Here is a 53,050-nt window from a genome sequence, read left to right as displayed (position 1 = left end):
CCCGACCGGACTGTGGCTGTCCGAGCTGACGCACGCCTGGCACGTCTTCGCCGAGCACGGCTTCGAGCAGACGATCGTCAGCCCGCAGGGTGGACGGTCGCCGCTGGAGCCGCGGTCTCTGAAGTTCCCCGCCTACGACAAGACCGCCAAGGCCTGGCACGGCGACCCGGACCGGATGGAGCTGCTGGAGCACACCGCCGGCCCGGACGAGATCGACGCCGCGGACTACGACGCGATCTACTTCACCGGCGGTCACGGGGTGATGTACGACTTCCCCGACAGCGAGGGCCTGCAGCGGATCACCCGACAGATCTGGGAGCAGGGCGGCGTCGTGGCCTCCGTCTGCCACGGCTACTGCGGCCTGCTCAACACGCTGCTCTCCGACGGCACCCTCCTCATCGCCGGACGGCAGGTCACCGGCTTCGCCTGGACCGAAGAGGTGGTCGCGCGCGTCGACAAGCTCGTGCCGTACAACGTCGAGGAGGAGGCGAGGAAGAGGGGCGCGCGCTACCAGAAGGCGACGCTGCCGTTCGCTCCGTACACCGTCGTCGACGGACGCCTCGTCACGGGCCAGAACCCCGGCTCCGCGAAGAAGACCGCCGAGAAGGTCGCCGAGCTGCTCTGAGGCTCAGCAGGAACCTCCTGCACCTCCCGGCTCATCCCCGCCCGGCCCCGGCCTCGGCGGGCACGGGCTCCTGCCCGAGCCGGCGGGCCAGCACGGAGCAGACCACGAGCTGGAGCTGGTGGAAGACGACCAGCGGCACGACGACGACGGCGAGCGTCGCGGCGGGCAGCAGCGCCGAGGCCATCGGCAGGCCCGTGGCCAGCGACTTCATCCCCCCGACGAGCAGCAGGGTGACCCGCTGGTCGCGCGGCAGCCCCAGCGCCCGGCCGCCCCACCACGTCAGGGCCAGCATGACGGCCAGCAGCACCCCGGCGGACCCGACGAGCACGAGCACGACCCCCACGCTCATGTCTGCCCAGATGCCCTCGGCGGTGGCGCCGCTGATCGCCGTGAACACGATGAGCAGGATCGTCCCGCGGTCCACCGCCGTGGTGACGGCCTTGTGCCGCCGCAGGAGCCCGCCCACCCAGGGCTGCAGGAGCTGGCCGAGCACCAGCGGCGCGAGGAGCTGCAGCAGCACGGTCTGCAGACCGTCCGCCCCGACGGCGCCGTCGCCGGCGACCGCTCCGCTCATCAGGCCGAGGACCAGCAGGGGAGTGGCGACCATGCCGACGACGTTCGACACGGTCGCCCCGCAGATCGCGCCGGCGACGTCGCCGCGTGCCACGGACGTGAACGCGACGGCGGAGTTCACCGTGGACGGCAGCAGCGAGACGCAGAGCAGCCCGACGGCGATCCCCTGCCCGACGACCGGGCCGACGGCCGCGGAGACGCCGAGCCCGACGAGCGGGAACACGACGAACGTCGCGACGAGCAGCGATCCCTGCAGGCGCCAGTCGGTCAGCGACCGCCAGATCTCCCGCGTCGGTAGCCGTGCCCCGTAGAGCAGGAACAGCAGGGCGATCGCGACGTCGGTGACGACGTCGAGCGCTTCCCGTGCGCCGTCGGGGACGGGTACCACGACGCCGACCAGGAGGGCGAGGACGATGGCGACGACGAACGGGTCGACCCACTGGCGTACCCCGCGCCGCAGCTTGGATCGTCGTGTCACAGGTGGTCCCTCTCGGTCGTCGCGTCGACCGTACGGTACGCGTCGACGCGCACGGGGCGTCTGGTCCGACGTCGACGGCCTGTCCGTGACGAGGACGAGGCGTTCGCCGCGACCTCTCAGCTCTCCGCCGAGGCCTGGTCGTACGCGTCCCGCGCGCGCTCGACCTCGTCGGCGTTCTCGGCGGCCCAGATGATCAAGGCGTCGACGGGCTCCCGGAGGGTCTTGCCCAGGGGTGAGATGCGGTACTCCACGGCCACCGGGCGGGTCGACAGCACGACCCGCGTGACGATGCCGTTGCGCTCAAGGCGCCGCAGCGTCGCGCTGAGCGACTTCTGCGTGACCCCGGGGATGGCCCGGCGGAGCCCGTTGAACCGCAGGGGCTGCTCGCACAGGAGCTCGAGGATCTCGAGGGACCACTTGTCCAGGACCTGGTCGAGCAGGTCGCGCCGGTGCTGGGCGATCGTCAGGTGGGGCGCGGGTGACGTGGTGTCGTTCATGAAACCTGGTCTCGTTGTAGTGACTTCCTGCTACTAGGTACCTTACAGAAACCAGACCACCGAGTACAGGAGGATCCCCATGACCGTCACCTATGTGTCGCCCGAGGGCATGACGCAGCCCGTTCCCTACCATCACGTCGCCGTCGCGACGGGCACCCGCCAGGTCCACGTGGCCGGTCAGGTCAGCCGTGACGCCGACGGGCAGGCGCTCTCCGCCGACCTCCGCGGCCAGACCGCGGACGCGCTGCGCAACGTCGCGATCGGGCTGGCCGGGGGCGGCGCGAGCTTCGCCGACGTCGTCCGCCTCACGTTCTACGTGACCGGATGGCGACCGGACCGCATCGAGGACTTCCTGGCCGGCGTCGGGGACGTCGCCGCCGAGCTCGGCCTGCCTCAGCCGCTGCCGCCGTCGTCGCTCATCGGGGTCGAGATCCTGTTCGAGCCCGACGTCCTCGTGGAGGTCGAGGCGATCGCGGTCACCGACTGAGAGCCGCCGCACGGTGCACGCACGAGTCCCGGCCGGATCGATGATCCGGCCGGGACTCGTCGTCTACCCCTGGGGGCGTCCGGTCAGGACCGGACGAACTCCAGCAGCGCCTCGTTGACCTCGGACGCGTGCGTCCACAGCAGCCCGTGGGGCGCGCCCTCGATCTCGACGTACTCCGCCTCGGGCAGGGCGTCGCGGAATCGGCGGCCGGTGGCGTCGATCGGCAGGATGTTGTCCTTCGTCCCGTGCAGGATGAGCGTCGGCTTGGCCGCGGCCCGGACGGCCTCGACGTCGGGCCGGAAGTCCTCGATCCAGGCGGGGACGACGCTGTAGGCCGCGACGGGCGCGGAACCGACGGCGGTGTTCCAGTTGGCCCGGACGACCTCCTCCGAGATCCGGCTGCCGAGGGTCTCGTCGAGGTTGTAGAAGTCCTGGTAGAACTGCGTGAACCAGGCGTAGCGGTCGGCGCGGGCCGTCGCGGCGATCCCGTCGAAGACCGACTGCGGCACACCCTCCGGGTTGTCGTCGCGCTGGACGAGGAACGGCTCCAGCGAGGCGAGGAACGCCAGCTTGGCGACGCGGTCGTGCCCGTGCTTCCTCACGTACCGGGCCAGCTCGCCCGTCCCCATCGAGAAGCCCACGAGGATGACGTCGCGCAGGTCGAGGGTCTCGAGCAGGGCGTCGAGGTCCCCGGCGAACGTGTCGTAGTCGTACCCGGCCCCGACCTTGCTCGACCGCCCGAACCCGCGGCGGTCGTAGGTGATGACGCGGTACCCGGCGTCCACGAGCTCACGGGCCTGCAGCTCCCAGCTGTTGCCGTCGAGCGGGTAGCCGTGGATGAGCACGACGGGCTGGCCGGCGCCGTGGTCCTCGTAGTAGATCTCGACGTCGGTGCTGTTCTCGTGGCTGACGGTGATGTAGCCCATGGTCGTGCTCCCTGTCGATCGGTGGAGAACGGTCGTTCTCGTTGGTGGCTGTAACCTGGAGAACGGCCGTTCTGTTCCCGGGGTGAGGTGATCTGCATGACACGACCCGACGACACGGCTGCCCGCGCCGGAATCGTCGCCGCCGCCGACCGGCTGTTCTACGTCCGTGGCATCCAGAACGTCGGCATGGACGCGGTCCGCGCCGAGGCGGGTTCGTCGCTCAAGCGGATCTACGGGCTGTTCCCGTCCAAGGAGGACCTCGTCGTCGCGGTGCTGGCGCACCGCACCGCGATCTGGTGGAGCGGTGTCGAGCGGGCCGCCGCCGGCGCGCGGACACCTCGGGAGCGGCTGCTGTCGATCTTCGACTTCCTCGACGGGTGGTTCCGCGAGGACGACTTCCGCGGCTGTGCGTTCATCAACTCCTTCGGCGAGCTCGGCGCGACGTCGCCCCGGGTCGTGGCCGCCGTGCGTGAGCAGAAGGAGTCGGTCCGGGCGTACGTCCGCGACCTGGTCCGCCGGGAAGGGCTCGCCGATGACGTCGCGCTGCAGGTCGACCTCCTCGTCGAGGGCGCGCAGACCACGGCGGCGATCACCCGGGACGGCGGCGTCGCGGCCCAGGCCCGCCGTGCCGCCGCAGTCCTGCTCGACGCGGCGGGCGTCGAGGCGGACGGGCCCGCCGAGCCGGGGCGCGGCGACCGCTGACCGACGGTGGGTGCGCGAGGGTCGTCGAGGCGGCGCCGGCGCGCCGCGGGGTCACGGACGGGCGGGCAGTCCCTCCGCGCGCGTCCTCAGGGCGTCGTTCATCTGCTCGAACCCGAGCCGGGTCGGGGCGAGGATCGACCGGAGCAGCGGGACCAGGACGCCGCTGAAGGTCTCGGTCTGGGTCAGCAGCGTGCCGCCGGACGGGAGCCCGTCCAGCTCGAAGCGGTGGTCACCGTCGAAGATGCCGGGGAGCCCGAGGCGGCCCCGCCAGTGGAGCGCCCGCCCCGGCTCGTGGTCGACGACCGTGGGTCGGAAGGTCATCGGGCGCCGGCCGGGGGGCTCGATCACCGCCTCGAGGCGGGACCCCACCTCGAGATTCCCGGACAACCGTGTGATGAACGGGTTCCAGTCCGGGTAGCGAGCGGTGTCGGTGAGCACGCTCCAGACGTCGGCCGGTGCACGGTCGATCCGGACGGCGTGACTGATGGTGGTGGACATGCGGTCTCCCTGGATGGACGGGGACGGACGGGTAAACTAACAGCGTTAGTCTCGAAACTGTTCCCAGGAGTCGGCGATGGCACGAGCATCGACAGCGCGACGGGCGGCGATCGTCCGGGCGGCACGCGAGCTGCTGGACGGCGGGGGTGTCGACGCCGTCACCATGCGGGCGGTCGCCGACCGTCTCGGCATCCGCGCACCGTCCTTGTACAACCATCTGCCGGACAAGCAGGCGTTGGAGAACGCGCTGGTCTCCGACGGCTTCGCCGAGCTGGCGGCCGCGCTGCGCCAGGCGCTGGAAGGCTCGACCGACGACGAGATCGGCGGCATCGGCGGGGCGTACCGCGCCTTCGCCCGTCGGTCCCCGCATCTCTACCGGCTGATGACCGAGCGGGAGCTGGATCGGGACGAACTCGTCCCCGGCGTCGAGGCGGCGGCAGCGCAGCCGCTGGTCGACGTTCTGCACGGTGACGAGGCCAGGGCTCGCGCCGTGTTCGCGTTCATGCACGGCATGGCGACGCTGGAGCTCAACCGCCGCTTCCCCGCGGAGGCCGACCTCGACGCCACCTGGGCGGTCGGCCTGCGCCACCTGGCCGCCGAGACCCCGCCCGGCGTCGCCTGACGACGCCCCGGACGGGCGCGGCACGCGGCCGTGCCCGTCGGGCGCGTGGTCAGGCGGCGGTCTCCCGGGTGAGGAGCCGGAGCCGGTCCGCGCCGACGTTCGCTCCGAAGGCGGGATGCCCCGGTTCCAGCCGCCGCCCGGTGGCCAGAGCACCGGTGACGACCGGGTCGAACCCGAGAGCGTCGACGACGGCGGCCGCGGCGGTGACGTCGTCGGCCTCGTCCCCCGCGACGGCGATCGCCTTGCGCTCGGGGTGACCGGCGGGCCGGGAGCCGTCCTCCAGGTCGTGGTAGCCCATGTGGTTGAACGCCTTGACGACGCGGGCGGCGGGCAGCGAGGCCTGGACGAGCTCGCTGGTGGAGGTGGCGGGCCGGGAGAGGTCCTCGCGGTGGCCGTCCGTCTCCCACCAGAAGTTCATGGCGTCGACGACGAGCTTGCCGGCCAGTGCGTCGGCGGGCAGCGCGCGGTGCTTGCCCAGCGGGAGGGCGAGGATCACGACGTCGGCCTTGGCCGCGGCCTCGGCCGTGGTGACGGGTTCGGCGCCGGGTGCGAGGACCTCGACGGTCAGGGCGATCTTCGCCGGATCCCCGGAGCCGGAGATCAGGACGCGGTAGCCAGCCCGGACCGCGAGGCGCGCGAGGACGGTGCCGACCTTGCCCGCGCCGATGATGCCGAGGGTCTGGTTGCTGGTGCTCATGCGATCTCCTGGGGCTGGTCGGCGAGCAGGTCACGGACCAGGGGGATGACCTTGGTCCCGTACAGCTCGACGTTGCGCAGGCGCGCGTCGGCGGGCTGCGCACCGGTGGTGTAGATGAGGTCGAACCGCCCCACGCCGAGGCTGGTCACGGCTGCGGCGACCCTGCGGGCGACGGTCTCGGGCGAGCCGACGTAGAGGGACCCGCCGCCGATCTCGGCGTCGAACTCGGACCGGCGCACGGGAGGCCAGCCCCGCGTGGCGCCGATGCGGTCGCGCTGCAGGCGGTAGTGGGGCCAGTAGATCTCCCGGGCCTCCTCGTCGGTGTCGGCGATGAAGCCGGGCGAGTGCATGCCGACCGGGTGGGCGGTGGTGCCGAACTGCGCGGCAGCGCGCCGGTACAGGTCGACGTACGGGCGGAAGCGTGCGGGGTCGCCGCCGATGATGGCGAGCATGAGGGGCAGGTCGTAGTGGGCCGCGCGGATCACGGACTGCGGGGACCCGCCGACGCCGACCCAGGTGCTCAGGTGGCCGGACTCGGTGGTGGGGAAGACCTCCGCGTCGGTGAGCGCGGCACGGGTGGTGCCGGACCAGGTGACGGGCTTCTCCTTGAGCAGCTCGGCGAAGAGCTGGATCTTCTCCTCGAACAGCAGGTCGTAGTCGGCCAGGTCGTAGCCGAACAGCGGGAAGGACTCGGTGAACGAGCCGCGGCCGAGGATGACCTCGGCCCGCCCGCGGGACAGGGCGTCGACCGTGGCGAAGCGCTGGAAGACCCGGACCGGGTCGTCGGAGGACAGCACGGTCACCCCGGAGGCGAGCCGGATGTTCTGCGTGACGCCGGCGAGCCCGGCCAGGACCGTGTCCGGGGAGGAGATCGCGTACTCGGGGCGGTGGTGCTCGCCCAGGGCGATGACGTCGACGCCGGTCTGGTCGGCCAGCACGGCCTCGTCGACGACCTGACGGATGGCCGCGGCGTGCGAGACCAGCTCGCCGTCGGTGCCCATCGGGCGGTCGCCGAACGAGTCGAGGCCGAACTCAACAGTGGTGCTCACGGTGTGACTCCCCAGGTGATCGAGGTGGAGGATGGCGGAAGTTGACACGTCAACACTTGACAGGTCAACACCTATTCCCGATGGTTGACATGTCCATCGAAGAGGGGAGGCCCGCCGTGGCAGAGACAGCTCGGCACGCTCCGACGGCGCAGCAGCTGGCGACCTGGCGCGCGTTCATCGAGACGACCGAGCTGCTGCGCTCGCGGTTGGGCGCCCGGCTCCAGTCCGAGTCGGGGATGTCCCTGCAGGACTACTCGGTCCTGCTCGCCCTGCGCGAGGCCCCCGCGCGCAACCTGCGCTCCTCCGAGCTGGCGGACGCCGTCGGCTGGGAACGCAGCCGGCTGTCGCACCACGTCGGACGCATGGAACGTCGCGGCCTGGTGGAACGCAAGGGCCCTGCGGACGGGGGCTGGGGGTCCTGCGTCCACCTGACCGATGCGGGCGCCGACGTCTTCCGCCGCGCCTCGGTCGGCCACCTGCAGGCCGTCTCCGAGCTGTTCATCGACGCCCTCTCACCGGCCCAGCTCGACGCGGCCGGTGAGATCGCCCAGGCGCTGTCCGCCCGGCTGGCCGACACCGGCGGTCCGCGACGGTGACCCCGTCCGGTGGGTCCGAGCGTGCTGGGGAGACGCGTCGGTCGCCTAGGTGGAAGTGTTTCGGCCGGTCGGGAGCTCGGCCGGAGGGTCGTCCGTCCCGTGCCGTGGCCCGGCGCCCGCCGGGCGGGTGACCACGTACGCCCCGGTGAGGCCGATGGCGACACCGAGCACCGAGAACGAGGCCACCGGACCCCACGAGACGCCCTCCCGGACGAGGTCCGGCAGCCCGAGCGTGCCGGAGACGATCCAGGGGAACGCGGCGACGCGGCCCCAGTCGGGCAGCGAGAGCATGACGGCACCGAGGAACAGCGACCCGAGGCCCCCGTACATCGCGAACTCCGGGTAGCCGTACCAGAACACGAACGTGCTCGCGGCGCCGACGGCGACCGCCGTGCCCGCCATCCAGCCCCGGAGGCGCACCATCACGGGGACCAGCAGGACCAGCCCGAACGTCGTGCCGAGGTAGGCGAGGATCAGTCCCCAGGAGCCGTCCGCCTGGTTCCAGGAGAGCCAGGCGTCGACGCCGATGCCCGCCGCGCCGATCAGCAGCAGCACACCCGTGGCCCGCACCAGCCAGCCCTTCGCCATGGCCGCCTCCTCGCCGCCGGTTCCACGATGCCACGGGCGGCACCGACACGCGCCGCACACCGATCGCTCCTAGGCTCGCGGGCAGGACCCGTGCAGCGTGGACAGGGAGCAGCGACATGACCGGTCAGACCCCCGCATGGCTGGCGGACGCCGTCATCTACGAGATCTACCCGCAGTCGTTCGCCGACTCGAACGGCGACGGGATCGGGGACCTGCCGGGCGTCATCGACCACCTCGACCACCTGGAGTGGCTCGGGGTGGACGTGATCTGGTTCAACCCGTGCTTCGCCTCCCCGTTCCGGGACGCCGGCTACGACGTCGAGGACTACCTGACGATCGCGCCGCGCTACGGCACGAACGAGGACATGGTCGAGCTCGTCGAGCAGGCCCGCCGGCGCGGCATCCGGGTGCTGCTCGACCTCGTCGCGGGACACACCTCGATCGACCACCCGTGGTTTGCCCGGTCCCTCGCCGACCCCTCCGACGACCGGTACATCTGGGCCGACCGCGACGGGCCGGGGCTCGTCCCGTCGCCCGGGCCGCGCGAGGGCTGGTACCTGAAGAACTTCTTCGACTCCCAGCCCGCGCTGAACTTCGGCTACGCCCGACCGCACCCCGACGAGCCGTGGCGGCAGGCGACCGACGCCCCGGGCCCCACGCGCAACCGCGAGGCCCTCAAGGAGATCATCGGGTTCTGGCTGGACCGCGGCGTGGCCGGCTTCCGTGTGGACCTGGCCTTCTCGCTCGTCAAGGACGACCCCGACCTGGAGGCGACCACCGCGTTGTGGCGCGAGATCGCCGGCTGGATGCGCGCGCGGTACCCGGACGCGGTGCTGCTGCCGGAGGCCGACGACGACAACACCGCCGACGCCGGGTTGCGGGGAGGCTTCGACGCGGACTTCGCCCTCGTCATCCAGCGCGAGCACAGCGCGCTGTTCAACAACGGCGCCACCGGCCACCTGACCTGGCAGGACCCGGCGGCGATGGAGCCGTGCTTCTTCGACCCCGACGTCGACGAGGCGGCGGGCACCCGCGCGCTGGAGACGTTCCTGCGGGAGTGGGACGAGCGGGAGCGCCGAGCCGGCGCGGACCGGCTCGTCGTCCTGCCGACGGCGGACCACGACTTCTCACGGCTCGCGGCCGGGCCGCGCACCGGTGACCAGCTGCGCCCTGCCTTCACGTTCCTGCTGACGTGGGGGTCGCTCCCGTCGATCTACTACGGCGACGAGATCGGGATGCGCAACCTGCCCGACGCGCCCGAGACGGAGGGAAGCCGCTGGAACCCGGGGTACGACCGTGCCGGGTGCCGGACCCCGATGCAGTGGGACGACGCCCTGCCGAACAGCGGTTTCTCTTCCGCGCCGGCCGAGCGGCTCTACCTCCCGCAGGACCCGGACCCGGCCCGCCCCACCGTGGCGGCCCAGCGTGCGGACCCGCGGTCGCTGCTGCACCACGTGCGCGACCTCGTGGACCTGCGTCGGCGCACCCCGGCGCTGCGCACCGGTGGGGCGCGCACCGTCCTGCACGTCGGGTACCCGTTCGTCTACCTGCGCGGCGACGAGCACCTCGTCGTCGTCAACCCGCGTCGCGAGGCGGCCCGGACCACGATCCCGGCGCTCGCGGGCACGACCGCCACGATGCTCCTCGGTGACGGCGTCCGGGTCGAGGACGGGGTCGTGGAGGTCGCCGGTGGTGGTCACGCGGTGCTCGCCGTGACCCGACCCTGACGCGCGACCGGCCGACCCGGAGGGCGACGAGCGCGGCGGGCGAGCCCGGGCGCCGGGTGATCTCGCGGCCGGTGGGCTGCGAGTCGACCGGGACGGGGAGAGCCTGAGGTGTCGGGGGATCGGGTTCGGGGATGCGGGGTCCGGGATGTCTGAGCAGCGCAGCGCGGCGCGAGGGGAGGCGCACGGCGCCCTCCGGCTGTGGACACCTGCCCCCGAGGGCGACCGGGTGCGGTTCGCACCGGACCCGGACGACCGGTACGCCGTCGTCGACGATCTCGAGGCCGCGCACGTCATCCTCGTGCTGGACCGGTGGCCCCAGGTCGACGGCGTGGGACACCTGGTCTTCACGGAGCACCCGCAGGTCCGCTCCTTCCGGGTGTCGACGTTCCAGCGGCATGTCGACGCCCGCCGTGCGCAGGCGGGGCAGCCGGCCCCCGACCGGGCGCTGCGCGTGGGCGACGTGTTCTGGGTCCGGGCCGGTGACGACCCGCGGTGGAACGACCCCCGGCGTTGGCAGCTCCTGGACGTGACCGCCTCGGCGCGGCGTGCCGCGCACGCGGCGCAGGTCGTCGCGGTCAACCCGGCGATGCGGCTGCGGGAGGCGGACGTGGCCCACGAGTCCTCGGGACCACCGTCCCCGGAAGGGCCTCGCCGTCCTCCGGCCGGTGCGGCCGCCTCGACGGTGTGACATGTCCGTCCCGCAGCGCATCCCGGCGGACCACTTCACCGCGCGCGACCTCGTCGGCGAGCTCAAGGAGCGACCGGACGCCCTGGCGCACTTCGTGCTCAACGTGGGTGACGGTGACGCCCAGGTGGTGCTGCTGCCGACCGACCCGGTGGCGGAGCACCGTCGCGCCGTCGTCGTCGACGCCGGACGGGACAAGCCGTTGTCGCTGATCGCGGCGCTCACGGCCGAGGGCCTGCTCCCCGGCGTGGACGACGTGGCCCTCGTGGTGGCCACCCACCCGCACCAGGACCACATCGGCGCGATGGCCGAGGTGCTGGCCGGTCTGGGCGACCGGGTCGCCGAGTTCTGGGACCCCGGGTACTTCCACCCGATCGGTGCGTTCCACCGGATGATGGCGGAGGTGGAGCGGCGCACCGGGCTGCTGTACAGCCACCCGGCGTCGGGGCTGAGCCGGTGGATCGGCCGGACCGGGATCACTGTGCTGTCCCCGTCGATCCATCTCAGGAACCGGTTCGACACCTACGGGGTCGAGATCAACGACTCCTCCCTGTCGATGCGTCTGCAGCATCCCGCCGCGCGCGTGGTCACCCGTGACGAGGCCGGCAACGTCGTGGACAAGAGCTCGTCCGAGGTCTCCCTCGTGCTCGGCGGGGACGCGCAGACGTTGTCGTGGTCCTACGTGCTGACGGACTTCCCGTTCCTCATGAAGTCGAACTCCGCCAGCTCGGCGGCGATCGCCGCGGCGACGGGGGACGTCGACCTGCTGCGGGCCGACGTCTTCAAGGTCTCGCACCACGCGTCGAAGCGGGGGGTCAACCTGGAGCTGATGGAACGGATCAGACCGTGGGCCTCGGTGGTGTCGTGCGGCCCGGACTCGCCCCGGTACCACTTCCCGCACGACCTGGCGCAGGAGATCCTGCGCGAGGCTCGTGACCCGAGGGCCGGGTCCGGGGGGCAGCGCTCGGAGAGGGACTGGGAGGTGAGGATCTACTACACGGCCGACCGGGACACCGACGGGCGTGCCCTGGGCACCGTGGTCACCGTGCTGGAGGAGGGTCGTCGCCCCCAGGTGTGGCGGCTGGGTGACACCCCCGGCCGGTCGGTATCCGTTGCGGCACTGCGGAAGGCCCGTAGGCTCGACAACCGATGACACAGCACATCGGCGTGGCCATATCCGGCGGGGGGCACCGCGCGACGGCGTGGGGTCTGGGCGCGCTGCTCTATCTGGTCGACAGCGGCAAGAACGAGGAGGTCTCCGCGATCTCCTCGGTGTCCGGAGGGTCGATCGCCAACGCCGTCGTGGCGCAGGAGACCGACTACAGGACCGTCGACCCGCCCGGGTTCGACCGCACCATCCGGCGGCTGGTGCGCCACCTCGCCGACACCGGTCTCTTCTTCTGGGGTCCGCCCACCAACGCCTACCTGGTCTCGGTGTTCGTGGGGGCCGGCGTCGCCGTGGCCACGATGCTGACCGGCATCGTCTTCGTGTTCCTCAACGGGCTGTCCTGGCGATCCGGGCTCACGCTGCTGGCGGGGGGCGTGCTGATGGGGCTCACGGCCCGCTGGTTCGAGCGCCGTTCGCACGTCCTCGACCGCGCGTTGGCCCGGACCCACTTCCAGCGGGACGGACGGTCGACGCGACTGGCGGACATCGACCGGTCCCTCGACCACGTCGTGTGCGCGACCGAGCTGCAGTCGGCCGAGCACCTCTACCTCACCCCCCGGTTCCTCTACTCCCACCGGCTGGGCACGGGGTCGACGAACGACATGAGGTTGTCCACCGCCGTCCAGGCTTCCCTGGGGATGCCCGGCGCCTTCACCCCGCGACGGCTGAAGACCGCACCGTACGGGTTTCACGGCGGTACGCAGGAGGGCGGCGTCGCCGAGGACTTCCTGCTCACCGACGGCGGCGTGTACGACAACCTGGCCGACCAGTGGCCCGACGGTCTCGAGAAGAGGCTGGAGCGGGCCCCGGAGCTGCCGGTCGTGGGCCGCACCATCGACGAGCTCGTCATCGTCAACGCCACCACCGCGTTGAGCTGGAGGCGGCTGCGGTACGCCCGCCGGTTCCTGGTGGGGGAGCTGTTCACCCTCCTGCGGTCCAGCAGCGTGATGTACCAGGTGCCGACCGAACGACGTCAACGCGGTCTGGTGCACAACTGGGTCGACTGCGAGCGCACCGGGCGAGGGCAGCGCGGCGCGATCGTCCAGATCCAGCAGTCGCCGTACCGGGTGGCCGACGCGTTCCTCCGGAAGGACCAGGAGGAGCGGGCCCGCCGTGCCCGTGCCGTGCTGGACCTGCTCGGCGACGACGACGAGTCGCGCGAGGCCTGGCGTGCCCGGGCGGAGTCGAACGCGGCCGTCCCCACGGTGCTGCGCCAGCTCGGCAGGACGGCGACGGTCGACCTGCTCGAGCACTCCTACGTGCTGGCGATGTGCAACCTGCACGTGCTGCACGGCTACCCGCTGCTCGATCTGCCGAAGCGCGAGCGGTTCGAGCGTCTCCTGGACGACCCGGAGCCGTCGGCCGACGCGGCGTGACGTTCAGGTCCCCGTCGCCGATAGTGTCCTGGCGTGGCTGCTTCCGTGCTGCTGTCCACCGACGACGGCACCGTGGCTTCCTGCCGCCGGCCGGGCCGAGGTCGTGCTCGACCCCGGAGGCGATCCGCCGGTCCCGGTCGGACTGGTGCGGCTGCTGCTCCGCCGGAGCGGGACGGTGTTCGTCGTGCCTCGCGAGGGGTCGGGGAAGCCGGACCTTCCGACGTCGGAGGTCCTGGACCTCGGCGACGGGCGCGCGACCGCCGAACGCCTGGCCGCGACGGTCGTGGGGGAGGGCGGCGGACCGACCCTGCTCGGCTACGTGCGCAACTCGGTCGAGGTACCGGACGAGCAGTACCCGTGGCCCCTACCGCGGGCCCACTTCTGCGTCTGGCAGTCCGACGGCGAACCCACCTGCGAGGGGTCCTGGGTCTCGGTCGACGACCCGGCGTCACCGTTGCGAACCCGGCACTGGTGGCCGCTCGTGGCGGCGACGGACGCGGGCAACCCCGGTGGGACGTCCGGGTGACGCACCCCGACATGTCCCGGGGGCCGCGGATGGTCGCCCACGAGGCGGTGTCCACGGCGCTGTCGCGGTGCACCGACCGCGAGCTGCGCGAGCGCGTGGACGCCGGTACGCCGGTCGGATCCGGCATCGGCGGTGAGACCGTGCTGATGGAGGTCGACGGGCACCCCGTGTTCGTCAAGCAGCTGCGCCTGACCGACCTCGAGCGTCTGCCGGAGCACGTCGGCTCCACGGCGAACCTGTTCGGACTGCCGATGTTCTGCCACTACGGGGTCGGGAGGATCGGCGGGCCGGGGTTCGGTGCCTGGCGGGAGCTGGCCGTGCACACACTGACGACCCGGTGGGTGCTCGAGGGCGACCACGAGGGTTTCCCCGTGACGTACCACTGGCGGGTGCTGCCGGATGCCGGTCGTCCCCTGCCCGAGGAGCTGGCCGACGTCGAGCGCGCCGTCGCCTCCTGGGGCGGCGGGCCGGCCGTGCGCCGCCGGATCGAGGCCCTGGAGCGGTCCTCGGCGAGCCTGATGCCTTGCCTCGAGTACGTCCCGCAGAACCTGCACGACTGGCTGGGGGAGCAGGTCGAGGCGGGCGAAGAAGCCGCCGAGCGGGCTTGTGCCATGGTCGAGGACGAGCTGCTCGCCGGCATCTCGTTCATGAGCACCCACGGGCTGCTGCACTTCGACGCCCACTTCGAGAACGTCCTGACCGACGGCCGACGACTCTTCCTCGCCGACTACGGTCTGGCGATCTCCTCCTCCTTCGACCTCGGCCCGGACGAGGCCGTGTTCCTCGACGAGCACCGGGGCTACGACAGGGCCTATGCCGTCACCCACCTCGTGAACTGGCTGTCCGTGGCGCTGTTCGGGCACGGGCCGGAGGAGCGCCGGGCGTTCGTGCAGGGCTGCGCCCGGGGCGTGCCCCCGTCAGGGACCCCGGCGCCGATGGCGGCACGCCTGCTTCGCCATGCGCCGGTGGCCGCCGTGACGGGGGACTTCTACCGCCGGTTCCAGCAGGAAAGCCTGACGACGCCGTACCCGCGGGCCGCGATTCACCGGTTCGAGCAGCAGGCCAGGACCTAGGCTCGGCCGGCATGGAGCCCGAGGACGAGCGGTGGCGCAGCGCGGTCGAGCACGTCCGGGACCGTGCCGCGGGAGGTCCGCTGCCCGCGGACGCCCGGGTGGTGCTCCACTTCCACCCGGACGCCCCGGCCGGGCGCGGGTCGGTGCTGGAGACGGTGGCTCGCGAGGGCGTCTACCGGTCGCAGTTCGAGACGAGGACCAGCAACGGCGGGTTGACCGCTTTCCCCGGTGGGGACCGGTGGCGGTGGGAGAGCCGGATCTTCGGCGGCGTGTACGACGACGCGCCCCCGGCCGCCCGCCCGCGGTACGGGGCGCTGCTGCTCGACGGCGATCCCTACGGCGCGGCGCCGCGGTTCGGCTCCAGCTACCTGCGACTGGGTCCGGGCGTGCTGGAGCGGACGACGCTCTGCTACCCCGACAGCGCGCACACGCCGGACGACTTCGGCACGCGTGACCGGTCCGGCCTGACGGCGATGCTGCGCTCGCACCCGCGCCGCGACCCTCTCGACCGGTATGTCGAGGCCCACGTCCACGGCGAGGTCCGCGTCGACCGCGACCTGGAGGCGGTCGTGCTGGACCCGTCCTACCGCGGGACGGCGGTCGCCGCGGCGGCGGAGCGGCTCGGCTGCGCCGTCGAGTGGCACCCCGGCTATCGGGCCCTCCCGACCGCGTTCGACGAGCGCTACCGGGGGCCGGAACCGGTCCGGCTCGCCGAGTCCGTCGCCGCCGAGGGCGAGCTGACGCCCGCGCTGCTGGGGCCGTGGCGCGGAGCCGACGGCGTCGACCCCCAGACGCTGAAGCAGGTGTGGCACCTGCTGGCCCGCTACGGACGCCTCAGCGGCGCCCTTCCCTAGCCGGGGCCGCTACCTGACCTCGACCGCGTGGGCGGACTCAGGTGCGCAGGTCGGGCAGAACATCCGGCGGCCGAGGTCACGCTCGCTGGGTGCCCCGGGGGAGTAGCCGACCTCCTTGTGCGCGTGCGCGACCCGGGTGTGCTGGACGCACGACGCGGCGCCGCACTGCGAACAGACGGTGACCGCCGGGGTGGTGGCCTGGTGCTCGGTGGCGCATTCGAAGCAGTTCATGGGACATCTCCTGGTACGTGTCGAGGCTCCGTCGCCCTCGCTGCCGGCCGTCCGGGGCCCCGCGGGTCGTGTCCACCCATTCTCCCAGCGCCCGGGTGACACGCACGAGGTGTGCACGGTGGGCGTGGAGGCCGGGGGTGCCGCATGATGGCGGGCGAGGAACACGCCGGCGGACCCGACGGAGGGTGAGCGCATGGGAACCGCGGACCAGGTCCAGCTCATCGCCTACGCCGACCGGCTCGGCGGCGACCTGCGGGGACTGGCGCGCTTCCTGCGCCGCGGCGAGGTCGCCGAGTCGTTCGGCGGCGTGCACGTCCTGCCGTTCTACACGCCCTTCGACGGCGCGGACGCCGGCTTCGACCCCGTCGACCACACAGCCGTCGACCCGCGCCTGGGGACGTGGGACGACGTGCGTGACCTGTCCCGCACCCACGACGTGATGGTCGACCTCATCGTCAACCACGTCTCCGCCGACTCCGCGGCGTTCCGCGACGTCGTCGCTCATGGCGACGCCTCGCCGTGGGCACCGATGTTCCTCACGATGTCGTCGGTCTTCCCGGACGGCGCACGGGAGGAGGAGCTGGCCCGTATCTACCGGCCCCGGCCCGGGCTGCCGTTCACGGCGCTGCGGCTCGGAGACGCGCTGCGCTACGTGTGGACGACGTTCACGCCCCAGCAGATCGACATCGACCTGAGCTCCGAGCTCGGCCAGGACTACCTCACCTCGATCCTCGACACGGTCGCGGCGGCCGGGGTGCGCCAGGTGCGCCTCGACGCCGTCGGGTACGCGGTCAAGACGCCGGGCAGCACGTGCTTCATGACGCCCGAGACCTTCGCCTTCATCGCGGACTTCGCGGCACGGGCGCGGGAGCGGGGTGTGGACGTCCTGGTCGAGGTGCACTCCTACTACCGGCGTCAGATCGAGATCGCGCGGGAGGTGGACCTCGTCTACGACTTCGCGCTGCCTCCGCTCGTGCTGCACGCGTTGTACACCGGCGACGGGGCGGCGCTGCTCGACTGGCTGCGCGAACGTCCCCGCAACGCCGTCACGGTGCTCGACACCCACGACGGGATCGGGGTCATCGACGTCGGCCCCGACCAGACCGTCGAACCGGGGGAGCCGGAGCGCCCCGGCCTGCTGGACCCGGCCCAGATCGACGCGCTCGTGGAGGGGATCCACGAGCGGACCGGCGGTGCGTCGGCCGCGGCGACGGGTGCCGCGGCGTCGAACCTCGACCTGTACCAGGTGAACTCGACGTTCTACGACGCGCTCGGCCGCGACGACGCGCGCTACCTCGCCGCGCGAGCGCTCCAGCTCTTCACGCCCGGCATCCCGCAGGTCTACTACGTCGGCCTGCTGGCGGGGGAGAACGACGTCGAGCTCCTGCAGCGCACGGGCGTGGGGCGGGACATCAACCGCCACCACTACACGGCGGAGGAGATCGACGCCGCGCTCGAGACGCCGGTGGTGCGGCGGATGCTGGCCCTGTGCCGGTTCCGCAACACGTTCCCGGCGTTCGACGGCGACGTCGACGCGACGCTCGACGGCACGGTGCTGAGCATGGAGCGCCGCGGCGTCGAGGTGCCCGACGCCGTCGCCGTCCTCGAGGTCGACCTGGCCAGCGGCGCCGGGACCCTGACCTGGTCCTCCGGTGCGCGGGGCGAGGCGTCGGCCGACCTCGCTGCCTTCGCCCCGGACGACCTCGGCGGCCCGGTGGGGCACTGAGACCGTCCGGTCTCAGCCGCCCATCTCGGTGACGGCGTCCGTGTACTCCCAGTGCCACGGCTCGTACTTGTCGTAGATCGCCCAGTCGGGGTTGTCCCAGCCGTAGGCCGGGGCGTTCGCGCGGAGCCAGTCGTAGCGGCTGCCGGAGTACGTCTCCGGGCAGAGGTCCACGGCCAGACCCCACCCGTGGTTCGAGGTGCCGGGCGTGGCGGCCAGGTACCCCTTGGCCTCCTTGGTCGCGACCTGCGACGAGTAGCTCCGGTAACCGTCGGTGATGCACATGTTCTCGCCGAAGACCACGCGGTAGGCCAGGTTGAGCCGGGCGAGGGCGACGCCGGCGTCGGCGCGGATCCGCGTCGTGCCGTCCCACAGGGTGCACATCTCGCTCTCGGGGATGTACCCGTTGGACCCGGTGCCGCTGGCGTAGCCGTCGCAGCCGGGCAGCGGCGGCGGCGGGGGCTCGGGTGCCGCCTCGACCGACAGGGCGACCTTCTCCGCGGACATCGTGGCGTCCGCCGGCACGACGGTGCCGCCGACCGAGCCACCGGCCGCGCGGGACGTCGTCGGCGCGGCCCGGTCGGCGTTCCGGGAAGCGGCCTGGCCACGGTCGGCGAGCAGGGCCGCCTGCTTCGCGGCGCTCGTCACGGCCGCGAGGTCGGCGGCGGCGTCACCCGGGGCGCGGACGCCGGAGGGCGCGGCCTCCGGGCTCGTGGCGCGCGGCAGCTCGGTCGTGCCGGAGGCCACGGCCATGCCGGTCGTGGTCGCCATCGTGACCGCGAGGCCCAGGCCGATGCTCAGCGGCCAGCTGGTGGGCGCGAGCGAGGACCAGGTGGGGCCGGTGCGGCGGCGTCGGGCCGCGTGGCTCGCGGTGTGCCGGCCCTTGGCGCGCGCCCTCGTGGGTGCGGGTCGTGCGGTCGCGTCGGGGAGCGCGGGCAGGTCGCGCGAGTGCTTCATCGGGTGGTGCGGGGTCGCATCGAACATTCTCCTGGCGCCTGCGGGGTTAGCTGTCGGGTTCGGGTCGGAGACTGACCCGGCCGGCAGGGCGTCCCTGCGCGGCTTCACCCCGAGGGCACCGCGGTGCCCGAGAGTGGGTCCCCCGTCCCTGTCGTTCGTGTCGTCCGGCTCCGGGGCGGTGACAGGGCTCGGCGCCCGCCTCGGACATCTCACCTGGGGTGTGAGCTGAGTGGACACTATCCCTCCCGCCGCGAGTTGTCACGGGTAGATCACGGGTGCGCTACGTTGACCAACCTCTGACCCGATTCGCAGGGAGAAGGTGGACGATGCCGGAACGGACGTCACGTCGTTCGACGATCGCCGTGCTGGGCCCGGGGGGCGTCGGCGGGCTGGTGGGAGCGCTGGCCGCCCGGGCGGGCCATCGCGTGATCGTCCTGGCCGGCCCCGAGACGGCGTCGACCCTCCGTTCCGACGGCCTCCGCGTCACCAGCGGCTTCTTCGGGGACTTCTCGGCCGAGGTCGAGGCGGACACCGAGCTGCGCGAACCGGTCGACCTGTGCCTGGTCGCCGTCAAGCACCCGTCGCTGCCGGAGGCCCTGGAACGGGTCCCCGCCGAGCACGTCGCCGCCGGGCTCGTCGTGCCGCTGCTCAACGGGGTCGAGCACGTCGCCGCCCTGCGCGAGCGGTTCGCGCCGGCGGCCGTCGCCGCCGGTGTCATCCGCGTCGAGTCCACCCGGACCGCTCCCGGGCGGATCGTGCACGGCAGCCCCTTCGTCGAGGTGGACCTGGCCAGCAGCACCGCGCCCCCCGACCGGCTCGAGGCCGCGGCGACGATCCTGCGGGACGCGGGGGTCACCACGCTGGTCCGCGACGACGAGGGGGCGATGCTGTGGGGCAAGCTCGGGCTCCTCGCGCCCTTCGCCCTGCTGACGACCTACCACGGGGAGCCGATCGGGACGCTCCGGACCGAGCGTCGCGACACCCTCGCGGCGCTCGTCGCGGAGGTCGCCGCGATCGGCCAGGCCGGCGGCGGTCCCGACACCAGCCAGACGGCCCTGCGCTTCTACGACACGTTCCCGCCGGAGGCGCGCTCGTCCATGCAGCGTGACGCCGAGGCCGGGCGGCCCCTGGAGCTCGACGCCATCGGCGGTGCCGTGCTGCGGGCCGCCGACCGGCACGAGGTCCCCGCGCCGCTCACCCGGCGGCTGGTGACCGAGCTCGGCCGGTCCTCGACCTCGTCGCCGGGCGCCTCGACGGGAGCCGACGCGACCGGGTAGCGAGCAGGTGCCCTGGGGGGACATCCTGGAGCCGGCCCCTCGAGGACGAGGTCGACGACGACGGAGGATCCCATGACCGCGAGTCCGCCTGCCACGACCCCGGACGTCGCGACGCCGGACCCCGCGCAGCGCCACCCGGCACCCCGCACCACCCACCAGGTCGTCAACCAGCCGCCGGAACGCGTCGACGTCAACGAGTACCTGGACTTCCCGGTGCTGCGCGAGGCGGTGCACGCGTTCGGCGGCGGCTGGGGCGAGGAGCGACTGGTCGAGGCCGGGGCGCACGTCGGGACCGCGGCGTTCCAGCACGCGGCCGAGCGGGCGAACACCCACGAGCCGGTGCTGCACACCCACGACCGGCGTGGCCGCCGCCTCGACGAGGTCGAGTACCACCCCGCGTACCACGAGGTGCTCGCCGCCGCCGTCGAGCGCGGGGCGCACACCGGCGCATGGGCGGAGCCGGGGCCTGGTGCGAACGTCGTGCGGGGCGCCGTCTTCTCGCTGTTCTCGCAGGTCGAGCCCGGCCATGCGTGTCCCGTCTCGATGACGCACGCGGCCGTGCCCTCCCTGCGGCACGCGCCGGAGCTCGCCGCCGCGTGGGAACCGCGCCTGCTGTCCTCCGGGTACGACGGCACGCCGGCCGCTCCCGGGGACAAACCCGGCGTGCTCGTCGGCATGGCCATGACGGAGAAGCAGGGCGGGTCGGACGTCCGCGCCAACACCACGGCGGCCGTCCCCGTGGGCTCGGCCGGGACGTACCTGCTCACCGGGCACAAGTGGTTCTGCTCGGCCCCGATGTCGGACGCGTTCCTCGTCCTGGCCCAGGCCGGTGGCGCGGACGCCGGGCCGCCCGGGTCGCCGACGTGCTTCCTGGTGCCGCGCGTCCTCGAGGACGGCACCCGCAACGCGTTCCGCATCCAGCGGCTCAAGGACAAGCTCGGCAACCGGTCGAACGCGTCGGCGGAGGTCGAGCTCGACGGCACGGTCGGGTATCTCGTCGGGGAGTTCGGCCGCGGGGTGCGCACCATCATCGAGATGGTGTCGCGCACCCGGCTGGACTGTGTCCACGGGTCGGCGGCCGGGATGCGCCAGGGGGTCGCCGAGGCCCTGTGGCACGCGGACCACCGCAGCGCGTTCGGGGCGCACCTGGTCGACCAGCCCGCCATGACGGCCGTGCTCGCCGACCTCGCGCTGGAGTCCGAGGCCGCGACGCTGACCTCGATGCGCCTGGCGGCGGCGTACGACGCCGAGACGGACGTCGAGCGGGCGTTCCGCCGTCTGGCCACGGCGGTGAGCAAGTTCTGGGTGTGCCAGCGCGGCCCGCACCACGCGTTCGAGGCGATGGAGTGCCTGGGCGGCAACGGGTACACCGAGGCGTTCCCGCTGGCACGCCGCTACCGTGAGCAGCCCGTCATGGCCATCTGGGAGGGGTCGGGCAACGTCATCGCCCTGGACGTGCTGCGGGCGATGGCGCGCGAGCCGGAGTCGGTCGAGGCGTTCCGTGCCGAGCTCGGCACGACGGCGGGGGCGCACCCCGCCCTGGACGCGCACGTCGCGCGCACGCAGCGGCTGCTCACCGAGCTCGCCGGGTCCGACGACGGCGCGCAGCAGGCGCAGGCCCGCCGCGTCGTCGAGTCCCTCGCCCTGGCGCTGCAGGCGTCGCTGATGGTGCGGCACGCGCCGTCGGGCAGCGCCGAGGCGTTCGTCGCCGCGCGGCTCGGGGAGGACCGCGGCGCCGGCTACGGGGTGCTGCCGGTCGGCACCGACTGCCGGGCGGTGCTGGCACGGCACCGCCGGCGCTGACCGGCGCGCGCCCGACGCGTCGTCCGGCCGGGCGGCGCGGGGCGTCAGTCCTCGTCGTCGACGAGCAGGTCGGCCGTGACCAGCACGTAGTCCTCGTCGCGCAGGTCCTTGATGATCTTGCCGACGGCGTCGACCGAGGTCGCGTGGATGTCGTGCAGCAGCACGTTGCTCCCGGGCTCCACCTGCTCGCGGACCCGACGGCGGGTCTCCTTGGCGTCGCGGGTCTGCCAGTCGAGCGTGTCGAGGTTCCAGGTCATGACGTCGAGCCCGCTGCGGGTCGCGAGCGTGCGGACCCGGCCGTCGACGTCACCGTAGGGCGGCCGCAGCAGGAACGGGGTGGACCCGGTCGCCTCGCGGATCGCGTCGGAGGTGCTGCGCAGCTCCTCGCGCACCTCGGCGTCGTCGAGGGTGGTGAGCTGCGGGTGGCTCCACGAGTGGTTGGCGACGAGGTGCCCCGCGTCGGCGACGGCGCGGGCGATCTGCGGGTTCTTGGCGACGTTGTCGCCCACCATGAAGAACGTGGCCGGTGCGTCCTTGCGGTCGAGGATCCGCAGCAGTCGTTCGGTCTGCGCCACGGGACCGTCGTCGAACGTCAGGGCGACGCACTTGTCCACCCGGCAGTCGACGCCCTCGGCACGCGCCGCCGCACGGCGCTCGGCGGTGATCTGGTCCAGCCGGGTGCGCCACAGCGACGTGCTCGTCTCGAGCAGGGTGTCCCGCAGGCGCACGGCCTCGTCGGGGTCCACGGCGTCGACGCCGGCGTCGAGCATCGCCTCGGCGTCGGAGACCGCCGTGTCGAGGGTGCCGAGGTCGAGGTCGGCGTCCTGCGCGGTGAGGTCCGTCAGCGCGTCACGGCCCTGGACGACGGCGGGCTGCAGCTCGTCGACGGCCCACTGGCGGCGTGCGGCGGCGACGGCGTCGCTCGTCTCCAGGACCTCCGCGGCGGCGTCGTCGAGCGCCTCCGGCGAGGGGTCCGACCCGTCGACGACCTCGACCTCGACCTGCGGCAACGTCTCCGGGAAGAACGGGTTCGGACGGGTGACCGCCTCGACCGTGCGGGTCTCGACCGGGTAGCTGACCTCGGCGTCCCGCAGCTTCCGCGCCTCCGTGAGGGCGGCGTCCAGGGGCTCGCGCACCGCGGGGTCCGCCACCTGGCCCTCGCTCCGCCGGTACACGGGCCGGCCGTCCTCGACGGCGGCGGTGAGGGTCTCGCGGCTGTCCGCGTAGGCGTCCTCGGACCGTCCGCGGGAGGTGTCGGCGGCGTCGGTGAGACGGGCGACCTCTTCCTCGTACTCGGCGACCTGCGTCTCCCAGGCACGGTGCTCGAGCTCACCGGCGACCACGACCGCAGCGGCGAGCAGCACGACGAGCGCGCCGATCCACCACCACCGGGCGCGGCGGCGACGGACCGGCGGGGCGGGCGCGGTCGGCTCGGAGGTGCTCACAGGGTGATCCTCCGGCCAACGGCGCCCCGTGGCCACCCTGGTCGCGATGCTCGCGCGAGGCGCTCGCGGACCGTGCACACGACGGTCACCCGGGTGTCGCCACCGGGCCGGGGCTGTCCGGGGTCGCCGCCCGGGGCATAGCATCGGTGCTGACTTCGACACGGGAGCCGCATGAACGAGCAGCACCGCCCCGACCGGACCGACGCCGAGGGGACGGGACCCGACCCCGACGACGCGACGCAGGTCCTGCCGGCGCACACCGAGGAGCCTCCACCGGCCCCGTCGGCGCAGGACACGCAGGTGTTCGACCGCGACGCGGGGCAGGAGACGCAGCCCCTGGCCGCGGGGGCGGGTCAGGACACGCAGGTGTTCGACCGCGACGCCGGGCAGGAGACCCAGGTCCTCGGTGGTGGCGCGATGCCGGCCACGCAGCCCCTCGCCGGCCGGCCGCGCCGGGAGTCGGTGCTGCCGGCCGACCGGTCGTCCGCGACGCCGCCGTCGGCCGCTGCCTTCCCGCGATCGACGCCGGCACCCGCGCAGCGGAGCGCCCCGGCGCCCGGACCCGCCCCGGCGCCCGGACCCGCCCCGGCGCCCGGACCCGCCGCGGCGCCGCGACCCGCGGCAGCGCCGACGCAGCGGCCGGCTCCCCAACAGCGCCCGGCGCCGTCGGCCCCCGCACCACCGCGCGAGAGCGGCGCCGGCCCGCGTCGCGGCACCGAGCCGACGGCGGTGGCGTCCCTGATCACGGGCCTGCTCGGGATCGTGGTGCCGCTCGTCGGGATCCTGGCGATCGTGTTCGGCGGCATCGGCCTGGACCGCACGCGCCGGCGGGGGACGAACGGCCGTGGCATGGCGCGGACCGGGATGACGCTCGGGACGCTGCAGGTGCTGTTCACCACGCTGCTGGTCGTCGGCGGGCTGATGTTCTGGGACGCCTACGGCGAGGACATCGAGGCCGCCCTGGACCAGGCGGACGCGATCGCCGCGGGCGAGGTCAGCGTCCCGGACCTGCTGCTCGGCGGCGTCACCGGCGACTACTCGTTCGAGGACCTGCAGGAGCTCGGGGGCATGCTGGGTGACGCCGACGAGCTCCAGGAGCTGGGCGGCCAGTGCCGGTCGGGTGACGCGGCGGCCTGCGACGACCTGCTCGAGCGGGTGCCGGCCGATCTGCTCCCCGAGGGTGTCGGGAACCCGTGACCGAGATCCCCGTCGCCCGCCTGCGACGGGTCGTCGCCGTCGTCGCCGCGCTGAACTTCGCCTACTTCTTCGTCGAGTTCTTCGTGGCGCTGAGCGCGGGGTCGGTCTCGCTGCTCGCCGACAGCGTCGACTTCCTCGAGGACACGGCGGTCAACCTGCTCATCCTGCTCGCGCTGGGATGGCCGCTGGCCCGCCGCGCGGCCATGGGCAAGGTCATGGCCGTGATCATCCTGGGTCCGGCGGCCTTCGCCGCCTGGGAGGCGGTGCAGCGGTTCGGCGCCCCCGAGGCGCCCGACGTGGTTCCCCTCGTCCTCGCGTCCGCGGGGGCGATCGTCGTCAACGGCACGGCGGCATGGCTGCTGGTCGGCGTGCGGCACCACGGCGGGTCGCTCAGCCGGGCGGCCTTCCTCTCGGCCCGCAACGACGTGCTCGTCAACGTCGCCGTGATCGCCATGGGCCTCGTGACGGCGTGGACCCGGTCCGGCTGGCCGGACCTCGTCCTGGGCTGCGTCATCATCGGCCTCGCCGGGCGGGCCGCCTGGGAGGTGTGGGAGGTCAGCGAGGACGAACGCCTCGCGGCCAGGGCGCTCGCCGGGGAGGAGATCGACTGAGTCGTCCTCCGCGGTCGAGCGCCCCGGGGAGTCAGCCGACGCGGACCGCGGAGTAGCCGGCCTCGTCGACCGCCGCCAGGACCTTGGACTCCTCGGCGGGACCGGTGACCACGAGCGTGCCGGTCTCGGCGCTCACCTGGATCTCCTCGACCCCGGGAACCTCGCCGACCTCCTCGCGGACCGACATCTCGCAGTGGCCGCAGGTCATGCCGGTGACCTGGTACGTGTTCGTGCTCATCGTCTCTCCTCTCCTGCCACCACCGACGGGTGGTCGTCACCAGGGAGGCTATACCCCCAGTGGGTATAGATCAACGAGTTCGCACGAGGCCCGCTCTCCGGGGCGGAGGCAGCGGACCGTCCCGATGTTGTGGGGTCCCTGGTCCTCGTGTTGTGTGGAGCGATGAACGACACCGACGACGGGCAGCGCACGCGCAGCGAACAGCTCGAGATCACGCGCATCGTGCTCCGCCCCACGGGTAACCCGCTTCCCCTCGGCTTCATGGCGCTGGCCGTGGCGACGGTCGGGTTCAGCTGTCTGCAGCTGGGGATCCTCAGCACCGCCGAGGAGAGCACCGTGGCCCTCGCCGTCCTCGTGCTCACCGTCCCGCTGCAGCTGCTCGCCGCGATCATCGGCTTCGGGGCCCGCGACCCGATCGCCGGCACGGGGATGGCCGTGGTGTCCGGGGTCTGGGCCATGCTCGCGGTCTCGACGCTGACGTCACCGCCCGGGTCCTCGAGCCCGGCGCTCGGCGTGCTGCTGATCACCGCCGCCCTCGCCATGGTCGTCCCGGCGACGGCCGCAGGCGGCAAGGTCGTCGCGGCCGCCGTCATGATCGGCTCCGGCGTGCGCTTCGCGGTCACGGGCGTCGCCGAGTTCACCGGGTCCGGTGCGTGGGAGACGACCGCCGGTGTCCTCGGGCTGGTCCTGGCCGCGATGGCGCTCTACGCCGCGCTCGGGTTCGTCCTGGAGGAGGTCGACCATCCCGTCCGGCTCCCCGTGCTGCGTCGGGGAGCCGGACTCAAGCCGCTGCGCGACGACCTGGAGGAGCAGCTCGAGGGAGTCGCCCGGTCGGCCGGCGTGCGCCATCAGCTCTGAGAAGTGCGGGAAGGGTCAGCGCGTCCGCACGGCCCCGGACGTGTCCCGGCGCAGGTACCACCAGGCGACGACCACGCACAACAGGCCGTTGAGCAGGCCGAAGACGACGTCGAGCGGACCGTGCATGCCGCGGTAGATCCGGGAGATGCCGACGATGAACGGGATGGCCACGCACACCACCGTGACCAGTCGGCGCAGCACCGGGTTGGAGATGCGCTGGGCGAGCAGCGCCATGGTCAGCCACAGGGCCGTCGCCGCACCGGTGTGACCGCTGGGGAAGCTCGAGGTCGGCGGGGCCGGGTCGAGGTGCTCGACGTCCGGGCGCTCCCGCCCGACCAGGGCGGAGCTGGTGATGAACAGCAGGGACTGCAGGGAGACCGCGAGCGCCGGCACGAGGGCGAACCACCACTGGCGGGTGCGCCACCACAGGATCCCGACCGTCAGCGCGGTCACGCCGATCACGACCTCGGTCATGCCGAAGCGACCCAGCCACTCCGAGACGGTGTTCATCGTGGACGTCCGCTGATCGGCGAACCACTGCTCGACCGTGTTCCCCTGGGGGAAGTCGTTCAGGGGGCCGACGACGAGGAACCCGACGCCGAGGAGCACGAGCCAGCCGAGGACGGCGGGACCCAGGGCGCGCACCGCGGCGTCCCGGGCGGCCTGCCCCTTGGTCGGCCGACTGGTGTCGAGCTCGTAGCGGTGGACGAAAGCGTTCATCGAATCTCCGCATCTGTGGTGCGGGTGGTGGGTGACCACCCGCGGTACCCGAGGTAGGACGCACCGGAGATGGTGACGCCCAGGAGGATGCCGGCGACCACGTCCGAGGGGAAGTGCACCCCGAGGAAGATGCGGTCGGCGGCCGTGATCAGGACGAACAGGGTGGCGACCAGCGGGACGACGACGCGGCCGACGCGACCGAGGACCGGCCAGACCAGCAGCGTGATCGTCACCGCGGCGGTCGCCGACGACGTCGCGTGCCCGGAGGGGAAGCTGAGGCCGGGCGCGTTGAGGATCACCTCGTCGACCACCGGCCGCACCCGTCCGACGGCTTCCTTGGCCAGGTTGGCCAGCCCCCACGAGGCGAGCAACGTCCCGACCGCCCACAGGGCGCGCCCGGGGTAGTCGTGTCGGCGCCACATCCACAGGGCGACCGCGCCGCCGGCCAGCACGACCCAGCCGGGCTGGGTGACCGCCGACCAGACGACGAAGGTGTCCAGCAGCCAGTCGTTGTCCAGCGTGACCGACACGGCGGCGTCGACGACGGCCTGGTCGGCGTCCTGCACCGTGGCGTTCGTGCGGACGAACCAGGCCAGGACGAGCACCGGGACGAATCCGGCGACGGCGAAGGCACCGGCGCGGGCCAGAGCACGGGCCCGGGGCGATCGTCGAAGCATCCCGGGAGACTAACCCGCAGGTCCCCGCAGCGCTTGTCGAGCGGCGGACGGCCCGTGCGGGTCGCCCGCCGCGTCCGTTCAGGGGGAGCGGTGGTGCGGCGGGACCTCGTAGAGCAGGTGCTCGGTGTGGTGCAGCACGTTCGCGACGAGCGCGGCGACGTGCTCGTCGGGCTGGCCGTAGTAGACGGTGGTGCCGTCGCGCCGCGACGTGACCAGCCGGCTGGCACGCAGCCTGGCCAGGTGCTGGGAGACTGCGGGGACGGGGCGGTCGAGCGTCGTGGCGATCGACCCGACCGACATCTCGGTGCCGTCGAGCATGACGAGGATCGCGAGGCGGGTGCGGTCGGCGAGGAGGCGCAGGACCTCGACGGCACGGTCGAGCTCGGCGTCCGGGGGTGCGCTGCGCTCGGCGGGGGCCACGGGACTCATGATGGCACCGTCCCTCGCGCCGTCGTCCCCGTCGTGGCCGGACGTCCGGGTCGGCGCGGCCACAGCAGGGCGGCCGTCGTCGTCGCGGCCGCCGCGAGGGCCGCGAGCACGAGCGCGGTGCTGCTCAGCCCGAGGCCCACGCCGAGCAGACCGGCGAGGGGGTAGGTGAGCAGCCAGCAGGCGTGCAGCAGGGCGAAGTGCGCCGCGAAGGCCGCCGGTCTGTCGCCGGGAGCGACCGTGCGACGCACGATCCGGCCCACGGGGGTCTCCACCGACGCCCAGCCGAGGCCGACGAGCACCCACAGCGCCGCGACGGCCGTCAGCCCGGCCACCGGCGACGGGGCCGCCAGCGCGAGGGGGACGACGGCGGTGGCCACGGTGAGGGCAGCGGCCCCCGTGAGCATCACGAGCCGTTCGGGCCGGCGGCGCAGCAGCCGGGGCAGGGCGAAGGCCGCCGTCATGGAGCCGGCGCCGTTGGCGGCCAGCAGCAGCGCGACGACGTCCTCGCCCTGCCCGAACGCGGAGCGGGCGATCACGACCGTCTGGACGATGACGAACGCCCCGGCCGCGGCCACGGCCATGTTGAGCGCCAGGACCGGTCGCAGCGCCGGGGTCCGGACGAAGAGGCGGATCCCGTGCCGGGCGCGTTCCCCGAAGGGCATCTGGGGGCCGGCCCCGTCGGCGTCGGCGCCACGGCGCGGCAGGACCGTCGCGGCGACGAGCAGCGCGGACGCCCCGAAGCCGGCGGCGGTGCCGAAGAAGAGGGTCGAGCTGGGGACGACGAGCAGCAGCCCGGCCGCCAGCACGGGGGACAGCACGGCCTCGAGGTCGTAGGCCAGCCGGGACAGGGACAACGCCGCGGTGTAGTCCTCCTCGTCGTCGAGCACGTCGGGGATCACGGACTGGAACGTCGGGGTGAACGTGGCCGAGGCCGCCTGCAGCACGAAGACGAGGACGTAGACCTGCCAGACCTCGCCGACGAAGGGCAGGGACACCGCGACGAGCAGTCGCACGACGTCGGAGCCGATCATCACCGACCGCCGCGGCAGCCGCACGACCGCGGCCGCCGCCAGCGGGGCGACGAACACGTAGGCGACCATCTTCACCGCGAGCGCCGTGCCCAGGACCTGCCCGGCCTCGGCCCCGGCGAGGTCGTAGGCGAGCAGCCCGAGGGCGACGGTGGCGAGCCCCGTGCCGGCGAGGGCGACGACCTGGGCGAGGAAGAGCCGGCGGTAGACCGGGTGGGTGAGGACCTGCAGCACCGACCCATTGTCTGCATGATTGCGCAGGGACGCAACAAACCCCGTGCGTCGACGAGCGGGCCGTATCAGCAGGGGAGTCACGGCGCTCCGGACCGGTAGAGGAACGCTCGAGCCGCGGCCAGGACGGAGGTGGCCCCGTGCGATCCGGACCCGTGCGGAACCGCCCGGCGATGCGGACGGTCGTGCCGACGCTGGTGGCGGCCGTCCTCGGCCTGCTGTCCTCGCTCCCCGCCGTCGTCGTGCCCGGGCAGGAGATCGACCTCGACCCGTCGGCCGGACCACCCGGGACCTCCGTCACGGCGAGCGTCGACGGTTTCGACTGCTCGATCGGCGTCGTCGAGCTCCTGTGGGGCGAGTCCGGGGTGGTCGGGACCGTCGACCTGGACGGTGGCGCCGACCAGACGACGTTCCCGGTCCCCGCGGAGGCGGAGCCCGGGGGGCACGAGGTGTTCGCCCGCTGCGAGGGGTCCGACGACGTCGCGGCCGAGACCGCGTTCGAGGTCGAGCAGGTCGCCGACCTGGTCACCGTGCCGGACCTGGTGGGCCGCCCGCTCGACGAGGCCGAGACGCTGCTGGCCGAGAGGGGCCTCGTGCTCGGGGAGGTCGCGGGCGAGGGCGACGCCGTCGCCGACCAGGACCCCGGCCCGGGCACCGGCGTCGACGTCGAGAGCGAGGTGGCCGTCACCCTCGCCGCCGTCGTCCCGCCCCCGGGGAACACGGGGACGGACGACCCGGCGGAACGGTTCCCGCTGCTGTGGATCGCCCTGGCCGGGCTGCTCTTCGCCGGGGCCGCAGCCGGCGTCCCCCGGCTGCGCCGGGCCCGTCGCCGGCGGGACCGGCGCTGGGTGTCCGAGCACGTCCGGGTCCGGCCTGCCCCGACCTCGCCGCCCACCGTGACGCTCGCCGCGGACCCGACGGACCCCGCGGGTCCGGGCGCGACCCTCGTCATCCGCCTCGTCGCCTCCGCGGACGACGTGGACCAGCACCTGGAGGTGATCGGACGATGACCACGACGACCGCCGCGCCGGCGATGACGGCGCGCGTCTTCCTCCTCGACGACGGCTCGGGCCGGGACACCGCGCAGGTGCTCGGCGAGGCCGTCCGGCGGCACGGGATCGGCGGCGCGGCGCTCCAGGGCGTGCGGCGGGCCACCACGGCGACCCGGGAGGCCGTCGGGTCCGAGCTCGCCGCCGTGGCGGACGGACTGCTCGACCTCGACCTCGGCGACGTCCTGCTGCGCTCGTGGCGGTCCGTCGCCGACCTCACGGCGGCCGGCCGGCGGACCGCCCAGGAACCGGGGGAGGAGATCGTCGCGCTGGCCACGCACCGGATCACCGCGACGCACCACCCGCGGGTCGACCTGTCCGTCGACGGCGTCCCCCTGCACCGGTTCACCTTCGAGATCTCGCTCGTCGCCGTCCTCACGGGGGTCGCGGCCGTCGTCGCGGGCGGCTCCCTGGTGGCGGTCCGGGGCGGGTCGGCCGACCTCACGGGGACCCTGTCCCTGGACGGGGTGCGGCTCGTGGAACGGTCCCGCACCCTCGACGTCGAGGCGCTGGTGCGGCTGCGCCGGCCGATCCCGCTGACGTCGGGACGGTCGGCGCCGGGCGGTCAGGCCTCGGTGACGGGCCGGGCGTAGTCCGTGTCGGTGACGTGCTCCAGCCACGTGGTGGACGTGGCCGGGTCGTCGGTGTTCTCGAGCATCGCGAGGTGCTCCATGAAGCTGTCCGGCGTGGCGCCGTGCCAGTGCTCCTCGCCCGGCGGGCAGTAGACGGTCGTGCCCTGCCCGGCCCGGACGACGGTGCCGTCGCGGGTGCCGACGAGCGCGAACCCGTTCGTGACGTGCAGCGTCTGGCCGCGGGCGTGCGAGTGCCAGGCCGTGCGGGCCCCGGGGGCGAACCGGACCTTCGCGACGACCATCGACTGGCCGGCGTCCTGGGGGTAGGCGATCGGGTCGAGCCACACGTCGCCGGTGAACTGCTCCGGCGGGTTCTTCGTGGTCGGGGGAGCGGTGAGGACCTTCACGGTGTCGTCCTTCCTGTCGGGGGTGTCAGGCGTGCTCGTCGCGCGGGACGGCCTGGGTGGTGGCGGGTCCGGGGACGACGGCCGGGTGTCCGGGCCAGTCGTGCGAGGCGGCCCAGCTGGCGAGCAGCCGCAGCCGCTCCTCGGAGGCGCTGCCCGCCGCGGCGGTGTAGACGGTCAGCGAGAGGCCCGGCTCGGCCGTGAGCTCCATCCCTTCGTAGGTGAGCTCGAGGTCGCCGACGACGTCGTGGTGGAAACCCTTGGTGCCGCTGCCGTGGTGGCGGACGTCGTGGGCGCCCCAGCGGGTGCGGAACGCGGCCGACCGGGTGGACAGCTCGCCGACGAGGTCGTGCAGACCCTTGTCGTGGGGTCGCGACCGGCCTCGATCCGCAGGATCGCCACGACGATGTCGGCGGCGAGGTCCCAGTCGGGGTAGAACGATTCGGCGCGCTCGATGTCCAGGAACGTGAACCGCGCGAGGTTCGGGGGGTCGTCGCCCGCCGCGAGGACGTCGGCGTAGAAGGCCCAGCCCAGCCGGTTGGCGGCCAGGAGGTCCATGCGGCCGTTGCGCACGAACGCCGGTCCGCCGGTCACGGCGTCGAGGGTGGCCTGCAGCGCCGGCCGGGCGACCCAGCGCCGCGTGCCACGTCGTCGCGGTCGGCTCGGTGCCGCCCGGTTCGCGGCCCGGGCGAGGTCGAACAGGTGCGACCGCTCGGCCTCGTCGAGCTGCAGGGCGCGGGCGAGAGACTCCAGCACGGGGTCGGAGACCCCACCGAGGTTCCCGCGCTCGAGGCGCGCGTAGTACTCGACGCTCATGTCGGCGAGCATCGCCACCTCGCTGCGCCGCAGCCCCAGCACCCGGCGGTTGGTGCCCGCGGGCAGACCGGCGTCGTCCGGGGTGACCCTGGCGCGACGTGAGGTGAGGAACTCACGGACGTCCTGACGGTTGTCCATGCCTCGACGGTACGAGCGCTCCCGGCGTCGTGCGAGGTACTGGCGGTACACCTCTCGTCCGTGCCTCCCGCCCGGGCCCGCCGGGACGTTCACTGAGGGGGTCGAGAGGAGCACCATGACCACCTGGACACCCGAGGAGCTCGGCGCCGTCGGCGAGGCCGACGAGCTGCACATCGCCCCCGCGCGCACGGACGGCAGCTTCCGGCGCCCGATCCCGATCTGGGTCGTGCGCGTCGGCGACGGCCTCTACGTCCGGTCGTACCGGGGGCCCGACGGCGGCTGGTACCGCCAGGCGCTGCGCAGCGGTCGCGCACGGATCGAGGCCGGGGGCGTCGACCGCGAGGTCGCCGTCACCGAGCCGACCACCGACGTCGATACCGAGATCGACGAGGCCTACCGCGCCAAGTACGGACGCTGGAGCAGCTACGTCCTGCCGATGATCGCACCCCCGGCCGTCGCCTCGACGCTGCGGCTCGAGCCCGCTGAGCCGCGCACTCCCGCACCGCACCCCACCGATCCCGAGGAGATCTCATGACGGACCACGAACCCTCCGGCGCCGAGCGCCTGTTCGGCGACTTCGCCCCCGGCCTCGTGCACTACACCGACGACGTGCTCTTCGGCGACGTGTGGAAGCGGCCCGGGCTGTCGCCCAAGGAGCGGAGCCTGGTGACCGTCTCCGTGCTGGCCACGAACGGGAACACCGAGCAGCTCACCTTCCACATCTGGCTGGCCAAGGAGAACGGCAACTCCGAGGAGGAGGTCGTGGAGGCACTCACCCACCTCGCGTTCTACGCCGGCTGGCCGCAGGCGATGGCCGCCATGGCCGTCGCGAAGCAGGTCTTCCGCGGGGAGTCCTGACCCGGGTCCTCGGGACCCGACCTCCGGCCGCAAGGCGGCCACCCATCCGGACGAGGAGCGCGATCATGCGTGGAGCAGTACTGCACGGACCCGGGGACGTCCGGGTCGAGGAGCGTGAGCGGCCGACGCTGCTGGCGCCGACCGACGCGATCATCAAGGTCACCGCGGCCTGCGTCTGCGGGTCGGACATGTGGCCCTACCGCGGCATCGAGTCCACCCCCGGACCGATGCCCATGGGGCACGAGTACGTCGGCGTCGTCGAGGAGATCGGCGACGACGTGAAGAACGTGAAGATCGGCGACTTCGTCGTCGGGTCCTTCTGGGCCTCGGACAACACCTGCCCGATCTGTCAGGCCGGCTACCAGAGCCGCTGCGTGCACGCGGAGTACGTAGGCATGAACGGCGCCCAGGCCGAGTACCTGCGCGTGTCGCTGGCCGACGGGACCCTGGTGGCGACGCCGGGACAGCCCGACGAGGACCTGATCCCGTCCCTGCTGGCGGCCTCCGACGTGCTCGGGACCGGCTGGTTCGGGGCCGTGGCGGCCGAGGCGGGTCCGGGCAAGACGGTCGGGGTGGTCGGTGACGGCGCGGTCGGGCTGAGCGCGGTGCTCGCCGCCAAGCAGCTCGGGGCGGAGCGCATCATCGCCATGTCGCGGCACGATTCCCGTCAGCGACTCGCCCGGGACTTCGGCGCGACCGACGTCGTCACCGAGCGCGGTGACGAGGGTGTGGCGAAGATCAAGGAGCTGACCGACGGGCTGGGGGCGCCCAGCGTCGTCGAGGCCGTCGGGACCCAGGAGTCGATGCTGCAGGCGATCCAGTCGACCCGGGCCGGCGGCCACGTCGGGTTCGTCGGCGTCACCCACGACGTCTCGCTGCCCGGCGAGCTGTTGTTCTTCTCCGCGGTCCACCTGCACGGGGGGCCCGCGCCCGTGCGTCAGTACCTGCCGGAGCTCATCGAGCTCATCTGGAACAGGACGATCGACCCGGGCAAGGTCTTCGACCTCACCCTGCCGCTGGAGGAGGCCGCCGAGGGCTTCGCGGCCATGGACGAGCGCCGCGCGATCAAGGCGCTGCTGCGTCCCTGACACCTCCGGACCCGTGACGACGGCGCGTGGCCCCCTTCCGGGCCACGCGCCGACGTCGTGCGTGCGGAGCGGGACCGGTCAGAAGTCCTGGCAGGTCAGGTACTCGAAGCTCTCCCGCGCGAAGCTCGCGTCGGTCGGGGCGCCGTCCATCTCGATGACGTAGTACTTGATCTTGCCCTGGGCCGCGTCGAGGATCGACGGCCAGTCGATGTCACCCTCGCCGACGACGGTCTGGGTGCCGAACGCCGGGGTCGGGCCGGACAGGTCGCCGTCCTTGATGTGCAGCAGGTCGATGCGGTCGCCGTACTCCTCGAGCATCTCGACGACGTCGGCGCCGCCGTCGGTCGCCCAGTAGACGTCGACCTGGAAGGCGACGTACCGCGGGTCGGTGTTGCGGGCCACGGCCTCCCACCAGCTCATCGTCTCGCCCGTGGCGGGGTCGGTGACCTCCAGGACGAACTCGTTCCAGTGGTTGTGGCCGAAGTGCTTGCCGGTGCCGGCCTTCACCGACTGCTCGCCGGCGGTGTTCATGGCCTCGGCGGTCTCCATGGCGCTCTCCCACGACGTCGAGCCGCCGAAGAACGGGACGCCGGGACCGGACCAGCCACCCGACCCGGTGTACTTCTGGCCGAGGGTCTTGGCGAAGTCGAGGGTCTCGTCGAAGGTCTCCGGGTCGGTGCCGCCGTGGGAGCTGGGTGCCTTGAGCTGGTGCTCCTTGAGCAGCGCGCGGAACTCCTCGGCCGTGCGGCCCTCGTAGCTCCCGCCGAACGGCTCGACGTTCTTGTAGCCGATGTCGGCCAGCTCGCCGAGGACGGCGTCGACCCCGATCTCCTGCTGCCAGGCGCTGTAGCTGTAGAGCTGGAACGAGATCTTGCTCGCCGGCACCGAGCGGCCGGAGCACTGGTCCGAGGCTCCGGCGGACCGGCCGTCCTGGTGTGCGTCGGCGACGGCCGGTGCGGCCGCCACGAGGGGAAGGGCGAGTCCTGCGGCCGCCGCGGTCGTGGCGGCCCGGGTGAGGAGAGAGCGTCGCATCGTCGGGAATCCTCTCGAAAGGGGCGGTGTCCACCGTCGGACACATGGATCGGGGGCGGGTACCGGCGGTCGTCGTCGATACCTGCCGTACTTATGAAAGCTAACAGCAGAAGCCGATCGCGCGATACCCCTCTTCGGTCGCAGCGCGATCAAAAGTAGCCGACCGGGCCGGCGACGGTGTCGGCGCCGCGGACCGGGTCAGTGCGGGGAGAAACGGCCCCAGGGGTTGCCGAACTTCCGTTCCCACGGCGGGCGGCTGCTGACCTCCCCGGGAGGTTCGCAGGTCTCGGCCGTCAGGTCGGACCAGATGGTGGGCGAGCCGGTCTCGTCGTCCCGCGTCAGGAGCAGGGTGATCTCGTCGCTCCCGGTGGCCCACGGGTCGCTGGTGGAGAGCCGGACGACGACGTCGTCCGGTCCCGCCGACCCGAGACCGGACCGGGGGGCGACGATCTCGAGGTCGAGGACCTCGGGTGGGTCGTCGTCCGGCGCGGCCCACGCGGGGGCCCCGCCGGCGGTGGCCACGAGCAGGGTCGCGAGCGTCGAGACGCGGCGCAGGGTGCCGTCGTGGGTCGTGGTGCGCATGGCTCCTCCCCGGTCCCCGGCGACGTCCTCCGGTGCCGCCTGAGGTTTCCAGCCTCGTCCTTGCGTCCTGACCTGGCCATACGTCATTCTCCGTATCCCTGCGGCGCCCCACGGAGTACCGTCGAACCAGTGGCTCCGGGAGGCGTCATGGCACGGAACGATCCCTCCAGCGACGATCTCGCCATGCTCGGTGACCTCCTCGACCTGGCCGACGTGCGTCGGCACGAGCCGACGACGGCGGTGACGGCGGAGATCCTGCGCCGGCTCGAGCAGATGCTCGGCTGCGACGGTGTCGCGCTGAACGTCACCGACGCCCGCGACTTCACCTCCGAGTACGTCCAGGAGGTCGAGTCAGGTCGGGAGACCGTGGCGGGGCGCCCCGCCGACGGCGTCGACGACGGCGGCGGCGTGGAGGTCGTGCACCGGTACTGGTGGAGCCTGCCGGGCAACTTCGTCGAGCTGCGCGGTGAGCCGCTCGTCGCGACCGTCCGGTCGTGGTTCGGCCAGCGCCGCTGGGCCGAGCACCCGACGCAGCGCGAGTTCTTCCACGCCGAGGACATCCTCGCCTTCGGCTATCCGTTGGGACGGGGGCGGGCGGTCCGGGTGGTGGCGCCCCGCTTGACGGGAGAGCCCTTCGGCGAGCGCGAGGTGACGATGTGCCGCCTGCTGCTCCCCGCGCTGCGCGAGATGCTGGTGGCCGTCGCCACCGGCGTCGAGCAGGACGCGCCGGCGCTGACCGCCCGGCAGCGGGAGATCGTGGAGCTGGTCGCGACCGGTCTGACGAACAAGGAGATCGCGCACGCCCTCGGCATCTCGGTGGGCACCGTGCGTGCCCACCTCGACCAGATCTACGCGCGCCTGGGGGTCTCGAGCCGGACGGCGGCGGTCGCCGCCGCGGCGGCCGGCGGGCCGCGTCCCGGTGCGGAGACCGTCAGCGCTGGAGGCTGAAGCCCCCGTCGCTGGTGAGCACCTGCCCCACCATCCACGACCCGGCGGGGCTCACGAGCCAGCCGATGAGCCGCGCCGGGTCGGCGGGTTCGCCCCAGCGGCCGAACGGCGTCGCCGCGCGCAGTGCCTCGAGCTCGGCGAGCGGCCGGTCGGTGGTGCCGGGGTCGAGGTAGCCCGTGTTCACGGGACCGGGGTTGACGGTGTTGAGGACGATGCCGAGGTCGAGCAGCTCGGCGGCGACGGTGGGCGTGATGCCGGCCAGCGCGGCCTTGGCGGTGGCGTAGGCGACCTCGCCCGGCATCGGTCCCTGCTCCTGGCCGGACGTCATCCACACGACCTTGGGCGCGCCGGCCGGGTCGGCGGGTGCGGTCCGCCGCAGCGTCTCCCCGGGGCGCAGGGCGGGCGCGTCCTCGCGGTGCTGCCGGGCGAACAGGCGGGTGAGCAGCAGCGTGGAGCGGGTGTTCGTCTGCCAGTGCGCGTCGAGCGCCTCCGGCGTCATGTCCAGGATCGAGCCGTCCCCGCCGCTGCGTGCGTGGTTGCACACCAGGACGTCGACGCGGCCGGTCAGCGCCCGCGCGGCGTCGAACAGCGACGCGACCTGCGCAGGGTCCCGCAGGTCCGCGGACGCCGACGCGGACCGTGCGCCGTCGTGCAGCGCCGCCCGGACGCCGGCGTCGACGGCGGCGAGGTCGTCCGCACCCCACGGCTGGTCGGCGTCGTGCGGGGCGTAGTGCTGGGTGAACACGTGCGCGCCGAGGCCGGCGAGCTCGCGGGCGACGGCGAATCCGATGCCCTTCCGGCGTGAGACCCCGGTGACCAGGGCGGTGCGACCCGACAGGGGCGGTGCGGACGACATGGCAGCACGCTACGTCCCGCGGGCGGACCGGCCACCCGGAATACCCGACGCTTGCCCGGGGCTTGTGCTTGACGTGCCCCCGACGTCGACGTCCGTGGGCCTGCGTTCCGAGCGCGGGCCGGTCCTGCTGTCCCTCATGCTGTCCACGGCCCTGGTCGCCCTGGACGCGACGATCATCGCCACGGCGTCGGCCACCATCGCCGACGAGCTCGGGGCGTTCGAGCAGGTGCCGTGGCTCTTCTCGTCCTACCTCCTCGCCCAGGCCGTCAGCACGCCGCTGGCCGGACGGCTCTCGGACATCGTCGGCCGCAAGCGGCTCATCCTGGCCGGGGTCGGGTTCTTCTTCCTCGGGTCCGTGCTGTGCGGGGCTGCCTGGTCGATGGGCGCCATGGTCGCCGGCCGTGTGCTGCAAGGACTCGGCGCCGGGGCCGTGATGCCCGTGTCCCAGACCATCGCGGCCGACATCTACACCCTGGAGGAGCGCGCCCGGGTGCAGGGGTACCTGGCCTCGGTGTGGGCGATCTCCTCCGTCGTCGGTCCGACCCTCGGCGGCGTCTTCACGGAGTTCGTGTCCTGGCGCTGGATCTTCCTGGTCAACATCCCGTTGTGCGCACTGGCCGCCTGGATGCTGGTCCGGCGGTACCACGAGTCCCCGCTCGACGGTGACCGGGAGCCGATCGACCATCGTGGTGCCGTGCTGCTGGCCGGCGGCAGCGCCCTGCTCCTGCTCGGTCTGCTCGAGGGCGGGTCCAGCTGGGCCTGGGTCTCGGTCCCGTCGGTCACCGTGCTGGCGCTTGCCGGCGCGCTGCTCCTCGTCTTCGTCCGGCACGTCCGCCGGGTGGCGCACCCGATCCTGGACCTGGGTCTGCTGCGCCGGCGCGTGATCGGGGTGGCCACGGCGATCTCGCTGGTCGTCGGCATGGTCGTCCTCGGCCTGGCCACCTACGTGCCGATCTACGCCCAGGGGGTGCTCGGCGTCGGCCCGCTCATGGCGGGTTTCGCGTTGGCGGCCATGATGGTGGGATGGCCGCTGTCGGCGTCCAACGCCGGCCGTTTCTACCTGCGTCTCGGGTTCCGTCTGACGGCGATCATCGGCTCGACGCTGGTCGTCGCCGGCACGGCGTCGAGCCTGCTGCTCGGCGAGTCGTCCCCGCTCGTCGCCGTGATGGGCACCACGTTCCTCGTCGGCACCGGGATGGGGCTGACGGCGGTGCCGACCCTGATCGCCGCCCAGTCGTCCGTGGACCACACGATCCGCGGTGCCGTCACCGGGATCAACATCTTCGCCCGCTCCCTCGGCTCGGCCGTCGGCGTCGCCGTCTGCGGGGCGATCGTCAACGCCCGGGCGACGACGGGTCCCGACGGCATGCCGTCGGGACCCGATCTCATGGCGGCGATCCACCTCGTGTTCGTCGTCGTGGCGGTGTGCGGCGGGGTGATCGCCCTGCTGGCGTTCTTCCTGCCGGCCGACCGGCAGGCGGCACGGGACCGCCGGGCCGCCGTGCGTGCGGTGGACTGACCGGCGGCGACGGGCCGACGACGCTCGCCCTGAGAAAGGACGAGTTCCGTGCAAGACTTCCCGACACCGGCACGGGTGTTGACCGCACGTGGCGTCCCGCGCGGCCGGGCCGGGGACGTCGTCAGAAGGAAGAAAGGACAGCACGCATGGGGGCACGACACGCGTCCGGCGGGGTCCGCGTGGCGCGGCAGGGGTCGCTCTGGGTGATGTGGGGCGACATCGACTTCAGCGTCACGCACAGCGTGCGGGACCAGCTCGCCGCCACGCTCGACGGCCGCGCCAAGACGGTCGACCTGTCCCGGGTGACGTTCATGGACTCCTCGGGACTGCACCTGATCCTCATGGACGTGACGATGGAGACCCGCCCGCGGCTCGTCGGGACCCCCGACGCCGTGCTCGACCTGCTGGAGATGAGCGGGGCCCTGGAGCTGGTCGAGCTGATCGACGAGATCCCGCCGGCCGAGGCCCCGGAACGTGCGCCCCGTACGCGGTTCGAACCACCACCCATCGTCGGGTAGCCGACGATGCCGTCGATCCTGACGGTTTGCCATGCCCGAGCACGTGAGGAGCGACCGCCGTGACCGTTCGACAGGACGACGAACTACCCAACACCGCACCGCCGGAGGACTTCGCCGAGATCGCCCGGTGGATCCTGACCGAGGTCGACGAGGTCGCCGCCATGCGCGCCGGCCTGCAGGAGCGGCTGGGAGAGGGAGGCCCGGAGACCGCGGAGTCGACCGCCGAGAAGCTCGTGCTCATCGCGTCCGAGCTGGCGACCAACGCCGTCCGCCACGGTCTGCCGCCCACGGTGGTGCGGCTGCTGGGTGACGGGCAGGTCTGGCTGCTGGACGTCGCCGACCACGACCTGTCCACGCCGCCACGGCTCGCCGGGGACCGCGACCCCGGTCACGGCGGCCTCGGGCTGATGATCGCCCGCCGCCTCTCCCTCGCGGTGGGCTGGTACACCACCGAGCAGTCGAAGCATGTGTGGGCCACCGTCGGCAGGACGAGCCCGGAGGCCTGAGGCCGCGCACGGCAGCGCCGTCCGGGTCCCGCGCTACGAGGCCCGGACGGCGGCGTGCCGGGGCGTCAGGATCCGGTCAGGACCTCGTCGACGGCTCCGAGGAAGTCGTCCAGGTCGTCCGGGGTCCGGGACGTGATGAGCGTCCACCCCTCGCCCGGGTCCACGACCACGGGCGCGTCCTTCCAGGCGGCACCGGCGTTGCTCAGGTCCGTCTGGAGCGACGGGTAGGAGGTGACGGTCTTGCCCGTCGTCACCCCCGCCTCCACGAGGACCCAGGGGCCGTGGCAGATGGCGGCGACGGGCCGTCCGGAGCGGGTGAAGGACCGGACGATCTCGACCGCCGACGGCTGCAGCCGCAGGGTGTCGGCGTTCAGGGTGCCGCCCGGCACGAGCAGCAGGTCGAACCCGGCCGGGTCGACGTCGTCCAGCGTGACGTCCGGGGTGACCGTGCGGCCGGGATCCTTGTCGCCCACGAGCGTCGCGACGTCGTCGGAGGTCGCGGCCGCGACCGTCACGACGGCCCCGCGCTCGCGCAGGTGCTCCAGCGGGACGACGAGCTCGTCCTGCTCGACTCCGTAGTTCGTCACGATCGCCAGGACGGTGAGGTCGGTGAGATCGGTCGCCATGGTTCGCTCCTCTCGTCGTTCGGGAGCCCCACGGTATGGGCCCGCGGCGGATCCTGCCGGTCGGGCTGCCCGCGCCGCGCGGCGTCGCCGTCCTTACGATGGATCCGACACCCGGTCGGAGGTCGACGACGATGGCGACGAGGACGGCGGAAGCAGAGGCACGGGCGGAGGCGGGCAGGGGTGCGCGCCAGGCCGTGCCGCGGTCGGCGCACGGCCGCTGGGACCCGCCGACGGACCGGACGGACCCGGTCGAGGTGCTGGCGGCGCAGGACGCCGACCGCCTGCCGTGGCTGGTGCCGGTCAGGAGGGCCCGTATGGCGGAGTCGGCCTTCGCCTTCTTCCGCGGCTCCGCGGCGGTCATGGCGATGGATCTGGCCCCGACGCCGACGATCGGCGTGCCCGTGCAGCTCTGCGGCGACGCGCACCTGGCCAACTTCGGTACCTTCGCCTCGGCGGAGCGGCGCCAGGTGTTCGACCTCAACGACTTCGACGAGACGGTGCCCGGACCCTGGGAGTGGGACGTCAGACGGCTGGCGGCGAGCGTCGTCGTGGCCGCCCGGGACAACGGGTGGTCCGACGCCGTCGGCGGCCGGGCGGCGCGGGGTGCGGTCCGGACGTACGCCCGGGCGATGTCCCGGTTCGCTGATCTGCCCGCGCTGCGGATCTGGTACGAGCAGGTGTCCCTCGCCGACGTGCGCCGCGCGCTGCCCTCGAAGGCCGACCGCAAGGTCTTCGACAAGAGGATGGCCAAGGCCCGGGGGAGGGACTCGGTCCGGGCGCTGGGCAAGCTCGCCGAGACCGTCGACGGTCGGCTCCGGATCCGCAGCCAGCCGCCGCTGCTGGTGCCCCTGCGCGACCTGACGGAGCACCTGGACGCCGAGGAGATGCACGCCCGGGTGGCGGAGACCTTCGCCGGCTACGTCGAGTCGCTGCCGCCCGACCGGCGGTACCTGCTGCAGCGGTTCTCCGTCGTGGACGCCGCGCTCAAGGTCGTGGGTGTGGGCAGCGTCGGGACGCGGTGCTGGGTCGTGCTGCTCACCGGGCGCGACCACGGCGAACCCCTGTTCCTGCAGGTCAAGGAGGCCACGGACTCGGTGCTGCAGGCCTACGTGCCGACGCGCCCGGACCCGCACGCCGGCAGGCGCGTGGTCGAGGGCCGTCGCCTGGTGCAGGCCAGCCCTGACGTGTTCCTCGGGTGGTCCGACACCTCGGTGGGCCGGCACTACTACTGGCGGCAGTTCCACGACATGAAGGGGTCCGCGGACGTCGCGGCGATGGACCCGGACCGGCTCGGGGCCTACGTCGAGCTGTGCGGGCGGACCCTCGCCCACGCCCACGCCCGCTCCGGCGACGCGGTGACGATCGCCGGCTACCTCGGCTCGGGCAGGACGTTCGCCGACGCCCTGGCCGACTTCGCGGTCGCGTACGCCGAGCAGAACCAGGCCGACCACGACCGGTTCCGCCGGAGCGTCGCCGACGGGTGACGCGTCAGGTCGACGGTGCGTCCCCGTCGCGCCGGGTGAGCTCGATGACGGGGATGTGCCGGTCCGTGGCGCGTTCGTACTTCGCGAACTGGGGCGACGACGTCGTGATGCGTCCCCACACCTGCGCGCGTTCGTCGCCGTGCAGCTCCCGTGCCCGGACGGGGACGGTCTCGCCGTCCACGACGATCTCGACCTCGTCGGGCCGGGCGGCGAGGTTGAGGTACCAGGCCGGGTTCGTGGCCGCGCCGTTGGCCGACGCGACGACGTACCACCGGTCCGGGCCGCCGTGGAAGTAGGCCAGCGGGGTGGTGCGGGCCGCTCCGCTCCGGCGCCCGACGGTGGTCAGCGCCAGCAGCCGCATCCCCAGCACGGGACCGCCGCGGCGACGGATCCGGCGCAGGGCCAGCCCGTTGAACCACCGCACGACGCGGCCCGGCTTGCGCGCTCCGCGGGTGCCCGTGGAGTGGCTGAAGGTCATCGGTCCTCCGGAGGTCGACGACCTCCACCGTAGCGGCACGGCTGCTCAGGTGTGCAGGACCGCCTGCGACGTGGCGGTGCTCTGAGGCATGTGCCCGAGGAACCAGTCCCGGGCGAGCTCGGCCGCGCGGTCCAGCGTGCCCGGCTCCTCGAACAGGTGCGTGGCCCCGGGGACGACCGCCAGGTCGTTCTCGCACCGCAGCCGTCGCTGGGCGCGGCGGTTGAGGTCCAGCACGCAGGAGTCCTCGCCGCCGACCACCAGCAGGGTGGGGGCGCGGACCTCGTGCAACCAGTCCGCGGCCAGGTCCGGACGGCCTCCGCGGGAGACGACGGCGGAGATGTCGTGGCCGAGCTGGGCGGCGGCCCGCAGCGCCGCGGCCGCACCGGTGCTCGCCCCGAAGTACCCGATGGGGAAGTCGTCCCAGCCCTGGGTGGTGCGCAGCCACCAGGTGGCGTCGACCAGCCGCCCGGCCATGCGCCGGATGTCGAACACCATCGGACGCTCCCACTCCTCGCGGGCGGTGAGCAGGTCGAAGATGAGCGTGCCCAGTCCCGCCTCGTTGAGGACCTGGGCGACACGCCGGTTGCGCGGGCTGTGCCGGCTGCTGCCGCTGCCGTGGGCGAACACCACCAGCCCGACCGGGTCCTGCGGCACGGTGAGATGTCCGTTCAGCATCAGCGCACCAGCCCGGATCTCGACGTCCTCGTCCCGTGGCGGTGGCGGGTCGACGCTCGGGGGCTCGGCGGGCCGGGCCGCGTGCGTCGCACGCTCGAGCAGCGCCATGACCTGCTCGTCGTCGACCTGGCGGAAGTCCGCGTACCACTCGCCCACGGCGCGGAACGCGCGCGGGCTCTCGACGTAGACCACGTCATCGGCTACCTCCTGCAGTGCTTCCAGTGCCGGTGCGGCACCCACGGGCACGGCCACCACGACGCGGGCCGCTCCCCGGTCCCGGGCGATGAGGCACGCGGTGCGCGCCGTCGACCCGGTCGCGACCCCGTCGTCCACGACGAGGGCCGTGCGGCCCGCGAGGGGCACGAGCGGGTGCTGGCGGCGGATCCTGTGCACGCGCCGGTCCAGCTCCGCGCGTTCGGTGGCCTCGGCGCCGGCGAGCTCCTCGGCCGTGACCTGGGCGCGGCTGACGACCTGGTCGTCCACCACCCGGGCGTCCCCTTCACCGACCGCACCCATCGCCAGCTCGGGCTGGTAGGGGACGCCCAGCTTGCGCACGACGATGACGTCGAGCGGTGCGTCCAGCGCGACGGCGACCTCGAACGCCACGGGGACCCCGCCCCGGGGGAGGCCGAGGACGACGACGTCCTCGTCGCGCAGCCCGGCCAGCTCCTCGGCGAGACGCTGCCCGGCCTGGGTGCGGTCGGTGAAGGGCATGCCACCACGATGCGCGCCGCGGACGGGTCGGCAGAAGGGCCGTTGGTCCCGAATCGGCCGGGGACTCGGGCCCGACGTGCGCCGTCCCCTGGCCTGGCCGACCCGGGCGCGGCAGGATGGAGGCGGAACCGACGAGCGGAGGTCGCGATGGACACCGAGAAGAGCGGCAAGAAGAAGTCCGGCGGGATCAAGAAGTTCTACAAGGTGGTGATGCTCGCGATCGCCGTCGCGGCCGTCACCAAGGAGCTGCGCAAGGACCCCGAGGACCGTGAGTGGCACGGCAAGGTCGGGTTCGTGCCGTACGAGTTCCGGATGCCGACGATCTCGCGCGCCAAGGAGCGCCTCTGGGACCCCGAGGCCGAGCACGTCCTGGGACCGCAGGTCTTCGGCGTGGGCTGGACCGTGAACGTCGGCCGCGTGGTCGCGCTGGTCAAGGAGCGCGTCGCCGGCTGAGCCGCCCCGGCGACGGCCGGGCGATCGTGCCAGGGTGGACGGCGTGAGCACCGTCCCCGGTCCCGCCGCCCTGCCCTTCGCCGAGCTGCACCTGCACCTCGAGGGCACGCTCGAACCCGACCTGGTCCTGGAGCTGGCCGCGCGGAACGCCGTGGAGCTGCCGTTCGCGGACGTCGAGGACCTGCGCCGCGCGTACGCGTTCAGCGACCTGCAGTCCTTCCTCGACCTGTACTACGCGAACATGGCCGTGCTGCGCACCCCGCAGGACTTCGCGGACATGACGACCGCCTACCTGGCGCGTGCCGCGCGTGCCGGGGTGCGGCACGCCGAGGTGATGATCGACCCCCAGGCGCACGTCGCCCGCGGCGTGCCGCTCGAGGCCGTCCTGGAGGGTGTCGACGAGGCGCTGTCGACGAGCGAACGCGACCACGGCGTCTCGACCGCGCTCTTCGCGGCGTTCCTGCGCGACCGCCCCGAGTCCGAGGCCCTCGACGTGCTGCACCACCTCCTCGGCCTGCACGCGCCGATCGTCGGTATCGGGCTGGACTCGGCCGAGGCCGGCCACCCGCCGTCGGACTTCGCCCGGCTCTACGACCGGGCGCGCGCCGAGGGCCTGCACCTCATCGCCCACGCCGGCGAGGAGGGGCCGCCGCAGTACGTCGTCGAGGCCCTGGACGTGCTCGGTGTGGACCGGATCGACCACGGCATCCGCGCCCTGGAGGACGACGCGCTGGTCCAGCGGCTCGTCGACGAGCAGGTGCCGCTGACCGTCTGCCCGCTGTCGAACGTGGCGCTGCGGGCGGTCGACCGGCTGGAGGACCACCCGGTCCTGGCGATGCTGGACCGCGGGCTCAACGTGTCGGTGCACTCCGACGACCCGGCCTACTTCGGCGGATACCTGGACGACAACCTCGCCGCGCTGACGACGTCGCTCGGCATGACGGCGGGGCAGCGGGCACGACTGGCGGAGAACTCGATCCGGGCCGCCGTGCTCCCCGCCGACCGGCGTGCTGCCCTGCTGGCCGAGATCAGCCGGCAGGAGCGCTGACGCACCGGCCTCCGGGTGCCTCGGTCCGCTGCGGCCGGGCCGGGCTCTCGAGGAGGCCGTCGGCCAGCCGGGCGGTGGCGTCCACCGGGTCCAGCGTCGAGGCGTCGTGCGAGACGAGGAGCGTCGCCGCGCCGGTCTCGCGGGCCAGGGACGTGATCAGCTCGACCACCCGCACGCCGCGGTCGTGGTCGAGCGCCGAGGTCGGCTCGTCGACGAGCAGGACCGCGGGGTCCCCGACCAGCGCGCGGGCGATCGCGACGCGCTGCCGCTGGCCGCCCGAGAGCTGCGCCGGCCGGTGGTGCGCACGGTCCGCCACCCCGACGGCGTCCAGCAGCTCCAGGGCTCGACGACGCACCGTGGCGGGTCGTCGGCCGCGCAGGTGGGCGTGCAGCTCGAGCTGTTCCAGGGCCGTCAGGGAGTCCAGCAGCCGCGGTGCCTGGAAGACGACGCCGAGGTGGTCCCGGCGCCACCGCGTCGCCTCGGCCACGGACGTCGTCGGGGTGAGCGCGACCTCGTCCCCGAGCCGGACCCGGCCCGAGGTGGGCGGTGTCAGTCCGGCCGCGACCGCCAGCAGGCTCGACTTGCCCGACCCGGAGGGTCCGAGCAACGCGGTCGTGGTGCCGGCGGGCACGGTGAGCGAGACGTCGTCGACGGCGGTGAGCGTCGAGGTCCCGTCCGGGTAGACGAGGGTGATGCGGTCCAGGTGCAGGTCCACGGGTCTCTCCTTGCGGGGTGTCAGTGCGCGGCCAGCGCGGCGTGCGGGTCGATGCGGGTGATGCGGGCGACCGAGACGGCGGCCCCGGCCAGGCCGAGGAGCACGAGCCCGGCGGCGGGCAGCACGGTCGTGGTGGTGTCCACCAGCACGGGGACCGTCGCGGGCAGCAGACGGCCGCCCACGGCCGTGAGCAGGGTCCCGAACCCGACTCCCACGGTGAGCACCACGGCCGCCTGACCGAGCGCGTCCCGCAGCAGGTATCGGGTCGTGGCGCCGAGCGCCTTGAGCACGGCGACGTCGGCCGACCGGCTGATGGTCCACACGCTGAAGAAGGCACCCACCACCAGGGCCGAGATCGCGACCAGGAACCCCTGCATCGTGGTCAGCGACGTGTTCTCGCCGGCGTAGGAGGCCACGGCCGATCGTGCCTGGGCGGTCGTCACGGTGGTCGTGCCGACCGCGGCGTCGCCCCGGGCGGCTCCGTCGTCGCTCGTGGTCAGCGCGACGACGGTCGCCACCGGGTCGTCGTCGGACCCGGTGCCGCGGGCGCCGACGGCCTGCCAGTCCGCGACGGTCGTCCACACCACCGGGGTGTGGGCGAAGGACGCCTCGACGTCCGTGGTGCCCACGACCTCCAGGGCGGTCCCCCCGACGGTCACGGTGTCGCCGGGAGCGGCGTCGAGCTCGGTGGCGGCCGCGGGGGAGAGCAGGACGCCGCCGGTGGTGAGGTCCGGGGAACCGGCGGGCAGCAGGCGCGAGCCGGCCGGGACCCCGAACGCCGTGACCGAGGCGGTGCCGGCTGCCGACCCGGCGCGGGTCGTCGCGACCCCGAGGGGTTCGGCGGCGTCCACCCCCGGGACCCCTCGCCAGCGTCGCCACTGGTCGGCCGTGACCTGCGAGGCGGTGAAGGCGGGCGCGTCGTCCGGCCCCGGCATGGCGAACGCCAGGTGGTCGGCGGGCAGGTCGGTGACCGCGGAGGTGGACTCGCGGGCGAGGCCGGCGGTCAGGGAGGCGAGGAAGGTGACCAGGAAGGTGACGAGCACGATGACGGCGGTCATGAGGGCGAACCGCCCCCGGGCATGACGCAGGTCGCGCAGGGCGACGAACACGGCGGGTCCTTTCGACGAGGGATGTCCCCAGCGTCGTCGGCGCGGCGAGGCGTGGCATCGCCCCGGGGTGCGGTCCTGTCGCGCCGCACGGTCGATCCCGGGATCAACCGTTCGGACGATGTGCGGCGCGGCGGGCGGGCTAGCGTGGGACGGATGGACGGTCGCCCGCAGCACACGGCGGCACGCGGGCTCCTGGTGGGCCTCGACGTGCTCCTGGTCGTGCTCACCGTCGTGACGGTCGTCCGGGCGCCGGCGGGGCAGCGCACCGCGACCGCGGTCGTCGCCCTGGTGCTGCTGGGGCTGTACGCGGCCGGACGACGCGTGGTGCGGGTGCACGACCGGCCCGTGGACGCCCCCCGCGGACGCTGGTGGCCGGACGCCGCCTGGGTGACCGCCCTGACGGTCGTGTGGGCCGTGCTGCTGGCCCTGTCCCCGGAGGCGTTGTGGACCGCCTTCCCGCTGCTGCTGCTCCAGATGCACGTCCTGGGGCCGCGCCGCGGGCTGCCCGCGGTGGCGGCGACGACCGTCGTGGCCGTCGGTGCCGGGCTGGCGCGCGCCGAGGGGCCGTGGCTCGGGTTCGTGCTCGGTCCCGTGCTGGGTGCCGCCGTCGCGGCCGGCGTCGTGCTGGGCCTCGAGGCGATCGTCCGCGAGTCCCAGGCGCGTCAGCGCGCGCTGGACGAGCTCACCCGCGCCCGCCGCCACCTCGCCCGGGCCGAGCGGGAGTCCGCCGTCGCGGCGGAGCGGGAACGGCTCGCCCGCGACATCCACGACACGCTGGCGCAGTCGTTGTCCGCGATCGAGCTGCTGCTGCGCACCGCCGACGAGGCCATCGGGACCGACGACGCGCGCGCCCGGGCGCTCGTGGCCCGGTCCCGCGAGGCCGCCGCGAGCAGTCTCGCCGAGGCCCGACGGTTCGTGCGCGACCTGACTCCCCTGGACCTCGACGGCGGCACCCTGCTCGCGGCGCTGCGACGGGTGGCCGAGCGCGCGACCGCCACGGCCGACGAGGCCGCGGGACGCGCCGGCGCCCTGACGGTGACCGTGGAGTCGACCGGCACCCCGCGACCGCTGCCGCTCGCGGTGGAGACCGCGCTGCTGCGGGTCGCGCAGTCAGCGCTGGCGAACGTGGTCCGGCACGCCCGCGCCACCCAGGCCGGCGTCGCGCTGCGCTTCACCGAGGACACCGTGGTGCTCGACGTCGTCGACGACGGGTGCGGGTTCGACCCGGGGGCGACCGACGGGTTCGGGCTCGCCGCCATGAGGTCGCGGGCGGCGGAGCTCGGCGGCACCCTGATGGTGGACAGCACCCCGGGCAGCGGGACGGCGCTCGCGGTCGCGGTGCCTCTCGCCGAGGAGGCCGCGCCGTGATCGACCTGGTCATCGCCGACGACCATCCCGTGGTCAGGGCCGGCCTGCGCGCCGTCGTCGAGTCCACGGGCGACCTGCGGGTCGTGCACGAGGTCGCGACCGCCGAGGAGCTGCTGGCATGGCTGGCCGACGGCGGCACGGCAGACGTCGTCCTGCTCGACCTTCGGTTCGGCCCAGACCGGCTGACCGGGGCCGAGGCGACGCGCACGGTCGTGGACCGGTACGCCGTCCCGGTGCTGGTGGTGACGACCTACGGGTCGGACGCCGAGATCCTGTCCGCCGTGGAGGCCGGCGCGACGGGGTACCTGCTCAAGGACGCCCCCACGGAGGAGCTCGCGGGGGCGGTCCGGGCGGCCGCCGGGGGCCGGACCGTCCTGGACCCCGCGGTGCAGCGCCGGCTGCTGGGCCGGGTCAGGCAGCCCTTCGAGGCGTTGAGCTCACGGGAGCTCGAGGTGCTGGCGCTGGTCGCGGCCGGAGGGTCCAACGAGGCGGTCGCCCGCGAGCTGGTCGTGTCGGTCGCGACCGTCAAGACGCACCTGACGCACGTCAACACCAAGCTGGGGACGCGTTCGCGCACCGAGGCGGTCGCGGTGGCGCGGGAGCGCGGGCTGCTGCCCTGACCGACCGCGGGCGGTCCGTGGGGGAGGGGGCGCGATACCCGTCACGTGCGGGCGGTGCGGCCCTGCAGCGCGCGGAACGCCAGCACGAAGCTCAGGACGCCGACGACGGCGATCGCCGCGAGGCCCTGCCAGAGCGCGGTCGCGTCCCAGCCCTCCATGATGAGCGACCGCAGCGCGGCGAGGAGATACGTCACGGGGTTGAACTGGGCGATGGTCGCCAGCCACCCGGTCAGGGCGTCCAGCGGCAGGAACGTGGTGGTGAGGAACGCGAACGGGAAGAACAGCAGGAAGCTGGAGTTCACCGCCGCCGGGTTCCCCGTGCGCAGCGCGATGGCGTAGGGGAACCCGGTGAAGGCCAGCCCCCACAGGCCGGCGAGGAGCAGGAACACCAGGACGCCCGCGGCACCGGTGGCGAACTGGACGCCGAGGGCGAAGCCGAGGACGAGCACCGGCACCGACAGGGCGACGACCAGCGCGAGGTCGGCGACCATCAGGCCCAGCAGGAGCGAGGTGCGGTGCATGGGCGTGACGAGCAGCCGGTCGAAGTAGCCGCCGGTGATGTCGGTGACCAGGGCGCTGGCCCGCGACACACCCGTCACGGCGAAGATGATCGCCACGGGGATCTGGAAGGCCTTGAAGTCGTCGACGCCGGTGAACGTCGCGACGTCGCCGAGCGCGCCGACGTTGACCACGAAGAAGAACAGCGGGATCACGAGGGCGGGGATGATCGCCTCCGGCTCCCGGGGGATCTGCCGGAGCGCGCGGATCGCGACGGACAGCAGGTCACGCCAGAACCCGGCGGGTCGGGCCGAGACCGGATCGTCGCGCACGGCGGTGTCGGTGCTCATGGGGCCTCTCCTTCGTCGTCCTGGATGCGGTGACCGGTCACCCGGAAGAAGACGTCGTCCAGGGTCGGGTGACGCAGCGCGAGCTGCTGGACGGTGATGCCCGCACGGTCGAGCGCGAGGGCCACGGGGCTGACGGCTCGTGCGCCGTCGTCCACGGAAACCATGAGGGAGGTGCCGTCCGTCTCGACGCCACCGATGCCGGTGCCGGCGTCGAGCGTCCGGAGCGTCGTGCGGGCGTTCTCGACCTGGTCGCCGACCTCCACCACCAGGACGTCGGTGCCGATGGAACGCTTGAGCTCGCCCGGGGTGCCCTCGGCGACCAGCTCGCCGCGGTTGATGATGCCGACCCGGTCGGCGAGCGCGTCCGCCTCCTCGAGGTACTGGGTCGTGAGGAACACGGTGACCCCGAGCTCACGGTTGAGGCGACGCACCTCGGCCCAGACCGTGGCGCGACTGATGGGGTCGAGTCCGGTGGTGGGCTCGTCCAGGAAGAGGATCCGCGGGTTGTGGATCAGGGCGAGCGCGAGGTCGAGCCGGCGCTTCATGCCGCCGGAGTACGTGCCCACCCGGTCGTCCAGCGCGTCCCCGATGTCGATGAGCTCGCGGAGCTCGGCCACGCGACGGGTGGTCTCCCGGGCGGTGAGCCCGTAGAAGCGGCCCTGCAGGCGGAGCATCTCGACGCCGGTCTGCTTGTCGTCGAGCGCCGCCTCCTGGAGCGCGACGCCGATGCGCAGCCTGACCGCGGTGGGTTCGTGCACGACGTCGTGGCCCGCGACCGTCGCCGTGCCGCCGGTCGGCGCCAGCAGGGTGCACAGCAGGCGGGTGAGCGTCGACTTCCCGGCGCCGTTCGGCCCCAGGAACCCGTACATCTCGCCCTCGTGGACGGTCAGGTCGACGCCGGCGACGGCGACGTTGTCGCCGAAACGTCGTTCGATGGCGCGCGTGACGATCGCGGTCTCGCTCATGGGGCTCCTCGGGGGCGGCTGCACTCAGTGTGCTGAGTGATCACACGATCCGCTTCTCGAACGGGCGCCGACGAGCGTCCCGCGGTCAGGGAGCGGGAGCGTGGACTGCGGCCTGACCGCTGGTTGACCGGAGCCTGAACATGTCCTGGACGGGCGCGGCAGATCCCTGTACTGTCCCGGACATCGACGACGGTGACGGGAGATCACTCCGATGACCAGCGGTTTCACCGCCCTGACCCGCACCGTGGCGATGGCGGTCGCCATTGCCCTCGGCCTGCTCACGATGCTCGTCATCCCGGCCTCCGCGGCGGACGACGAACGTGAGGCCTCGGTGGTGGTCGTCGAGCAGGACACCAACTTCGTCTGGAGGCCGGCCGGGGGGTTCGTGCTCGACGTACGGGTGACCGACGAGGGCGGTCGCTCCATCGGCGGCCCGGTCGCGGTGCTGGTGGACGGCGACATGGTCCTGCGGACGCGCTGGCCCTCCTCCGAGCTGGTCGTCGATCCTCCGCCGTCGTTGCCCGGACCGCACGAGGTCAGTGTCCGGTTCGTGGGCGACTCCACCTATCGGCCCTCGGAGTGGACCGGGACCCTGGACGTCGTGGAGGGCGACGTACCGGGGGTCATGACCGTGGACGCCCCGCAGCAGGCCGCCTACGGCGACGTCGTGCCTTTCACGGTCGACGTCGCGACGCCGCCCGACCTGCTGGTCGACGACCCCGACCAGCCGGACGGACGCGCGGTGGTGACCTGGGACGACCCGGGGATGCGTCCGCGGGACGCTGCCGTCTCGGGGGGCACGGGCGTCGTCCACGTGCCGGCGGAGGTCCCCGGCACGCACGCCTACGAGGTGACCTACTACAGCGCCGGCGACGTCCAGATCACGCGGGCCACCGGGACGCTCACCGTCGGCAAGGCCCGGCTGCCGCTGCGCATCTGGTCCAACGACGTCCAGCAAGGAGTCATGAACACCGCCGGGGGGACGTGGGAGGTGGCCGCCTTCATGGACATCTCCTGGCCGATCGACGGGACGATGTCCCTGTACGACGGGGACCGGCTGCTGCAGACCCAGGACGTCGCCGGCATGGGTCTCGGCGCCACCGTCTTCACCCTCGCGGCCGACGACGTGCCCCCCGGCCGCCGGACGCTCACGGCGAGGCTGACGGGTTCGCCGTTCGTCGAGGACGCCAGCGCCACGCTGGACCTGGAGGTCGTGAGGAACCCGGCGGTGATCGGCGTGGAGCGCGCCACGGCCCGGACCTTCCAGTGGGGCCGTCCGCACAAGCTCCGTGTCGCCGTCCACAGCGCCGACAACTACTGGCCCGACGCCGTCCCGACGGGCACGGTGAAGGTGTACCGCGGAACGACGCGCGTCGGGACCGGGACTCTCGACGACTCGGGCGAGGTCGTCGTGCGGATCTGGGGCAAGAAGCTCCCGGTCGGACGCACGACGCTCCGGGTCGTCTACACCGGTGACACCGTCTACGAGAAGACGGTGCGGTACCGCACCGTGCGGGTGTACAAGGCCAGGACGAAGCTGCGGGCGAGCATCCTCGACACGACCGTCCACCGTCCCCAGCAGGTCAAGGTCCGGTTCCGCCTGAGCTCGCCGTCGAACGTCGCCCTGACGGGCAAGGTCAAGCTCAAGGTGGACGGCGTGACGGTCAAGACGGTGCGGCTGAGGAAGAAGCACGACGGCTCGCGCACGGTCTCGCTGCCCGCGTCGGTCGAACCGGGGCACCACTACCTGAAGGTCGTCTACGTCGGCACCGCGACGAAGAAGAGGTCGGTCAAGGTGCCGCTGTACTTCACCGTGTACTGATGCCGTCCGGCGCTCGGGGCTGGACGGCGACGAGTGGGGGCGGGGGTCGCCGGCCCGCAGGCCGGCG

Annotated in this window: 59 protein-coding genes, 1 pseudogene and 1 riboswitch (1 of these 61 cut by a window edge); of the genes and pseudogenes, 33 read left to right on the top strand and 27 right to left on the bottom strand. The window is 73.3% G+C overall.

From position 1 onward, the window contains the following. Nucleotides 1–625: the 3' portion of a DJ-1/PfpI family protein gene (locus tag HLI28_RS06110; protein WP_171246623.1), read on the top strand. 59 nt of this gene lie to the left of the window's left edge; only the last 625 of its 684 coding nucleotides appear in the window; the start codon falls outside the window, past its left edge; the stop codon is at nucleotides 623–625. A gap of 31 nt (nucleotides 626–656) precedes the next feature. On the opposite strand, the gene HLI28_RS06105 is transcribed toward HLI28_RS06110, so the two are convergent. Together HLI28_RS06105 and HLI28_RS06100 are read right to left on the bottom strand one after the other, a co-directional pair. Then, complete coding sequence (locus HLI28_RS06105; RefSeq protein WP_343035693.1) at nucleotides 657–1,676, bottom strand: bile acid:sodium symporter family protein; 1,020 nt, start codon at nucleotides 1,674–1,676, stop codon at nucleotides 657–659. Between the two features lie 116 nt (nucleotides 1,677–1,792). Then, entirely contained in the window at nucleotides 1,793–2,173 is a 381-nt protein-coding gene (locus HLI28_RS06100) for a winged helix-turn-helix transcriptional regulator (protein ID WP_171246622.1), read from the bottom strand. A 79-nt stretch (nucleotides 2,174–2,252) separates the two neighbouring features. Between HLI28_RS06100 and HLI28_RS06095 the strand changes: the two genes are divergently transcribed. Then, nucleotides 2,253–2,660, top strand: a complete 408-nt coding sequence (locus HLI28_RS06095) for a RidA family protein (protein WP_171246621.1) — start codon at nucleotides 2,253–2,255, stop codon at nucleotides 2,658–2,660. Between the two features lie 83 nt (nucleotides 2,661–2,743). On the opposite strand, the gene HLI28_RS06090 is transcribed toward HLI28_RS06095, so the two are convergent. Next, nucleotides 2,744–3,586 (bottom strand): alpha/beta fold hydrolase, encoded by an 843-nt coding sequence (locus HLI28_RS06090; RefSeq protein ID WP_171246620.1) that lies wholly within the window; start codon nucleotides 3,584–3,586, stop codon nucleotides 2,744–2,746. Nucleotides 3,587–3,682: 96 nt separating this feature from the next. Between HLI28_RS06090 and HLI28_RS06085 the strand changes: the two genes are divergently transcribed. After that, nucleotides 3,683–4,288 carry a TetR/AcrR family transcriptional regulator gene (locus tag HLI28_RS06085; RefSeq protein ID WP_171246619.1) on the top strand — a complete coding sequence of 202 codons (606 nt, stop codon included), beginning with the start codon at nucleotides 3,683–3,685 and terminating at the stop codon, nucleotides 4,286–4,288. Nucleotides 4,289–4,339: 51 nt separating this feature from the next. Here HLI28_RS06085 and HLI28_RS06080 read toward each other — a convergent pair whose 3' ends face one another. Further along, the gene (locus HLI28_RS06080; RefSeq protein ID WP_171246618.1) at nucleotides 4,340–4,786 is read right to left on the bottom strand and encodes an SRPBCC domain-containing protein; all 447 of its coding nucleotides are present in this window, start codon (nucleotides 4,784–4,786) and stop codon (nucleotides 4,340–4,342) included. Nucleotides 4,787–4,862: 76 nt separating this feature from the next. Between HLI28_RS06080 and HLI28_RS06075 the strand changes: the two genes are divergently transcribed. Continuing rightward, nucleotides 4,863–5,408: a TetR/AcrR family transcriptional regulator gene (locus HLI28_RS06075; RefSeq protein WP_171246617.1), complete on the top strand. Its 546-nt coding sequence runs from the start codon at nucleotides 4,863–4,865 to the stop codon at nucleotides 5,406–5,408. 49 nt (nucleotides 5,409–5,457) lie between these two features. On the opposite strand, the gene HLI28_RS06070 is transcribed toward HLI28_RS06075, so the two are convergent. Together HLI28_RS06070 and HLI28_RS06065 are read right to left on the bottom strand one after the other, a co-directional pair. After that, nucleotides 5,458–6,105, bottom strand: a complete 648-nt coding sequence (locus HLI28_RS06070; protein WP_171246616.1) for an NADPH-dependent F420 reductase — start codon at nucleotides 6,103–6,105, stop codon at nucleotides 5,458–5,460. Beyond that, nucleotides 6,102–7,154: an LLM class flavin-dependent oxidoreductase gene (locus HLI28_RS06065; protein ID WP_343035692.1), complete on the bottom strand. Its 1,053-nt coding sequence runs from the start codon at nucleotides 7,152–7,154 to the stop codon at nucleotides 6,102–6,104. The genes HLI28_RS06070 and HLI28_RS06065 overlap by 4 nt, the downstream gene beginning before the upstream one ends. A 116-nt stretch (nucleotides 7,155–7,270) precedes the next feature. Here HLI28_RS06065 and HLI28_RS06060 point away from each other — a divergent pair, with 116 nt between their 5' ends. After that, the gene (locus tag HLI28_RS06060; RefSeq protein ID WP_216077432.1) at nucleotides 7,271–7,750 is read left to right on the top strand and encodes a MarR family winged helix-turn-helix transcriptional regulator; all 480 of its coding nucleotides are present in this window, start codon (nucleotides 7,271–7,273) and stop codon (nucleotides 7,748–7,750) included. 45 nt (nucleotides 7,751–7,795) lie between these two features. Here the strand turns inward: HLI28_RS06060 and HLI28_RS06055 are convergent, their stop codons facing one another. After that, the gene (locus HLI28_RS06055) at nucleotides 7,796–8,338 is read right to left on the bottom strand and encodes a hypothetical protein (protein WP_171246614.1); all 543 of its coding nucleotides are present in this window, start codon (nucleotides 8,336–8,338) and stop codon (nucleotides 7,796–7,798) included. 116 nt (nucleotides 8,339–8,454) lie between these two features. On the opposite strand from HLI28_RS06055, the gene HLI28_RS06050 reads away from it, so the two are divergent. The 7 genes from HLI28_RS06050 to HLI28_RS06020 all read left to right on the top strand — a co-directional run bounded on the left by HLI28_RS06050 (nucleotide 8,455) and on the right by HLI28_RS06020 (nucleotide 15,747). Continuing rightward, on the top strand, nucleotides 8,455–10,065 hold the full coding sequence (locus HLI28_RS06050; protein WP_171246613.1) for an alpha-amylase family glycosyl hydrolase: 1,611 nt from the start codon (nucleotides 8,455–8,457) through the stop codon (nucleotides 10,063–10,065). Between the two features lie 145 nt (nucleotides 10,066–10,210). Further along, nucleotides 10,211–10,753 carry a hypothetical protein gene (locus tag HLI28_RS06045; RefSeq protein ID WP_171246612.1) on the top strand — a complete coding sequence of 181 codons (543 nt, stop codon included), beginning with the start codon at nucleotides 10,211–10,213 and terminating at the stop codon, nucleotides 10,751–10,753. 1 nt (nucleotide 10,754) lies between these two features. Further along, nucleotides 10,755–11,903, top strand: a complete 1,149-nt coding sequence (locus HLI28_RS06040) for a ComEC/Rec2 family competence protein (RefSeq protein WP_171246611.1) — start codon at nucleotides 10,755–10,757, stop codon at nucleotides 11,901–11,903. Further along, nucleotides 11,900–13,294: a patatin-like phospholipase family protein gene (locus HLI28_RS06035; protein ID WP_171246610.1), complete on the top strand. Its 1,395-nt coding sequence runs from the start codon at nucleotides 11,900–11,902 to the stop codon at nucleotides 13,292–13,294. The genes HLI28_RS06040 and HLI28_RS06035 overlap by 4 nt, the downstream gene beginning before the upstream one ends. 103 nt (nucleotides 13,295–13,397) lie before the next feature. Then, nucleotides 13,398–13,820 carry an NUDIX hydrolase gene (locus HLI28_RS06030; RefSeq protein ID WP_171246609.1) on the top strand — a complete coding sequence of 141 codons (423 nt, stop codon included), beginning with the start codon at nucleotides 13,398–13,400 and terminating at the stop codon, nucleotides 13,818–13,820. Then, entirely contained in the window at nucleotides 13,817–14,893 is a 1,077-nt protein-coding gene (locus HLI28_RS06025) for a protein kinase family protein (protein WP_343035691.1), read from the top strand. Before HLI28_RS06030 ends, HLI28_RS06025 begins: the two co-directional genes overlap by 4 nt. A gap of 11 nt (nucleotides 14,894–14,904) precedes the next feature. Further along, complete coding sequence (locus tag HLI28_RS06020; protein WP_171246608.1) at nucleotides 14,905–15,747, top strand: DUF3626 domain-containing protein; 843 nt, start codon at nucleotides 14,905–14,907, stop codon at nucleotides 15,745–15,747. 9 nt (nucleotides 15,748–15,756) lie between these two features. Here HLI28_RS06020 and HLI28_RS06015 read toward each other — a convergent pair whose 3' ends face one another. Next, nucleotides 15,757–15,978 carry a DUF2180 family protein gene (locus tag HLI28_RS06015; RefSeq protein ID WP_171246607.1) on the bottom strand — a complete coding sequence of 74 codons (222 nt, stop codon included), beginning with the start codon at nucleotides 15,976–15,978 and terminating at the stop codon, nucleotides 15,757–15,759. Nucleotides 15,979–16,171: 193 nt separating this feature from the next. Between HLI28_RS06015 and gtfA the strand changes: the two genes are divergently transcribed. Then, the gene (gene gtfA, locus HLI28_RS06010; protein ID WP_171246606.1) at nucleotides 16,172–17,704 is read left to right on the top strand and encodes a sucrose phosphorylase; all 1,533 of its coding nucleotides are present in this window, start codon (nucleotides 16,172–16,174) and stop codon (nucleotides 17,702–17,704) included. Between the two features lie 12 nt (nucleotides 17,705–17,716). Here gtfA and HLI28_RS06005 read toward each other — a convergent pair whose 3' ends face one another. Further along, entirely contained in the window at nucleotides 17,717–18,658 is a 942-nt protein-coding gene (locus HLI28_RS06005; RefSeq protein WP_171246605.1) for a M15 family metallopeptidase, read from the bottom strand. Between the two features lie 19 nt (nucleotides 18,659–18,677). Beyond that, a riboswitch (cyclic di-AMP (ydaO/yuaA leader) is annotated at nucleotides 18,678–18,838 on the bottom strand. Nucleotides 18,839–18,984: 146 nt separating this feature from the next. Between HLI28_RS06005 and HLI28_RS06000 the strand changes: the two genes are divergently transcribed. Together HLI28_RS06000 and HLI28_RS05995 are read left to right on the top strand one after the other, a co-directional pair. After that, nucleotides 18,985–19,935 (top strand): ketopantoate reductase family protein, encoded by a 951-nt coding sequence (locus HLI28_RS06000; protein ID WP_171246604.1) that lies wholly within the window; start codon nucleotides 18,985–18,987, stop codon nucleotides 19,933–19,935. Between the two features lie 72 nt (nucleotides 19,936–20,007). After that, entirely contained in the window at nucleotides 20,008–21,738 is a 1,731-nt protein-coding gene (locus HLI28_RS05995) for an acyl-CoA dehydrogenase family protein (RefSeq protein ID WP_171246603.1), read from the top strand. A gap of 44 nt (nucleotides 21,739–21,782) precedes the next feature. Here HLI28_RS05995 and HLI28_RS15920 read toward each other — a convergent pair whose 3' ends face one another. After that, entirely contained in the window at nucleotides 21,783–23,183 is a 1,401-nt protein-coding gene (locus HLI28_RS15920) for a polysaccharide deacetylase family protein (RefSeq protein ID WP_171246602.1), read from the bottom strand. 171 nt (nucleotides 23,184–23,354) lie between these two features. On the opposite strand from HLI28_RS15920, the gene HLI28_RS05985 reads away from it, so the two are divergent. Then, nucleotides 23,355–24,380 (top strand): DUF4190 domain-containing protein, encoded by a 1,026-nt coding sequence (locus HLI28_RS05985; RefSeq protein WP_171246601.1) that lies wholly within the window; start codon nucleotides 23,355–23,357, stop codon nucleotides 24,378–24,380. After that, complete coding sequence (locus HLI28_RS05980) at nucleotides 24,377–24,991, top strand: cation efflux transmembrane domain-containing protein (RefSeq protein ID WP_343035690.1); 615 nt, start codon at nucleotides 24,377–24,379, stop codon at nucleotides 24,989–24,991. The genes HLI28_RS05985 and HLI28_RS05980 overlap by 4 nt, the downstream gene beginning before the upstream one ends. A 31-nt stretch (nucleotides 24,992–25,022) precedes the next feature. On the opposite strand, the gene HLI28_RS05975 is transcribed toward HLI28_RS05980, so the two are convergent. Beyond that, complete coding sequence (locus HLI28_RS05975) at nucleotides 25,023–25,229, bottom strand: heavy-metal-associated domain-containing protein (protein ID WP_171246600.1); 207 nt, start codon at nucleotides 25,227–25,229, stop codon at nucleotides 25,023–25,025. Nucleotides 25,230–25,391: 162 nt separating this feature from the next. On the opposite strand from HLI28_RS05975, the gene HLI28_RS05970 reads away from it, so the two are divergent. Beyond that, entirely contained in the window at nucleotides 25,392–26,087 is a 696-nt protein-coding gene (locus HLI28_RS05970) for an acetate uptake transporter family protein (RefSeq protein WP_171246599.1), read from the top strand. Between the two features lie 15 nt (nucleotides 26,088–26,102). On the opposite strand, the gene HLI28_RS05965 is transcribed toward HLI28_RS05970, so the two are convergent. The 4 genes from HLI28_RS05965 to HLI28_RS05950 all read right to left on the bottom strand — a co-directional run bounded on the left by HLI28_RS05965 (nucleotide 26,103) and on the right by HLI28_RS05950 (nucleotide 29,175). Further along, a complete protein-coding gene (locus HLI28_RS05965) occupies nucleotides 26,103–26,807 on the bottom strand; it encodes a phosphatase PAP2 family protein (protein WP_171246598.1) in 705 nt (234 codons plus the stop codon). Then, the gene (locus HLI28_RS05960) at nucleotides 26,804–27,484 is read right to left on the bottom strand and encodes a phosphatase PAP2 family protein (RefSeq protein WP_171246597.1); all 681 of its coding nucleotides are present in this window, start codon (nucleotides 27,482–27,484) and stop codon (nucleotides 26,804–26,806) included. The genes HLI28_RS05965 and HLI28_RS05960 overlap by 4 nt, the downstream gene beginning before the upstream one ends. Before the next feature lie 78 nt (nucleotides 27,485–27,562). Beyond that, complete coding sequence (locus HLI28_RS05955; RefSeq protein ID WP_171246596.1) at nucleotides 27,563–27,913, bottom strand: ArsR/SmtB family transcription factor; 351 nt, start codon at nucleotides 27,911–27,913, stop codon at nucleotides 27,563–27,565. Continuing rightward, nucleotides 27,910–29,175, bottom strand: a complete 1,266-nt coding sequence (locus HLI28_RS05950; RefSeq protein WP_171246595.1) for an MFS transporter — start codon at nucleotides 29,173–29,175, stop codon at nucleotides 27,910–27,912. Before HLI28_RS05950 ends, HLI28_RS05955 begins: the two co-directional genes overlap by 4 nt. 137 nt (nucleotides 29,176–29,312) lie before the next feature. Between HLI28_RS05950 and HLI28_RS05945 the strand changes: the two genes are divergently transcribed. After that, nucleotides 29,313–30,182, top strand: coding sequence for a PASTA domain-containing protein (locus HLI28_RS05945; protein WP_171246594.1), 870 nt, complete (start codon nucleotides 29,313–29,315; stop codon nucleotides 30,180–30,182). Next, a complete protein-coding gene (locus tag HLI28_RS05940; RefSeq protein ID WP_171246593.1) occupies nucleotides 30,179–30,814 on the top strand; it encodes a hypothetical protein in 636 nt (211 codons plus the stop codon). The genes HLI28_RS05945 and HLI28_RS05940 overlap by 4 nt, the downstream gene beginning before the upstream one ends. On the opposite strand, the gene HLI28_RS05935 is transcribed toward HLI28_RS05940, so the two are convergent. After that, the gene (locus HLI28_RS05935) at nucleotides 30,787–31,200 is read right to left on the bottom strand and encodes a (R)-mandelonitrile lyase (protein ID WP_343035689.1); all 414 of its coding nucleotides are present in this window, start codon (nucleotides 31,198–31,200) and stop codon (nucleotides 30,787–30,789) included. The two genes, HLI28_RS05940 and HLI28_RS05935, sit on opposite strands and share 28 nt — an antisense overlap. Before the next feature lie 25 nt (nucleotides 31,201–31,225). Continuing rightward, nucleotides 31,226–32,151: pseudogene (locus HLI28_RS05930) on the bottom strand (helix-turn-helix transcriptional regulator). Between the two features lie 115 nt (nucleotides 32,152–32,266). Between HLI28_RS05930 and HLI28_RS05925 the strand changes: the two are divergent. The 3 genes from HLI28_RS05925 (at nucleotide 32,267) to HLI28_RS05915 (ending at nucleotide 34,097) form a co-directional block, all read left to right on the top strand. Further along, a complete protein-coding gene (locus HLI28_RS05925; protein ID WP_171246592.1) occupies nucleotides 32,267–32,686 on the top strand; it encodes a DUF2255 family protein in 420 nt (139 codons plus the stop codon). Next, nucleotides 32,683–33,009 (top strand): carboxymuconolactone decarboxylase family protein, encoded by a 327-nt coding sequence (locus tag HLI28_RS05920; protein ID WP_171246591.1) that lies wholly within the window; start codon nucleotides 32,683–32,685, stop codon nucleotides 33,007–33,009. The genes HLI28_RS05925 and HLI28_RS05920 overlap by 4 nt, the downstream gene beginning before the upstream one ends. A 65-nt stretch (nucleotides 33,010–33,074) precedes the next feature. Further along, nucleotides 33,075–34,097 carry a zinc-dependent alcohol dehydrogenase family protein gene (locus HLI28_RS05915; protein ID WP_171246590.1) on the top strand — a complete coding sequence of 341 codons (1,023 nt, stop codon included), beginning with the start codon at nucleotides 33,075–33,077 and terminating at the stop codon, nucleotides 34,095–34,097. Nucleotides 34,098–34,175: 78 nt separating this feature from the next. Here the strand turns inward: HLI28_RS05915 and HLI28_RS05910 are convergent, their stop codons facing one another. Next, nucleotides 34,176–35,129, bottom strand: coding sequence for a sugar phosphate isomerase/epimerase family protein (locus tag HLI28_RS05910; RefSeq protein ID WP_171246589.1), 954 nt, complete (start codon nucleotides 35,127–35,129; stop codon nucleotides 34,176–34,178). A 198-nt stretch (nucleotides 35,130–35,327) separates the two neighbouring features. Beyond that, nucleotides 35,328–35,711, bottom strand: a complete 384-nt coding sequence (locus HLI28_RS05905; protein ID WP_171246588.1) for a hypothetical protein — start codon at nucleotides 35,709–35,711, stop codon at nucleotides 35,328–35,330. A gap of 147 nt (nucleotides 35,712–35,858) precedes the next feature. On the opposite strand from HLI28_RS05905, the gene HLI28_RS15250 reads away from it, so the two are divergent. Next, nucleotides 35,859–36,659 (top strand): helix-turn-helix transcriptional regulator, encoded by an 801-nt coding sequence (locus HLI28_RS15250; protein WP_246246462.1) that lies wholly within the window; start codon nucleotides 35,859–35,861, stop codon nucleotides 36,657–36,659. Here HLI28_RS15250 and HLI28_RS05895 read toward each other — a convergent pair. Beyond that, nucleotides 36,643–37,515 (bottom strand): SDR family oxidoreductase, encoded by an 873-nt coding sequence (locus HLI28_RS05895; RefSeq protein ID WP_171246587.1) that lies wholly within the window; start codon nucleotides 37,513–37,515, stop codon nucleotides 36,643–36,645. The genes HLI28_RS15250 and HLI28_RS05895 overlap by 17 nt on opposite strands. A gap of 136 nt (nucleotides 37,516–37,651) precedes the next feature. Between HLI28_RS05895 and HLI28_RS05890 the strand changes: the two genes are divergently transcribed. The 3 genes from HLI28_RS05890 to HLI28_RS05880 all read left to right on the top strand — a co-directional run bounded on the left by HLI28_RS05890 (nucleotide 37,652) and on the right by HLI28_RS05880 (nucleotide 40,058). Further along, the gene (locus HLI28_RS05890) at nucleotides 37,652–39,034 is read left to right on the top strand and encodes an MDR family MFS transporter (protein ID WP_246246472.1); all 1,383 of its coding nucleotides are present in this window, start codon (nucleotides 37,652–37,654) and stop codon (nucleotides 39,032–39,034) included. Nucleotides 39,035–39,180: 146 nt separating this feature from the next. After that, on the top strand, nucleotides 39,181–39,552 hold the full coding sequence (locus HLI28_RS05885; RefSeq protein ID WP_171246585.1) for an STAS domain-containing protein: 372 nt from the start codon (nucleotides 39,181–39,183) through the stop codon (nucleotides 39,550–39,552). Between the two features lie 59 nt (nucleotides 39,553–39,611). After that, nucleotides 39,612–40,058, top strand: a complete 447-nt coding sequence (locus tag HLI28_RS05880; RefSeq protein WP_171246584.1) for an ATP-binding protein — start codon at nucleotides 39,612–39,614, stop codon at nucleotides 40,056–40,058. 65 nt (nucleotides 40,059–40,123) lie between these two features. Here the strand turns inward: HLI28_RS05880 and HLI28_RS05875 are convergent, their stop codons facing one another. Continuing rightward, a complete protein-coding gene (locus HLI28_RS05875) occupies nucleotides 40,124–40,684 on the bottom strand; it encodes a type 1 glutamine amidotransferase domain-containing protein (protein WP_171246583.1) in 561 nt (186 codons plus the stop codon). Nucleotides 40,685–40,815: 131 nt separating this feature from the next. Here HLI28_RS05875 and HLI28_RS05870 point away from each other — a divergent pair, with 131 nt between their 5' ends. Next, nucleotides 40,816–42,168: a DUF2252 domain-containing protein gene (locus HLI28_RS05870; RefSeq protein WP_171246582.1), complete on the top strand. Its 1,353-nt coding sequence runs from the start codon at nucleotides 40,816–40,818 to the stop codon at nucleotides 42,166–42,168. A gap of 4 nt (nucleotides 42,169–42,172) precedes the next feature. Here HLI28_RS05870 and HLI28_RS05865 read toward each other — a convergent pair whose 3' ends face one another. Both HLI28_RS05865 and HLI28_RS05860 read right to left on the bottom strand, forming a co-directional pair. After that, nucleotides 42,173–42,646, bottom strand: coding sequence for a nitroreductase/quinone reductase family protein (locus HLI28_RS05865; protein ID WP_171246581.1), 474 nt, complete (start codon nucleotides 42,644–42,646; stop codon nucleotides 42,173–42,175). Between the two features lie 45 nt (nucleotides 42,647–42,691). Further along, nucleotides 42,692–44,035: a phosphoribosyltransferase family protein gene (locus HLI28_RS05860; protein ID WP_171246580.1), complete on the bottom strand. Its 1,344-nt coding sequence runs from the start codon at nucleotides 44,033–44,035 to the stop codon at nucleotides 42,692–42,694. A 147-nt stretch (nucleotides 44,036–44,182) separates the two neighbouring features. Here HLI28_RS05860 and HLI28_RS05855 point away from each other — a divergent pair, with 147 nt between their 5' ends. Together HLI28_RS05855 and HLI28_RS05850 are read left to right on the top strand one after the other, a co-directional pair. After that, nucleotides 44,183–44,488, top strand: coding sequence for a DUF5808 domain-containing protein (locus tag HLI28_RS05855; protein WP_171246579.1), 306 nt, complete (start codon nucleotides 44,183–44,185; stop codon nucleotides 44,486–44,488). A gap of 43 nt (nucleotides 44,489–44,531) precedes the next feature. Then, nucleotides 44,532–45,536: an adenosine deaminase gene (locus tag HLI28_RS05850; protein WP_343035687.1), complete on the top strand. Its 1,005-nt coding sequence runs from the start codon at nucleotides 44,532–44,534 to the stop codon at nucleotides 45,534–45,536. On the opposite strand, the gene HLI28_RS05845 is transcribed toward HLI28_RS05850, so the two are convergent. Both HLI28_RS05845 and HLI28_RS05840 read right to left on the bottom strand, forming a co-directional pair. Next, a complete protein-coding gene (locus HLI28_RS05845) occupies nucleotides 45,517–46,251 on the bottom strand; it encodes an ATP-binding cassette domain-containing protein (protein WP_171246577.1) in 735 nt (244 codons plus the stop codon). The two genes, HLI28_RS05850 and HLI28_RS05845, sit on opposite strands and share 20 nt — an antisense overlap. 20 nt (nucleotides 46,252–46,271) lie before the next feature. Beyond that, nucleotides 46,272–47,360: an ABC transporter permease gene (locus HLI28_RS05840; RefSeq protein WP_171246576.1), complete on the bottom strand. Its 1,089-nt coding sequence runs from the start codon at nucleotides 47,358–47,360 to the stop codon at nucleotides 46,272–46,274. 153 nt (nucleotides 47,361–47,513) lie between these two features. Between HLI28_RS05840 and HLI28_RS05835 the strand changes: the two genes are divergently transcribed. Continuing rightward, nucleotides 47,514–48,728, top strand: a complete 1,215-nt coding sequence (locus HLI28_RS05835) for a sensor histidine kinase (RefSeq protein WP_171246575.1) — start codon at nucleotides 47,514–47,516, stop codon at nucleotides 48,726–48,728. Continuing rightward, nucleotides 48,725–49,348, top strand: a complete 624-nt coding sequence (locus tag HLI28_RS05830; RefSeq protein WP_171246574.1) for a response regulator — start codon at nucleotides 48,725–48,727, stop codon at nucleotides 49,346–49,348. The genes HLI28_RS05835 and HLI28_RS05830 overlap by 4 nt, the downstream gene beginning before the upstream one ends. 41 nt (nucleotides 49,349–49,389) lie before the next feature. On the opposite strand, the gene HLI28_RS05825 is transcribed toward HLI28_RS05830, so the two are convergent. Together HLI28_RS05825 and HLI28_RS05820 are read right to left on the bottom strand one after the other, a co-directional pair. Next, nucleotides 49,390–50,196 (bottom strand): ABC transporter permease, encoded by an 807-nt coding sequence (locus HLI28_RS05825; protein WP_171246573.1) that lies wholly within the window; start codon nucleotides 50,194–50,196, stop codon nucleotides 49,390–49,392. After that, entirely contained in the window at nucleotides 50,193–51,161 is a 969-nt protein-coding gene (locus HLI28_RS05820; protein ID WP_171246572.1) for an ATP-binding cassette domain-containing protein, read from the bottom strand. Before HLI28_RS05820 ends, HLI28_RS05825 begins: the two co-directional genes overlap by 4 nt. Nucleotides 51,162–51,372: 211 nt before the next feature. Here HLI28_RS05820 and HLI28_RS05815 point away from each other — a divergent pair, with 211 nt between their 5' ends. After that, the gene (locus tag HLI28_RS05815) at nucleotides 51,373–52,983 is read left to right on the top strand and encodes an Ig-like domain repeat protein (RefSeq protein ID WP_171246571.1); all 1,611 of its coding nucleotides are present in this window, start codon (nucleotides 51,373–51,375) and stop codon (nucleotides 52,981–52,983) included. Nucleotides 52,984–53,050 lie beyond the last annotated feature (67 nt).

This window comes from Isoptericola sediminis, from assembly GCF_013085345.1.
GTDB lineage: Bacteria > Actinomycetota > Actinomycetes > Actinomycetales > Cellulomonadaceae > Isoptericola > Isoptericola sediminis.
This window is presented reverse-complemented; position numbering and strand designations above follow the sequence as displayed.

Excerpts from the sequence above, each read along its gene's own strand:
- HLI28_RS06020 (WP_171246608.1), top strand. The coding sequence starts at position 14,905 with ATGGAGCCCGAGGACGAGCGGTGGCGCAGCGCGGTCGAGCACGTCCGG.
- HLI28_RS05835 (WP_171246575.1), top strand. The coding sequence starts at position 47,514 with ATGGACGGTCGCCCGCAGCACACGGCGGCACGCGGGCTCCTGGTGGGC.
- HLI28_RS05865 (WP_171246581.1), bottom strand. The coding sequence starts at position 42,646 with ATGACCTTCAGCCACTCCACGGGCACCCGCGGAGCGCGCAAGCCGGGC.
- HLI28_RS05820 (WP_171246572.1), bottom strand. The coding sequence starts at position 51,161 with ATGAGCGAGACCGCGATCGTCACGCGCGCCATCGAACGACGTTTCGGC.
- HLI28_RS05895 (WP_171246587.1), bottom strand. The coding sequence starts at position 37,515 with ATGTCGTCCGCACCGCCCCTGTCGGGTCGCACCGCCCTGGTCACCGGG.
- HLI28_RS05825 (WP_171246573.1), bottom strand. The coding sequence starts at position 50,196 with ATGAGCACCGACACCGCCGTGCGCGACGATCCGGTCTCGGCCCGACCC.
- HLI28_RS05915 (WP_171246590.1), top strand. The coding sequence starts at position 33,075 with ATGCGTGGAGCAGTACTGCACGGACCCGGGGACGTCCGGGTCGAGGAG.
- HLI28_RS05955 (WP_171246596.1), bottom strand. The coding sequence starts at position 27,913 with ATGAGTCCCGTGGCCCCCGCCGAGCGCAGCGCACCCCCGGACGCCGAG.
- HLI28_RS15250 (WP_246246462.1), top strand. The coding sequence starts at position 35,859 with ATGGCACGGAACGATCCCTCCAGCGACGATCTCGCCATGCTCGGTGAC.
- HLI28_RS05870 (WP_171246582.1), top strand. The coding sequence starts at position 40,816 with ATGGCGACGAGGACGGCGGAAGCAGAGGCACGGGCGGAGGCGGGCAGG.
- HLI28_RS06000 (WP_171246604.1), top strand. The coding sequence starts at position 18,985 with ATGCCGGAACGGACGTCACGTCGTTCGACGATCGCCGTGCTGGGCCCG.
- HLI28_RS05860 (WP_171246580.1), bottom strand. The coding sequence starts at position 44,035 with ATGCCCTTCACCGACCGCACCCAGGCCGGGCAGCGTCTCGCCGAGGAG.
- HLI28_RS05940 (WP_171246593.1), top strand. The coding sequence starts at position 30,179 with ATGACCACGACGACCGCCGCGCCGGCGATGACGGCGCGCGTCTTCCTC.
- HLI28_RS05920 (WP_171246591.1), top strand. The coding sequence starts at position 32,683 with ATGACGGACCACGAACCCTCCGGCGCCGAGCGCCTGTTCGGCGACTTC.
- HLI28_RS06015 (WP_171246607.1), bottom strand. The coding sequence starts at position 15,978 with ATGAACTGCTTCGAATGCGCCACCGAGCACCAGGCCACCACCCCGGCG.
- gtfA (WP_171246606.1), top strand. The coding sequence starts at position 16,172 with ATGGGAACCGCGGACCAGGTCCAGCTCATCGCCTACGCCGACCGGCTC.
- HLI28_RS06050 (WP_171246613.1), top strand. The coding sequence starts at position 8,455 with ATGACCGGTCAGACCCCCGCATGGCTGGCGGACGCCGTCATCTACGAG.
- HLI28_RS05995 (WP_171246603.1), top strand. The coding sequence starts at position 20,008 with ATGACCGCGAGTCCGCCTGCCACGACCCCGGACGTCGCGACGCCGGAC.
- HLI28_RS06040 (WP_171246611.1), top strand. The coding sequence starts at position 10,755 with ATGTCCGTCCCGCAGCGCATCCCGGCGGACCACTTCACCGCGCGCGAC.
- HLI28_RS06095 (WP_171246621.1), top strand. The coding sequence starts at position 2,253 with ATGACCGTCACCTATGTGTCGCCCGAGGGCATGACGCAGCCCGTTCCC.
- HLI28_RS05975 (WP_171246600.1), bottom strand. The coding sequence starts at position 25,229 with ATGAGCACGAACACGTACCAGGTCACCGGCATGACCTGCGGCCACTGC.
- HLI28_RS06035 (WP_171246610.1), top strand. The coding sequence starts at position 11,900 with ATGACACAGCACATCGGCGTGGCCATATCCGGCGGGGGGCACCGCGCG.
- HLI28_RS05985 (WP_171246601.1), top strand. The coding sequence starts at position 23,355 with ATGAACGAGCAGCACCGCCCCGACCGGACCGACGCCGAGGGGACGGGA.
- HLI28_RS05960 (WP_171246597.1), bottom strand. The coding sequence starts at position 27,484 with ATGCTTCGACGATCGCCCCGGGCCCGTGCTCTGGCCCGCGCCGGTGCC.
- HLI28_RS06070 (WP_171246616.1), bottom strand. The coding sequence starts at position 6,105 with ATGAGCACCAGCAACCAGACCCTCGGCATCATCGGCGCGGGCAAGGTC.
- HLI28_RS06075 (WP_171246617.1), top strand. The coding sequence starts at position 4,863 with ATGGCACGAGCATCGACAGCGCGACGGGCGGCGATCGTCCGGGCGGCA.
- HLI28_RS05905 (WP_171246588.1), bottom strand. The coding sequence starts at position 35,711 with ATGCGCACCACGACCCACGACGGCACCCTGCGCCGCGTCTCGACGCTC.
- HLI28_RS05965 (WP_171246598.1), bottom strand. The coding sequence starts at position 26,807 with ATGAACGCTTTCGTCCACCGCTACGAGCTCGACACCAGTCGGCCGACC.
- HLI28_RS06005 (WP_171246605.1), bottom strand. The coding sequence starts at position 18,658 with ATGAAGCACTCGCGCGACCTGCCCGCGCTCCCCGACGCGACCGCACGA.
- HLI28_RS06100 (WP_171246622.1), bottom strand. The coding sequence starts at position 2,173 with ATGAACGACACCACGTCACCCGCGCCCCACCTGACGATCGCCCAGCAC.
- HLI28_RS06045 (WP_171246612.1), top strand. The coding sequence starts at position 10,211 with ATGTCTGAGCAGCGCAGCGCGGCGCGAGGGGAGGCGCACGGCGCCCTC.
- HLI28_RS06085 (WP_171246619.1), top strand. The coding sequence starts at position 3,683 with ATGACACGACCCGACGACACGGCTGCCCGCGCCGGAATCGTCGCCGCC.
- HLI28_RS06055 (WP_171246614.1), bottom strand. The coding sequence starts at position 8,338 with ATGGCGAAGGGCTGGCTGGTGCGGGCCACGGGTGTGCTGCTGCTGATC.
- HLI28_RS05890 (WP_246246472.1), top strand. The coding sequence starts at position 37,652 with ATGCTGTCCACGGCCCTGGTCGCCCTGGACGCGACGATCATCGCCACG.
- HLI28_RS05885 (WP_171246585.1), top strand. The coding sequence starts at position 39,181 with ATGGGGGCACGACACGCGTCCGGCGGGGTCCGCGTGGCGCGGCAGGGG.
- HLI28_RS05970 (WP_171246599.1), top strand. The coding sequence starts at position 25,392 with ATGAACGACACCGACGACGGGCAGCGCACGCGCAGCGAACAGCTCGAG.
- HLI28_RS06090 (WP_171246620.1), bottom strand. The coding sequence starts at position 3,586 with ATGGGCTACATCACCGTCAGCCACGAGAACAGCACCGACGTCGAGATC.
- HLI28_RS05910 (WP_171246589.1), bottom strand. The coding sequence starts at position 35,129 with ATGCGACGCTCTCTCCTCACCCGGGCCGCCACGACCGCGGCGGCCGCA.
- HLI28_RS05875 (WP_171246583.1), bottom strand. The coding sequence starts at position 40,684 with ATGGCGACCGATCTCACCGACCTCACCGTCCTGGCGATCGTGACGAAC.
- HLI28_RS06080 (WP_171246618.1), bottom strand. The coding sequence starts at position 4,786 with ATGTCCACCACCATCAGTCACGCCGTCCGGATCGACCGTGCACCGGCC.
- HLI28_RS05925 (WP_171246592.1), top strand. The coding sequence starts at position 32,267 with ATGACCACCTGGACACCCGAGGAGCTCGGCGCCGTCGGCGAGGCCGAC.
- HLI28_RS05855 (WP_171246579.1), top strand. The coding sequence starts at position 44,183 with ATGGACACCGAGAAGAGCGGCAAGAAGAAGTCCGGCGGGATCAAGAAG.
- HLI28_RS05815 (WP_171246571.1), top strand. The coding sequence starts at position 51,373 with ATGACCAGCGGTTTCACCGCCCTGACCCGCACCGTGGCGATGGCGGTC.